This window comes from Streptomyces sp. MBT53, assembly GCF_016654115.1.
In the GTDB taxonomy this organism is placed as follows: Bacteria; Actinomycetota; Actinomycetes; order Streptomycetales; family Streptomycetaceae; genus Streptomyces.
Window position 1 is genome coordinate 1 of record NZ_JAEQAZ010000048.1, and the last position, 56,180, is coordinate 56,180.

53 protein-coding genes (1 of these 53 running past the window's edge) are annotated in these 56,180 nt (G+C 70.5%); 29 read left to right on the top strand and 24 right to left on the bottom strand.

Annotation, left to right across the window (positions count from 1 at the left end):
• Both JHN45_RS19440 and JHN45_RS19445 read left to right on the top strand, forming a co-directional pair.
• Window positions 1-468: C40 family peptidase (locus JHN45_RS19440; protein WP_201049836.1), on the top strand; the 468-nt coding region annotated here is incomplete at its 5' end.
• Window positions 469-511: 43 nt separating this feature from the next.
• Window positions 512-901, top strand: a complete 390-nt coding sequence (locus JHN45_RS19445) for a hypothetical protein (protein ID WP_236583821.1) — start codon at window positions 512-514, stop codon at window positions 899-901.
• Window position 902: 1 nt separating this feature from the next.
• On the opposite strand, the gene JHN45_RS19450 is transcribed toward JHN45_RS19445, so the two are convergent.
• Window positions 903-1,763 carry an endonuclease/exonuclease/phosphatase family protein gene (locus tag JHN45_RS19450; protein ID WP_201049837.1) on the bottom strand — a complete coding sequence of 287 codons (861 nt, stop codon included), beginning with the start codon at window positions 1,761-1,763 and terminating at the stop codon, window positions 903-905.
• A gap of 177 nt (window positions 1,764-1,940) precedes the next feature.
• Here JHN45_RS19450 and gndA point away from each other — a divergent pair, with 177 nt between their 5' ends.
• Window positions 1,941-3,410, top strand: coding sequence for an NADP-dependent phosphogluconate dehydrogenase (gndA, locus tag JHN45_RS19455; RefSeq protein WP_201049838.1), 1,470 nt, complete (start codon window positions 1,941-1,943; stop codon window positions 3,408-3,410).
• 55 nt (window positions 3,411-3,465) lie between these two features.
• On the opposite strand, the gene JHN45_RS19460 is transcribed toward gndA, so the two are convergent.
• Entirely contained in the window at window positions 3,466-4,554 is a 1,089-nt protein-coding gene (locus JHN45_RS19460) for a LacI family DNA-binding transcriptional regulator (RefSeq protein WP_374192765.1), read from the bottom strand.
• Window positions 4,555-4,758: 204 nt separating this feature from the next.
• On the opposite strand from JHN45_RS19460, the gene JHN45_RS19465 reads away from it, so the two are divergent.
• The 4 genes from JHN45_RS19465 to JHN45_RS19480 all read left to right on the top strand — a co-directional run bounded on the left by JHN45_RS19465 (window position 4,759) and on the right by JHN45_RS19480 (window position 10,212).
• Complete coding sequence (locus tag JHN45_RS19465) at window positions 4,759-5,685, top strand: carbohydrate ABC transporter permease (RefSeq protein WP_200712559.1); 927 nt, start codon at window positions 4,759-4,761, stop codon at window positions 5,683-5,685.
• Between the two features lie 2 nt (window positions 5,686-5,687).
• Window positions 5,688-6,638 (top strand): carbohydrate ABC transporter permease, encoded by a 951-nt coding sequence (locus JHN45_RS19470; RefSeq protein WP_200712558.1) that lies wholly within the window; start codon window positions 5,688-5,690, stop codon window positions 6,636-6,638.
• A gap of 46 nt (window positions 6,639-6,684) precedes the next feature.
• Complete coding sequence (locus JHN45_RS19475) at window positions 6,685-8,025, top strand: sugar ABC transporter substrate-binding protein (RefSeq protein ID WP_200712557.1); 1,341 nt, start codon at window positions 6,685-6,687, stop codon at window positions 8,023-8,025.
• Between the two features lie 135 nt (window positions 8,026-8,160).
• A complete protein-coding gene (locus tag JHN45_RS19480; protein ID WP_200712556.1) occupies window positions 8,161-10,212 on the top strand; it encodes a beta-galactosidase in 2,052 nt (683 codons plus the stop codon).
• Between the two features lie 28 nt (window positions 10,213-10,240).
• Here JHN45_RS19480 and JHN45_RS19485 read toward each other — a convergent pair whose 3' ends face one another.
• Both JHN45_RS19485 and JHN45_RS19490 read right to left on the bottom strand, forming a co-directional pair.
• Window positions 10,241-10,987, bottom strand: a complete 747-nt coding sequence (locus tag JHN45_RS19485; RefSeq protein ID WP_200712555.1) for a hypothetical protein — start codon at window positions 10,985-10,987, stop codon at window positions 10,241-10,243.
• The gene (locus JHN45_RS19490; protein ID WP_200712554.1) at window positions 10,984-11,565 is read right to left on the bottom strand and encodes a TetR/AcrR family transcriptional regulator; all 582 of its coding nucleotides are present in this window, start codon (window positions 11,563-11,565) and stop codon (window positions 10,984-10,986) included. The genes JHN45_RS19485 and JHN45_RS19490 overlap by 4 nt, the downstream gene beginning before the upstream one ends.
• Window positions 11,566-11,725: 160 nt before the next feature.
• Between JHN45_RS19490 and JHN45_RS19495 the strand changes: the two genes are divergently transcribed.
• From JHN45_RS19495 to JHN45_RS19505, 3 genes are all read left to right on the top strand, one after another.
• The gene (locus JHN45_RS19495) at window positions 11,726-12,346 is read left to right on the top strand and encodes a DUF2218 domain-containing protein (protein WP_200712553.1); all 621 of its coding nucleotides are present in this window, start codon (window positions 11,726-11,728) and stop codon (window positions 12,344-12,346) included.
• 121 nt (window positions 12,347-12,467) lie between these two features.
• Complete coding sequence (locus JHN45_RS19500) at window positions 12,468-13,637, top strand: permease (protein ID WP_200712552.1); 1,170 nt, start codon at window positions 12,468-12,470, stop codon at window positions 13,635-13,637.
• Between the two features lie 260 nt (window positions 13,638-13,897).
• Window positions 13,898-14,830, top strand: a complete 933-nt coding sequence (locus tag JHN45_RS19505; protein ID WP_307783134.1) for a chitinase — start codon at window positions 13,898-13,900, stop codon at window positions 14,828-14,830.
• A gap of 6 nt (window positions 14,831-14,836) precedes the next feature.
• On the opposite strand, the gene JHN45_RS19510 is transcribed toward JHN45_RS19505, so the two are convergent.
• From JHN45_RS19510 to JHN45_RS19525, 4 genes are all read right to left on the bottom strand, one after another.
• Window positions 14,837-15,802 (bottom strand): GNAT family N-acetyltransferase, encoded by a 966-nt coding sequence (locus JHN45_RS19510; protein ID WP_200712550.1) that lies wholly within the window; start codon window positions 15,800-15,802, stop codon window positions 14,837-14,839.
• 58 nt (window positions 15,803-15,860) lie between these two features.
• Complete coding sequence (locus JHN45_RS19515; protein ID WP_200712549.1) at window positions 15,861-16,913, bottom strand: Atu2307/SP_0267 family LLM class monooxygenase; 1,053 nt, start codon at window positions 16,911-16,913, stop codon at window positions 15,861-15,863.
• 28 nt (window positions 16,914-16,941) lie between these two features.
• The gene (locus JHN45_RS19520) at window positions 16,942-17,397 is read right to left on the bottom strand and encodes a MarR family winged helix-turn-helix transcriptional regulator (protein ID WP_200712548.1); all 456 of its coding nucleotides are present in this window, start codon (window positions 17,395-17,397) and stop codon (window positions 16,942-16,944) included.
• A gap of 71 nt (window positions 17,398-17,468) precedes the next feature.
• Window positions 17,469-18,566 carry a PP2C family protein-serine/threonine phosphatase gene (locus JHN45_RS19525; protein ID WP_200712547.1) on the bottom strand — a complete coding sequence of 366 codons (1,098 nt, stop codon included), beginning with the start codon at window positions 18,564-18,566 and terminating at the stop codon, window positions 17,469-17,471.
• 301 nt (window positions 18,567-18,867) lie between these two features.
• On the opposite strand from JHN45_RS19525, the gene JHN45_RS19530 reads away from it, so the two are divergent.
• From JHN45_RS19530 to JHN45_RS19560, 7 genes are all read left to right on the top strand, one after another.
• Window positions 18,868-19,287 (top strand): ATP-binding protein, encoded by a 420-nt coding sequence (locus JHN45_RS19530; protein WP_234468509.1) that lies wholly within the window; start codon window positions 18,868-18,870, stop codon window positions 19,285-19,287.
• 168 nt (window positions 19,288-19,455) lie between these two features.
• A complete protein-coding gene (locus JHN45_RS19535) occupies window positions 19,456-21,318 on the top strand; it encodes a primary-amine oxidase (RefSeq protein WP_307783137.1) in 1,863 nt (620 codons plus the stop codon).
• Window positions 21,311-22,726: an APC family permease gene (locus tag JHN45_RS19540; RefSeq protein WP_236583822.1), complete on the top strand. Its 1,416-nt coding sequence runs from the start codon at window positions 21,311-21,313 to the stop codon at window positions 22,724-22,726. Before JHN45_RS19535 ends, JHN45_RS19540 begins: the two co-directional genes overlap by 8 nt.
• Window positions 22,719-23,168 carry a hypothetical protein gene (locus JHN45_RS19545; protein WP_201049839.1) on the top strand — a complete coding sequence of 150 codons (450 nt, stop codon included), beginning with the start codon at window positions 22,719-22,721 and terminating at the stop codon, window positions 23,166-23,168. The genes JHN45_RS19540 and JHN45_RS19545 overlap by 8 nt, the downstream gene beginning before the upstream one ends.
• A 43-nt stretch (window positions 23,169-23,211) precedes the next feature.
• The gene (locus tag JHN45_RS19550; protein ID WP_201049840.1) at window positions 23,212-23,802 is read left to right on the top strand and encodes a TetR/AcrR family transcriptional regulator; all 591 of its coding nucleotides are present in this window, start codon (window positions 23,212-23,214) and stop codon (window positions 23,800-23,802) included.
• 80 nt (window positions 23,803-23,882) lie between these two features.
• A complete protein-coding gene (locus tag JHN45_RS19555) occupies window positions 23,883-24,227 on the top strand; it encodes an AraC family transcriptional regulator (protein WP_307783135.1) in 345 nt (114 codons plus the stop codon).
• A gap of 3 nt (window positions 24,228-24,230) precedes the next feature.
• Window positions 24,231-24,884, top strand: a complete 654-nt coding sequence (locus JHN45_RS19560) for a DUF402 domain-containing protein (protein WP_307783136.1) — start codon at window positions 24,231-24,233, stop codon at window positions 24,882-24,884.
• A 135-nt stretch (window positions 24,885-25,019) separates the two neighbouring features.
• Here JHN45_RS19560 and JHN45_RS19565 read toward each other — a convergent pair whose 3' ends face one another.
• Window positions 25,020-26,480, bottom strand: a complete 1,461-nt coding sequence (locus JHN45_RS19565; protein ID WP_201049841.1) for an MFS transporter — start codon at window positions 26,478-26,480, stop codon at window positions 25,020-25,022.
• A 177-nt stretch (window positions 26,481-26,657) separates the two neighbouring features.
• Here JHN45_RS19565 and JHN45_RS19570 point away from each other — a divergent pair, with 177 nt between their 5' ends.
• Complete coding sequence (locus JHN45_RS19570) at window positions 26,658-27,113, top strand: MarR family winged helix-turn-helix transcriptional regulator (protein WP_201049842.1); 456 nt, start codon at window positions 26,658-26,660, stop codon at window positions 27,111-27,113.
• A gap of 63 nt (window positions 27,114-27,176) precedes the next feature.
• Here JHN45_RS19570 and JHN45_RS19575 read toward each other — a convergent pair whose 3' ends face one another.
• From JHN45_RS19575 to JHN45_RS19595, 5 genes are all read right to left on the bottom strand, one after another.
• Window positions 27,177-28,103: a hypothetical protein gene (locus JHN45_RS19575; RefSeq protein WP_201049843.1), complete on the bottom strand. Its 927-nt coding sequence runs from the start codon at window positions 28,101-28,103 to the stop codon at window positions 27,177-27,179.
• Between the two features lie 192 nt (window positions 28,104-28,295).
• The gene (locus JHN45_RS19580; RefSeq protein ID WP_201049844.1) at window positions 28,296-29,780 is read right to left on the bottom strand and encodes an alpha-amylase family glycosyl hydrolase; all 1,485 of its coding nucleotides are present in this window, start codon (window positions 29,778-29,780) and stop codon (window positions 28,296-28,298) included.
• The gene (locus JHN45_RS19585; RefSeq protein WP_201049845.1) at window positions 29,777-32,497 is read right to left on the bottom strand and encodes a glucosidase; all 2,721 of its coding nucleotides are present in this window, start codon (window positions 32,495-32,497) and stop codon (window positions 29,777-29,779) included. Before JHN45_RS19585 ends, JHN45_RS19580 begins: the two co-directional genes overlap by 4 nt.
• The gene (locus JHN45_RS19590) at window positions 32,481-33,749 is read right to left on the bottom strand and encodes an MFS transporter (protein ID WP_201049846.1); all 1,269 of its coding nucleotides are present in this window, start codon (window positions 33,747-33,749) and stop codon (window positions 32,481-32,483) included. The genes JHN45_RS19585 and JHN45_RS19590 overlap by 17 nt, the downstream gene beginning before the upstream one ends.
• A 111-nt stretch (window positions 33,750-33,860) precedes the next feature.
• Window positions 33,861-35,042 carry a GDSL-type esterase/lipase family protein gene (locus JHN45_RS19595; RefSeq protein WP_201049847.1) on the bottom strand — a complete coding sequence of 394 codons (1,182 nt, stop codon included), beginning with the start codon at window positions 35,040-35,042 and terminating at the stop codon, window positions 33,861-33,863.
• A 126-nt stretch (window positions 35,043-35,168) separates the two neighbouring features.
• Between JHN45_RS19595 and JHN45_RS19600 the strand changes: the two genes are divergently transcribed.
• A complete protein-coding gene (locus JHN45_RS19600; protein ID WP_201049848.1) occupies window positions 35,169-35,927 on the top strand; it encodes an SDR family oxidoreductase in 759 nt (252 codons plus the stop codon).
• Between the two features lie 147 nt (window positions 35,928-36,074).
• Window positions 36,075-37,439, top strand: coding sequence for an FAD-dependent oxidoreductase (locus JHN45_RS19605; RefSeq protein WP_201049849.1), 1,365 nt, complete (start codon window positions 36,075-36,077; stop codon window positions 37,437-37,439).
• 63 nt (window positions 37,440-37,502) lie between these two features.
• Here the strand turns inward: JHN45_RS19605 and JHN45_RS19610 are convergent, their stop codons facing one another.
• Window positions 37,503-38,060, bottom strand: coding sequence for a dihydrofolate reductase family protein (locus tag JHN45_RS19610; protein ID WP_200712381.1), 558 nt, complete (start codon window positions 38,058-38,060; stop codon window positions 37,503-37,505).
• A gap of 57 nt (window positions 38,061-38,117) precedes the next feature.
• Window positions 38,118-39,056, bottom strand: a complete 939-nt coding sequence (locus tag JHN45_RS19615) for a sigma-70 family RNA polymerase sigma factor (protein ID WP_201049850.1) — start codon at window positions 39,054-39,056, stop codon at window positions 38,118-38,120.
• 38 nt (window positions 39,057-39,094) lie between these two features.
• Between JHN45_RS19615 and JHN45_RS19620 the strand changes: the two genes are divergently transcribed.
• Window positions 39,095-40,060, top strand: a complete 966-nt coding sequence (locus JHN45_RS19620; protein WP_201049851.1) for a DUF1152 domain-containing protein — start codon at window positions 39,095-39,097, stop codon at window positions 40,058-40,060.
• 18 nt (window positions 40,061-40,078) lie between these two features.
• Here the strand turns inward: JHN45_RS19620 and JHN45_RS19625 are convergent, their stop codons facing one another.
• A complete protein-coding gene (locus JHN45_RS19625; RefSeq protein ID WP_201049852.1) occupies window positions 40,079-42,157 on the bottom strand; it encodes a SpoIIE family protein phosphatase in 2,079 nt (692 codons plus the stop codon).
• 296 nt (window positions 42,158-42,453) lie between these two features.
• Between JHN45_RS19625 and JHN45_RS19630 the strand changes: the two genes are divergently transcribed.
• The 3 genes from JHN45_RS19630 to JHN45_RS19640 all read left to right on the top strand — a co-directional run bounded on the left by JHN45_RS19630 (window position 42,454) and on the right by JHN45_RS19640 (window position 45,735).
• Window positions 42,454-42,873 (top strand): hypothetical protein, encoded by a 420-nt coding sequence (locus JHN45_RS19630; RefSeq protein ID WP_201049853.1) that lies wholly within the window; start codon window positions 42,454-42,456, stop codon window positions 42,871-42,873.
• A 268-nt stretch (window positions 42,874-43,141) separates the two neighbouring features.
• Entirely contained in the window at window positions 43,142-44,332 is a 1,191-nt protein-coding gene (locus tag JHN45_RS19635; RefSeq protein ID WP_236583823.1) for a hypothetical protein, read from the top strand.
• A 131-nt stretch (window positions 44,333-44,463) separates the two neighbouring features.
• Complete coding sequence (locus JHN45_RS19640; protein ID WP_201049854.1) at window positions 44,464-45,735, top strand: alpha-L-fucosidase; 1,272 nt, start codon at window positions 44,464-44,466, stop codon at window positions 45,733-45,735.
• Window positions 45,736-45,756: 21 nt separating this feature from the next.
• Here the strand turns inward: JHN45_RS19640 and JHN45_RS19645 are convergent, their stop codons facing one another.
• Window positions 45,757-46,560, bottom strand: coding sequence for a helix-turn-helix domain-containing protein (locus JHN45_RS19645; protein WP_201049855.1), 804 nt, complete (start codon window positions 46,558-46,560; stop codon window positions 45,757-45,759).
• Window positions 46,561-46,716: 156 nt separating this feature from the next.
• On the opposite strand from JHN45_RS19645, the gene JHN45_RS19650 reads away from it, so the two are divergent.
• The 3 genes from JHN45_RS19650 (at window position 46,717) to tgmB (ending at window position 48,372) form a co-directional block, all read left to right on the top strand.
• Window positions 46,717-47,013 carry a YkvA family protein gene (locus JHN45_RS19650; RefSeq protein WP_201049856.1) on the top strand — a complete coding sequence of 99 codons (297 nt, stop codon included), beginning with the start codon at window positions 46,717-46,719 and terminating at the stop codon, window positions 47,011-47,013.
• Window positions 47,014-47,177: 164 nt separating this feature from the next.
• A complete protein-coding gene (gene tgmA / locus JHN45_RS19655) occupies window positions 47,178-47,369 on the top strand; it encodes a putative ATP-grasp-modified RiPP (RefSeq protein ID WP_019070092.1) in 192 nt (63 codons plus the stop codon).
• Window positions 47,370-47,385: 16 nt separating this feature from the next.
• Window positions 47,386-48,372, top strand: coding sequence for an ATP-grasp ribosomal peptide maturase (gene tgmB / locus JHN45_RS19660; RefSeq protein WP_200712388.1), 987 nt, complete (start codon window positions 47,386-47,388; stop codon window positions 48,370-48,372).
• A 24-nt stretch (window positions 48,373-48,396) separates the two neighbouring features.
• On the opposite strand, the gene JHN45_RS19665 is transcribed toward tgmB, so the two are convergent.
• Window positions 48,397-48,948, bottom strand: a complete 552-nt coding sequence (locus JHN45_RS19665; protein ID WP_200712389.1) for a hypothetical protein — start codon at window positions 48,946-48,948, stop codon at window positions 48,397-48,399.
• Window positions 48,949-48,994: 46 nt separating this feature from the next.
• Entirely contained in the window at window positions 48,995-50,140 is a 1,146-nt protein-coding gene (locus JHN45_RS19670; protein ID WP_201049857.1) for a serine hydrolase, read from the bottom strand.
• Between the two features lie 200 nt (window positions 50,141-50,340).
• Here JHN45_RS19670 and JHN45_RS19675 point away from each other — a divergent pair, with 200 nt between their 5' ends.
• Window positions 50,341-52,377: a SpoIIE family protein phosphatase gene (locus JHN45_RS19675; protein WP_201049858.1), complete on the top strand. Its 2,037-nt coding sequence runs from the start codon at window positions 50,341-50,343 to the stop codon at window positions 52,375-52,377.
• Window positions 52,378-52,381: 4 nt separating this feature from the next.
• On the opposite strand, the gene JHN45_RS19680 is transcribed toward JHN45_RS19675, so the two are convergent.
• On the bottom strand, window positions 52,382-52,849 hold the full coding sequence (locus JHN45_RS19680; RefSeq protein WP_201049859.1) for a hypothetical protein: 468 nt from the start codon (window positions 52,847-52,849) through the stop codon (window positions 52,382-52,384).
• A gap of 144 nt (window positions 52,850-52,993) precedes the next feature.
• Here JHN45_RS19680 and JHN45_RS19685 point away from each other — a divergent pair, with 144 nt between their 5' ends.
• Window positions 52,994-53,962 (top strand): GlxA family transcriptional regulator, encoded by a 969-nt coding sequence (locus JHN45_RS19685; RefSeq protein WP_200712393.1) that lies wholly within the window; start codon window positions 52,994-52,996, stop codon window positions 53,960-53,962.
• A gap of 5 nt (window positions 53,963-53,967) precedes the next feature.
• Here the strand turns inward: JHN45_RS19685 and JHN45_RS19690 are convergent, their stop codons facing one another.
• From JHN45_RS19690 to JHN45_RS19700, 3 genes are all read right to left on the bottom strand, one after another.
• Window positions 53,968-54,198, bottom strand: coding sequence for a DUF5133 domain-containing protein (locus JHN45_RS19690; RefSeq protein WP_200712394.1), 231 nt, complete (start codon window positions 54,196-54,198; stop codon window positions 53,968-53,970).
• Window positions 54,199-54,272: 74 nt separating this feature from the next.
• On the bottom strand, window positions 54,273-56,045 hold the full coding sequence (locus tag JHN45_RS19695; RefSeq protein ID WP_200712395.1) for an ABC transporter ATP-binding protein: 1,773 nt from the start codon (window positions 56,043-56,045) through the stop codon (window positions 54,273-54,275).
• A 92-nt stretch (window positions 56,046-56,137) separates the two neighbouring features.
• Window positions 56,138-56,180, bottom strand: the end of a protein-coding gene (locus JHN45_RS19700; protein WP_201049860.1) for an aldo/keto reductase. It continues 815 nt past the right edge of the window; the window shows 43 of its 858 coding nt (coding positions 816-858); the start codon falls outside the window, past its right edge; it ends in the stop codon at window positions 56,138-56,140.

Genomic DNA, 56,180 nt, shown 5'->3' on the forward strand with positions numbered 1-56,180 from the left:
CCTCCGGCCATGGCCCCGGAAGTCACACTCCCTCCGGCCCCGGCCCCGGCCATGAGCCCGACGCCCGCCGCGGTCGTCCCCACCACGACCGCACCGGACGCCAGCGCCCAGAGCAAGACCGCCACCGCGCTCGCCTTCGCCCGCGCGCAGATCGGCAGGCCCTGCCTGTGGGGAGCGGCGGGACCGGACGCGTACGACTGCTCCAGCCTCACCCAGGCCGCCTGGAAGGCAGCGGGCGTCATGCTGCCTCGCACCGCCCAGGAACAGTCGGGCGCGGGCGCCCTCGTCCCGCTCACGGACATCCACGCCGGGGACCTGATCTTCTTCTACGACAGCATCGACCACGTCGGCCTCTACACCGGCAACGGCCTGATGATCCACGCGCCGAGCCCCGGTACGCCGATACGCGAGGAGTCGATCTTCTACGCCGGTTCCGCCGCCATCCGGGGCGCCGTACGACCTGCCTGAGCCACTGGCCTGAGCCACAGTCGACCAGCACGGGGACCGCGGGTTGCCGCTGGGCGACCGGTTGCGCGCGCAACCCGTCGCCCAGCGGCAACCCGCGGTCCCCGTGCTGGTCGACTGCCTCTGGCATCCCGAGGTACGCCCCACCGACTTCATGCTGGCCTGCGGCGACGGCAACAGCCGCCTGACGTCGCTGCGTTGGACCGACTGGAACGCCGACTCCGCGACGGCGACGGGCGTCAACTGGGTGAACGACTGCAAACCCTATTGCGCGGTGGGCAAGTTCCACTCCTTCCCGGTGACCGTGCGGCTCGACTCCGCACAGACCTGGAAGCGGCATCCGCAGCTACGGCAGTACGGCGAGATCACCCTGACGTACCCCGGAGCGCGGCCGGACAGGTTCCAGCACACCGTGACCTACCCCCTGTGGAACTGATTCACAGCGCCAGCTCCACCACCAGCGGCCGGTGATCGGAGATCTCCACCCTCGGCGCGCCCACCGCCCCCACGGCGTCCGCGCCGAGCCCCGTCGTCATGATGTGGTCGAGCTGGACGAGCGGCCGGTGCGAGGGGAAGGTCGCCGACCGGGCCGCACTCCGCCAGCCACGCGGCGCGGTCGCGTTCAGAGTGATCCGGGGAAGAGCGCCGAAGAGGTTGAAGTCGCCCATCAGCACCCGGGGTTGGGGCAGCTCCTCGATCCAGCGGCGCAGGGCGCGGAGTTGGCCGATGTTCCAGCCCGGCACGAACGAGAGATGCACGGCCACGGCGGTGAACGGCCCCTGCGGGCCTTCCAGTACGGCGGCCAGCGCGGCCCGGGGCTGATCCCGGGCCAGCACCGGAGCGGCCCGCCCGGCGACCCGCAGCGGCACGGCCAGCGGGCCCGGGGACAGCCGTAGGGACCGCCATTCGCGGACCGGCAGTCTGGACAGCAACGCGACGCCCTGGGACGGGAGTTCGGGCTCCAGGGCTTCGGGGCCGTGGACGCGCAGCGCGGGTTGGGACGGGTCGGTGACCCAGCCCCGGTCGGGTACGAAACGGCTGTGCAGGGCCGTCGCGTAGCGCCAGTCGCGGGCGCCCAGCGCCGCGGCGGCGACCGCCGCCTGGTCGAGGGAGCCGGAGCGTTCCTGGAAGCGGTCGACCTCCTGGAGGGCCAGCACGTCGACGTCCAGGGACGCGACGGCTTCGGCGAGGGGTGCCGAGGGGTCCTCGGGGCGGGCGGCGGCCGGGTGGCCGTCCGGCCGCATCAGCTGGCCGTGCAGCACGTTGAACGTCGCACACGTCACCCGTATGTCACCCATGGCCGCTCCCTTCCAGGGGAGCGATCTTCGCATCCGGCGGAACGCGCCGTGCGGCGGTCGACAAGATCGCTCCCAATCACGCGGAATTTCGAGTCAATCCGCGATCGCGCACGTACCAGCGGTCATGGGCGCCCCGCGCCGACCCGCCACGTCACCAATTCGGAGAACAGGCACCCCATGAACGCATCCGCACCGAACAGCCCAGCCGCCGACGCCACCGCGCAGATCGGCGTCACCGGCCTGGGTGTGATGGGCCGCAATCTGGCCCGCAACTTCGCCCGCAACGGCTACACGGTCGCCGTCCACAACCGGTCGCCGCACCGGACCCACGAGTTGATGAAGGAGTACGGCGACGAGGGTGCCTTCGTCCCGGCCGAGACGGCACAGGAGTTCGTGGCCGCCCTCGAACGCCCCCGCCGCCTGATGATCATGGTGCAGGCCGGTCCGGCCACCGACGCCGTGATCGACGAGTTCGCCGCGCTGATGGAGCCCGGCGACATGATCATCGACGGCGGCAACGCGCACTTCGCCGACACCCGCCGCCGCGAGGCCGCCCTGCGCGAACAGGGCCTGCACTTCGTCGGCGCCGGGGTCTCCGGCGGCGAGGAGGGCGCGCTGAACGGTCCGTCGATCATGCCCGGCGGTTCGGCGGAGTCGTACGCCGTGCTGGGTCCGATGTTCGAGTCGGTCAGCGCGAAGGTCGACGGGGAGCCCTGCTCCACGCACATCGGCACGGACGGCGCCGGGCACTTCGTGAAGATGGTGCACAACGGCATCGAGTACGCCGACATGCAGCTCATCGCCGAGGCCTACGACCTGCTGCGCCAGGTCGGCGGCTACACCCCCGCCGAGATCGCGGACATCTTCCGCCGCTGGAACGAGGGTCGGCTCGGCTCCTACCTGATCGAGATCACCGCCGAGGTCCTCGCGCACACGGACGCGGAGACCGGCGGGGCGTTCGTCGACATCGTCAAGGACGCGGCGGGCCAGAAGGGCACCGGGCGCTGGACCGTGCAGACCGCGCTGGAGCTGGGTTCGCCGGTCACCGCGATCGCCCAGGCCACCTTCGCCCGCGCCTCCTCCAGCCAGGCGGACCTGCGCGCGGCCTACCGCGGGCTGCCCGGCGGCACCACTCCCCCGCTCAGCCGTACCGAGGCCGACCGCTTCACCGCCCAGGTCGAACAGGCGCTGTACGCGTCGAAGGTCATCGCCTACGACCAGGGCTGGAAGATGATCCAGGACGCGGCCACCGAGTACGGCTGGGAGATCGACCTCGCCGCGGTCGCGGGGATCTGGCGCGGCGGCTGCATCATCCGCGCCTCCTTCCTCGACCGGATCCGCGCCGCCTACACGGCCGACCCGGGTCTGGTCAGCCTGCTCGGCGAGGAGACCTTCGCGCGTGAGATCGGCGACGCGCAGGTCCCGTGGCGCGAGGTCGTCGCCTCCGCGGCCCGCCGGGGTATCCCCGTCCCGGCGTTCTCCGCCGCGCTGTCGCACTACGACACGCTGCGCGCCGAGCGGCTGCCGGCGGCCCTTCTCCAGGGTCAGCGCGACTTCTTCGGCGCCCACACCTACGGGCGCACCGACCGCGCCGGCACCTTCCACACCCACTGGTCCCGGCCCGGCCGCCCGGAGACGACCGCCTGACCGACTCCCGTACCCGGCCCGCCTGTTGAGGCGGGCCGGAAAGAGCATGCGCCCGCTACTCGTCCACGGCGAGGGCGGGCGCCGCCGTGCTGGCGCGGACCACGAGTTCGGTCGGCACCAGGGTGGTGCCGTGCTCGTCACCGCGGTCCCGCATCCGCCGTAGGACACCCTGCACGCACAGGCGGCCGACCTCGGCGAAGTCCTGGTGGACGGTGGTCAGGGGCGGCAGGAAGGAACCGGCTTCGGGGATGTCGTCGAAGCCGATCACGCTGACGTCCTCGGGGATGCGCCGGCCGCGCTCGTGCAGGGCCCGCAGCAGGCCGAGTGCCATCTGGTCGTTGGCCGCGAACACCGCTGTGCAGTCGGCCTGTTGGGCGAGTTCCAGGCCGACCCGGTAGCCGGACTCGGCGGACCAGTCGCCGCGCACGACGGGGGGCACGGGCCGTCCCGCGTCGGTGAGTTCGGCGCGCCAGGCGTCGGCGCGGCGCTGGGCGGCGAAGGACTCCTGGGGTCCGGCGAGGTGCCAGACGGTGCGATGGCCGAGGTCGAGGAGGTGGCGTACGGCGGCTCGTGCGCCGCCGTTCTGGTCGGTGTCGACCACGCTGTAGCGGTCGCCCGCGTCGGAGTCGGCGACGACGACCTGGACGTGCGGAGGCAGCGAGATCGTGGCCGCGTCGAGGAGGTGGACCTCCATGATCGCGATGACGGCGTCGACGGCGAGTTCGCCGAGGCGGGAGAAGGCGCCGCGCACCTCGTCCTGGGTGGGGACGGCGACCGGCAGCAGCGTGACGGCGTAGCCCTCGTGCGCGGCGGAGGTGGCGATCGCCTCCAGGGTGCGCATGTTGCCGGTGGTGGAGAGGTTGAAGGTGATCACGCCGATGGTGCGGAACTCACCGCGTTTCAGGGCGCGGGCGGCGCTGTTGGGCCGGTAGCCGAGTTCCTTCATGGCGACGAGAACCTGCTGCCGGGTCTCCTCGTTCACGCCCGCGTAACCGTTGGACACCCGGGAGACGGTCTGCGAGGAGACGCCTGCCAGGCGGGCGACATCGGCCATGGACGCGCTCGGGGCGCGCTGCGCGGCCCGTTTCCCGCCGCGTCTGCGGGGCTCCTCGGTGCCGGCCGAGGCACTGTGCGCTGTGTCCACCCGTCTCCCTCCCCTATCGATCCGATTGCCTGGGGCACGTTTCACCAAACGGCCCTTGACCACCGACATTGGGGCAGTGTAGACATGCCGCCATCAGATGTTTACGTAAACATAACAGGCCGAGACCCTCGCGGACCTGGATGTTTACGCAACCATCGCGACGGCGTGTGACGCCGGTTCCGAGATGGACGAGCGAGGAACTACATGACGACGCTTCAGCCCCCTGCGGCCGCGACTCGGCCCCCGGTCAGGCCATCGGCCAAACGGGACCGCCGTTCCTGGACAGGGTGGGGTTTCATCGGCCCCTTCGCGGTGGTCTTCGCCTTCGTCTTCCTGGCTCCGATCGTGTACTCGGTCTATCTCAGCCTGTACCGCAACCAGCTCATCGGCGGAAACCACTTCGTCGGCCTGGACAACTACACGCAGGCCTTCCAGGACGACCAGTTCTGGTCCTCCCTGGAGCGGGTCTCGCTGTTCCTGGTGATCCAGGTGCCGATCATGCTCGGCATCGCCCTGTTCGTGGCCCTCGCGCTGGACAGCGGCCGGCTCTTCGGCCGGGACTTCTTCCGGATCACGATCTTCCTGCCGTACGCCGTGCCCGCGGTGGTCGCCACCCTGATGTGGGGCTTCATGTACGGCACCCAGTTCGGTCTGGTGGGCGACATCAACAGCGCCTTCGGCGTCACGCTGCCCGACCCGCTCTCCACGCACCTGGTGCTGGCGTCGATCGGCAACATCGTGACCTGGGAGTTCGTCGGCTACAACATGCTGATCTTCTACTCCGCGCTGCGAGTCATCCCGACCTCGCTGTACGAGGCCGCGGAGATCGACGGTGCCGGGCAGTTCCGCGTCATCACCGCCATCAAGCTCCCCGCGATCCGCGGCGCGCTGGTGATCGCCACGATCTTCTCGATCATCGGCAGCTTCCAGCTCTTCAACGAGCCGAGCATCCTGCGACCGCTGGCCCGCAACGCGATCACGACGGACTACACCCCGAACTTCTACACGTACTCGCTGTCCTTCAACGGCCAGCAGCACAACTACTCCGCGGCGGTCGCGATCATCATGGGCCTGATCACCATGGTCATCGCCTATGTCGTGCAGCTTCGCGGCATGCGCAAGGGAGCCTGACCATGAGCACCCCCGTCACCACCGCCTCCGGGCCGGCGCCCGCACCGTCCGGCGGCGGCTCCCGGAGCGCGCCCCGGCTGCGCACCCCCCGCAAGAAGCACACACCCGGGCGCCCCAAGCGCAGCGTGCTGCTGACCGTGCTCACCGGTCTGATCCTGGTCTACACCGTGGTGCCCCTGATCTGGCTGGTCATCAGCTCCACCAAGACCCAGGCAGGGCTCGCCGACTCCAACGGCCTGTGGTTCGCCCACCGCTTCGCCCTCTGGTCGAACATCCACGACACGTTCACCTACCACGACGGCATCTTCGGCCGGTGGCTGCTGAACACCCTGCTCTACGTCGTGCTCGGCGCCGGCGGCGCCACCTTCCTGGCGATCCTCGGCGGCTACGCGCTGGCGAAGTTCAACTTCCCCGGAAAGCGCGCGATCTTCGCCGTGGTCATCGGCGCCGTAGCCGTCCCCGGCACGGCCCTCGCGGTCCCGACCTTCCTGATGTTCAGCAAGATCGGGCTGACGGACACCCCGTGGGCGGTGATCATCCCCTCGCTGATCTCGCCGTTCGGCCTCTATCTGATGTGGGTCTTCGCGACCGAGGCCATCCCTGTCGAACTCCTCGAAGCCGCGCGTATGGACGGAGCCGGCGAGATCCGCACCTTCTTCCAGGTCTCGCTGCCGCTGCTCGCCCCCGGTGTCGTCACGGTGCTGCTGTTCACCACGGTCGCGACCTGGAACAACTACTTCCTGCCGCTGATCATGCTCAGGGATCCCAACTGGTACCCCCTGACCCTCGGTCTGAGCGCCTGGAGCTCCCAGGCCCAGACGATCGGCGGTGACGTCATCTTCAACCTGGTGATCACCGGTTCGCTGCTCACCATCGTGCCGCTGATCGCGGCGTTCCTGCTGCTGCAGAAGTACTGGCAGTCCGGTCTCGCCGCCGGAAGCGTCAAGGAATAACCCAACCCTCAAGTAGTCCCGACCACGAAGAAGTGGAAGCACCTCCATGCGCAGAACCACCGGCCGCCTGCTGCGCGGCCTCGCCCTCCTCTCCGTCCTCTCCCTGGGGGCGACGGCGTGCGGCAGTTCGGACGACGACAGCTCCAGCACCAAGGCGGTCTCGGCCTCGGACATCCAGGCGGCCCTGAAGAAAGGCGGCACGGTCAACGTCTGGGCCTGGGAGCCCACGCTGAAGACGGTCGCGGCCGACTTCGAGAAGAAGTACCCCAAGGTCAAGATCAACCTGGTCAGCGACAAGTCCGGTGACAAGTACTACACCGCGCTGTCGAACGCGATCGCGGCCGGGAAGGGCGTCCCGGACGTCTCCCAGGTCGAGTACTTCGCAGTCAGCCAGTACTCCCTGACCAAGGGTCTCACCGACCTCGCGCCGTACGGCGCCGACAAGCTGGCCTCCAAGTACACGGCCGGTCCGTGGAACGCGGTGAGCGACGGCAGCAAGGTCTACGGCCTGCCGATGGACTCGGGCCCGATGGCGATGTTCTACAACAAGAAGGTCTTCGACAAGTACAAGATCGCCGTCCCGACCACGTGGGACGAGTACGTCGACGCCGCCCGCAAGCTGCACAAGGCCGACCCCAAGGCGTACATCGCCAACGACGCCGGTGACGCGGGCTTCACCACCAGCATGCTGTGGCAGGCCGGTTCGCGCCCCTACAAGGTCGACGGCACCAAGGTGACGGTCAACTTCGAGGACGCGGGCGCCAAGAAGTACACGGACACCTGGCAGAAGCTCCTCGACGAGAAGCTCGTCTCGCCCATCAACGGCTGGACCGACGACTGGTACAAGGGCCTCGGTGACGGCACCATCGCCACCCTGACCACCGGTGCCTGGATGCCCGCCAACTTCGTCAGCGGTGTGGCCGGTGCCTCCGGCGACTGGCGCGCGGCCCCGATGCCGCAGTGGACCGCGGGTGCCAAGGCCAGCGCGGAGAACGGCGGTTCGTCCCTCGCCCTGCCCGCGCTCGGCAAGAACAAGGAACTCGCCTACGCGTTCGTCGAGTACGCCAACGCCGGTGCCGGTGTCCAGACCCGTGTCGACCAGGGCGCCTTCCCGGCGACCAAGGCCGAGCAGCAGTCCGCGGCGTTCCAGGACAAGGCGTTCCCGTACTTCGGCGGCCAGCAGGCCAACAAGATCTTCGCCGAGTCCGCGTCCGAGGTCGCTTCCGACTGGTCGTACCTGCCCTTCCAGCAGTACGCCAACTCGATCTTCAACGACACCGTCGGCAAGGCCTACATCTCGGGCACCACGCTGGCCCAGGGTCTGAAGAGCTGGCAGGACGCCTCCGTCAAGTACGGCAACGAGCAGGGCTTCACGGTCAACAAGTGATCCGCTCGAAGTAGCCGGTTCGCAGCGACCGGCACCTCATCGGGAGCCGCCGCCGGGCAGAACTCGCCCGGCGGCGGCCCGCCCGGAATCCACCCCGCATCTCGTTCCACCTGTGCAGCAGCCGGAAGGACCCCCATGATCTCCACCCTCCTGTCCAAGTTGCGGCACGGGCCGGACGGTGACGCCACCCCCCGTCTCGCCTACGGCGCCGACTACAACCCGGAGCAGTGGCCTCGCGAGGTGTGGGACGAGGACATCCGGCTGATGCGTGAGGCCGGCGTCAACATCGTCTCGTTGGGGATCTTCTCCTGGGCGCGCATCCAACCGACCCGGGACGACTGGGACTTCGGCTGGCTCGACGAGGTCATGGACCTGCTGCACGCGGGCGGCATCGGCGTCGACCTGGCCACCGCGACCGCGTCCCCGCCGCCGTGGCTCAGCACGGAGCACCCGGAGATCCTCCCGGTGACCGCCGCCGGCGAGACCCTGTGGCCGGGCGGCCGCCAGCACTGGCGCCCCACCTCGCCGGTCTTCCGCGAGCACGCGCTGCGCCTGGTACGGAAGTTGGCCGAGCGGTACGCCAACCACCCCGCGCTCGTGGCCTGGCACGTCTCGAACGAGCTGGGCTGCCACAACGTCTACGACTACTCCGACGACGCGGCCCGCGCCTTCCGCGACTGGCTGCGCGCCCGCTACTCGACGATCGACACGCTCAACCAGGCCTGGGGCACGGCCTTCTGGTCCCAGCGGTACAGCGACTGGGAGCAGATACTGCCGCCCCGGCTGGCCGCGTCCTTCCCGAACCCGACCCAGCAGCTCGACTTCAAGCGCTTCTCCTCCGACGCGCTCAAGGACCATCTGCGCGCGGAGCGCGACCTGTTGCGCGAGATCACCCCGGGCGTACCGGTCACCACCAACTTCATGGTGATGGGCAACACCAAGGGCATGAACTACGCCGACTGGGCCGCCGAGATCGACTTCGTCTCCAACGACCACTACGTCACGCCCGGTTCGCAGGACCGCGACGAGCTGTCCTTCTCCGCGAACCTCGTCAGCGGCATCTCATCGGGCCGCCCGTGGTTCCTGATGGAACACTCCACCAGCGCCGTCAACTGGCAGCCCGTGAACGTGGCCAAGCGCCCCGGCGACCTGGCCCGCGACTCGCTGCTGCACGTCGCGCACGGCGCCGACGCCGTCTGCTACTTCCAGTGGCGCCAGTCGGCCGCGGGCGCCGAGAAGTACCACTCCGCGATGGTCCCGCACGCCGGTGCCGACAGCGAGGTCTTCCGCGCGGCGGCCGAACTCGGCCGCACCCTGCGGACGTTGGCGCCGATCGCGGGCACGGACCGCGAGACGGCCCGGGTCGGCATCGTCTTCGACTGGGAGTCCTGGTGGGCGAGCGAGCAGGACTCGCACCCCACCGACCGGCTCGACTACCGCCAGGAGGCACTGGACTGGTACTCGGCCCTCCTCGACCTCGGCGTGCGGGCGGACATCGTCACCGCCCAGACCGCCCTGGACCGCTACGACGTGGTGATCACGCCGGTCCTGCACATGGTCCCGGCGGCCCTCTCCAAGGAACTCACGCGCTACGTCGAGCAGGGCGGCCACCTGATCTCCACGTACTTCTCCGGTGTCGTGGACGAGAACGACCACATCTGGCTCGGCGGCTACCCGGGCGCCCTGCGCGACCTGTTGGGCATCCGTATCGAGGAGTTCGGCCCGCTGCTCGACGGCGACACGGTCGAGCTGGACCTCGACGGCACGGCCACCGGCTCCCTGTGGACCGACCGGATCACGGTGACCGACCCGGAGGTGGAGGTGCTCGCCCACTACAGCAGCGGCGCGTACACCGGCCGCCCCGCCGTCACCCGCCGTACGGTGGGCGGAGGTTCGGCGGCATACGTCTCGACCCGACTGGGCCGCGCCGGTCTCACCGGTCTCCTCCCCCAGCTGCTCGCACCCGCCGGTGTCGACAGCGAACTCCCGGACGGAGCAAGGGGAGACGTCGAACTGACCGTGCGCCGGAACGCCGACAGCCGCTTCCTGTTCCTGGTCAACCGCACGGACAGGACAGTGCCGTTGACGGGTCTGTCCGGGGAACTCCTGGTCGGCACCGCGGGCGAGGACGGTTTCCCCGTCCTCTCGCCCAGGGGCGTCGCGGTGGTACGCCAGCCCGCGAACTGACGACGGGGCGTGTGACCGCGAGCAGCGGTCACGCGCCCGGCACGACCCGCGCCGCGTCGGCGACCTGACGTACCTGATCAACCGTCAGGCGCCGTACGTCCCACATCAGTTCGGCCGCGTCGACGGCCGCCGGGTTCGGGGGCGGCGGGTCGTCGGGGATGTCGACACCGGTGAGGACCGACAGGGTGTCCACGGGAACGCCCAGGACGGTCGCGAAGTCGGTCAGCAGGTCGGGCGTGAGTTCCTTGCGGCCGTTGCCCACTCCTCCGTACGTGGCCGCGGACCAGTACCGGCCCGTCAGGATCAGAAAGGTATGGGCGATCCCGGTCCAGGTCAGGTTGCGATTGCCGACCATGCGCATGAGCACGCCACCAGGACCGCGCTTGAACCGTTCGTACACCGGCGGAGTCCGAACCGGCTCCGTGCGGCTCTCCTGGGGCAACGAACGGGCAAGCTGGATCAACTGGCGTCTGTGCTCCGCAGGCAGGCCAACAGCGTCCTTCACGAGGCCCGCGACCAATCCTCTCGCCCGCGCGTCCAGTGGAGCGAGTTCGTCCGGTACCGGCACGTCCGCGATCACGAACAGGTCGGCGGCGTGCAGGTTCAACACCGGCGCGAGCCTGCGGAGAAGCGAAGGGCGCGGCGCCATGCCCTCGTACACCGCGCGGAGTTCGGGTTCCGGGATCTCCGCCGAGGTCGACAGGTCGGCGATGTCCCATTGCCGGTGACTCGCCAACCGGGCCAGCAGCACGCCGAAGTCCGGAAGCCCCGTCATTCCGCGGCCGTCGGGCGCAGCCCCGCGAGGGTGACCGAGACGAGTCGTCGAGCCGCCGCCTTGGACGGCAGGACGCCCGCCGCGGCGAGGGCGTGCAGGCAGTAGGTCGCCAGTTCGTCCGGGGAGACGTCGTCACGGATGTCGCCGGCCCGCACGCCCTCCGCGAGGAGTTCGCTCAGGAAGCGGTGGAGGTGCTGCTCGGCTCCTGCGACGTCGTCGCCCCGGTGCAACAGCGCGCCGAGTTCGGGGCCGTGACCGTGGCGCCGTTGCTGGATGAGCGCGAACGCTTCCAGTACCGCTCGCAGTCGCTCGCCCGCGCTGCCGGGGCCGTCCCGGAGTTGGGCGAGTTCGTGCAGATGCCCGGTGATCTGCTGCTCGTGCCACGCGGTCATGATCGACTCGACGTCCGGGAAGTACTTGTACAGCGTGGCGCGGCCGATCCCGCTCTCCTCGGCGATCCTCGACATCGTCACCGAGCGCAGCCCGCGCTCGGTCACCAGCACCGCCGTGGTCTCCAGCACCGTGTCGCGTACAGCGCGGCGGTGCTCCTCGATGGTCTCGTTCCAGAGCTTCGGCACCCCCTCAGCATACGTGTCGCCGCTGTCGAGACATGATGCATTGACAGCGACAGAGTGTATCGATAAAGCTGTGGAAACGGCGGCAGCCACGGATAGGCCATGCACCCTCGCCGCCCGCAACCGCACCTCAACTCCCGGGCCCGACCGAACCGAGGAACCCATGCTCACCGCCGAAGCACGCGTCGCCACCGAACGTCCCGGCCGATACCTCGTCCAGCTCTGCAAGCACTTCGACAACAAGGGCCGCCACCTGGGCCACCGCCCGCGCTCCCACGGCACCGACGACGACATGGAGTCCCCGAGGACGCACACGCTTCCCGAGCTGCGGCCCGATCAGATCCAGGTCGAGTGGACGGACACCGACGGGACGCTCACCCTGCCCTGGGGACGGTGCACCCTACGGGCCGCTCCGGGCCTGCTGACAGTGCGCGTCGAGGCGGACGACCCGGAGAGCCTGGGGCGACTGCGGGACCTCGTCACCACCCACCTGGGCAGGTTCAGCAGGCGGGACCCCCTGACGGTGGAGTGGCAGCCGACCGAAGCGCCCAAGACATCCGGCGAGGCGCCGCCGGCGCCCGAACGGCGGGACGGCCGGGCCCGGTTCATGGTCATCGGCGTGGCGGTGATCGCCGTAGCGCTCCATCTGGGGCTCGGCGGAGCCGTCCTCACCCGGACGTCGTGGACCGGCTGGGTGGTGGGCTTCCTGGTGACGGTCGTCGTGGTGAAGGCGGCCCTCATGGGCGGGTTCGCCCTGCACCGCCACAGGCGCCGTACCGAATAGGACCGCTCTTCGCTCCGGGCAGCATGCCCGATGCCACTCCCCTCACCCGGCCGCAATACATGCGCCGTATACCCCCTACGGGTATAGTCCTGGCCGACGGGCACCGGAGAGGGGCGGGTTCATGGGAGCGATCGGGCACGCGTTGTCCATTGCCGGTTCGATGACTTGGGAGGTCACCTGGGCGCTGATCCTGGGCTTCACGCTCTCCGCGGTCGTACAGGCGGTGGTGCGCCGGTCGACGGTCGTACGACTGCTCGGCGACGACCGACCGCGCACGCTCGCGCTGTCCGCCGGGCTCGGCGCGGCCTCGTCCTCCTGTTCCTACGCCGCTGTCGCACTCGCGCGTTCCCTGTTCCGCAAGGGCGCCGACTTCACCGCGGCCATGGCCTTCGAGATCGCCTCCACCAATCTGGTCGTCGAACTCGGCGTGATCCTGGCCCTGTTGATGGGCTGGCAGTTCACCGCCGCCGAGTTCGTCGGCGGACCGATCATGATCGTCGTACTCGCCGTACTGTTCCGGCTCTTCCTGCGTCAGCGTCTGCTGCACCAGGCACAGGAGCAGGCCGAACGCGGGATCGCGGGCTCCATGGAGGGGCACGCGGCGATGGACATGTCGATCGGCGGCGAGGGCAGCTTCGTCCGGCGACTGTTCTCGCGGGAGGGGTTCACGTCCGTAGCGCACATCTTCGTGATGGAGTGGGCCGCGATCCTGCGCGACCTGGTGGCCGGGCTGTTGATCGCGGGGGCGATCGCCGCGTGGGTGCCGGACAGCTTCTGGCACACGTTCTTCCTCGCGGACCATCCGCTCGCCGCGAAGCTGGTCGGACCGCTCGTCGGCCCCCTGGTGGCCATCGCGACCTTCGTCTGCTCGATCGGCAACGTGCCCCTCGCGGTGGTCCTCTGGAAGGGCGGCATCAGCTTCGGCGGGGTGATCGCCTTCATCTACGCCGACCTGCTGATCCTGCCGATCCTGAACATCTACCGGAAGTACTACGGCGCCAGGATGGCCGGCTTCCTGCTGGTCACGTTCTTCACCGCGATGGCCGTCGCCGGCTACATCGTCGAATTCGCCTTCGGCGGGCTGGGATTGATCCCCGACCAGGCCGACGCGAAGATCCCTGACGACGGGATCACCTGGAACTACACGACCTGGCTGAACATCGCCTTCCTGCTGCTGGCCGCGAGTCTGGTCGTACGGTTTCTGCGCAGCGGCGGCCCGGCCATGCTGCGGATGATGGGCGGTTCACCGGACCACGGCGAGCAGCACCAACAGCACGAGCACCACCACTGACCCGGGACGGCTCGCGCCGGATTCCCGGCCCGTACCGGTCAGTTCACTGTAAAGAACCTTGACAGACGATTGGTCTAGTCCAAATATGGTCGCTGTTCGCCCCGGTCCGGGGCGACTTCTCTCCTTTCAGCATGGGAGCGTCAATGAGACGACCTGGGCCTCTTCGCGCGTCGTTGTCCTGCGCGGCCGTAACCGCCTTGTCCACGGGGCTTGTTGCTCTCGGCGGGAGTGCCGCGAGCGCCGATCATCGCGCGCGGCCCATGCCGGACCATGTCGCGGCGCCGTACTTCGAGGCGTGGACCGGTGAGAGTCCTGCCGCGCTCGCCGCGGCCTCGGGCAACAAGTACCTCACGATGGCCTTCCTCCAGACCGAGGCGGCCGGTTCGTGCACGGCGTACTGGAACGGCCTGCCCGCCCAGCCGATCGCCAAGTCCACGTTCGGCAAGGACATCGCGACCATCCAGGCGCGTGGCGGCAACGTCATCCCGTCCTTCGGCGGCTACAGCGCGGACACCACCAACACCGAACTGGCCGACAGCTGCACCGATGTCGACGCCATCGCCAAGGTCTACGAGAGCCTGGTCACGACCTACGGCGTGAGCCGTATCGACCTCGACATCGAGGCCGACTCCATCAACAACACGGCCGGCATCGACCGTCGCAACAAGGCGATCGCCAAGGTGCAGCGCTGGGCCCAACGCACCGGCCGCAGCGTGGAGTTCTCCTACACGCTGCCGACGACCACCACCGGTCTCGCGCCCAACGGCGTGGCCCTGCTGCAGAACGCCGTCGACAACGGCGCGCGCGTCGACGTCGTCAACATCATGACGTTCGACTACTACGACGGCGCCACGCACGACATGGCCGAGGACACCAAGACCGCCGCTACCGGCCTGCACGCCCAGCTCGCCGCGCTGTACCCGAAGACGAACCCGGCGAGGCTGTGGAAGCGGATCGGCGTCACCGAGATGCCCGGCATCGACGACTTCGGTCCCGCCGAGACCTTCACCACGGACAACGCCGTCACGGTGAAGAAGTGGGCCGAGGCCCGGGGCATCAACACGCTCTCCTTCTGGGCGCTCCAGCGCGACAACGGCGGCTGCGTGGGCACTGGCGGCGCCAACAACTGCTCCGGGATCGCCCAGGACACCTGGTACTTCAGCCACACCTTCAAGTCGTTCACCCGGAAGTGACGGAGATCATCCGGAGGTGACGGGGAGGGTCAGCTCCCAGGTGTCGACCCCGTAGTCGAGGGTCATGCCGTGCCGTTCGTACAGGGCGAGCGCGTTGCTCGTGTTGTCGGTGTCCACGCCCAGGCCGACGCGGTCGCGGCCCAGCGCCGCGTAGTGGCCGAAGCCGTAGCGCAGGAGGTGGCTGCCCAGGCCCCGGCCGCGGGCCTGGCGCAGGACGGCGAGGTTGCCGATCCAGGCCATGGAGGCGCGGTCGTTGTGGGTGCGCAGCAGCCCTGCGTCCCCGAGGCCGTCGACGTGGGCGAGCCAGATCAGCGACCAGTCGACGCGCTCGGCGTCGATGTCGTCCAACCACTGCGTGTAGGTGCGGTACTGGAAGTCGAAGTGCTCGGTCATCGCCTCCTGGAGCAGCGCGTGGGCGCGGCGCCGGTCCGCCTCCTCCAGGCAGGGGCGCAGCGACACGCCGGGCGGGGAGGGGGGCAACGGATCGGCCGACGGCGACAGTTGACGGGCCATCACGTTGTAGCGGCGGACCGGTCGCCAGCCTCGGGCGCGTAGCGCGGGCAGGTCCATGGTGGGGTTCAGGGTGAGGTGCAGGTGCACCACGGCGCGGGGCGCTCCGTTGACGGCGGCGCGTTCCGCGGCCCTGGTCTCCATCAGGTCGAACAGGTGCAGGGCGCCCGGCAGTTGCCCCGGCACGATGTAGTGGTCGATGTCGATCCGCTCGCCGCCCGAGTCGTCCCACAGCAGGCCGTATCCGATCAGGCGGGTGCCGTCGAAGAGCAGCCAGGAGTCGCGCTCCAGGTCCACTTCGGGGTGCTTCAAGTCCCCCTGGACCTCGGCGAGTTCGGTGTCCGGGCGGCCGATCTCCAGGATGTCGATCTCGTTGAGCAGGGCGCAGATCGCCGCCGCGTCGTCGTCGGATGTCGCCGGGCGGACGCTCAGGCCGGGCGGCAAAGCGGTGGGGGCGGTCATGGGCCCACTGTCCGATGACCGCCCCCGGCTCGCAACGGAGTTTCCGCGCCCCGTCCGTTCAGTCCGCCATCAACTCCCGCACCAGGGGCGCCACCTTCGTGCCGTAGAGCTCGATGTTGGTCATGAGGGTGTCGTGGGGCATTCCGGTGATGCCGTACTTCAGGTTGAAGCGGGTGGCGTCGAGGGTCTTCAGGGTGTCGGCGATCTTGCGGGCCACGGTCTCGGGCGATCCGACGTGCAGGGCGCCGCCGGGGCCGACGTCGCGCATGAGGCTCTCGCGGGTCGGGGTGCGGAAGCCGCGTTCGCGCGCCACGCTGCGGATCAGTTCCTGGAAGGCCGGTACGAACTCCTCCACCGCCTGTTCGTCGGTGGCCGCGACATGGCCGGGCGCGTGCACGCCGATGGGCCGCGCGGAGTGGCCGAACTCCGCCAGCGCCCGCCGGTACAGCTCGGAGAACGGGGCGAAGCGGGCTATGTCCCCGCCGATGATCGCCAGCATCAGGGAGAACCCGTACTGGGCGGTGCGGATCACCGACTGGGGGCTGCCGCCGACGCCGATCCAGGTGGGGATCGAGCCGGTCTCGCTGTGCGGGTAGACGGAGACGCCGTCGAGGGCGGCACGCGTGGTGCCGGACCAGGTGACGGGCTTCTCCTTGAGCAGTTCGGCGAAGAGGGCGACCTTCTCCTCGAAGAGTTCCTCGTAGTCGCTGAGGTCGTAGCCGAAGAGCGGGAAGGACTCCGTGCTCGATCCTCTGCCGAGGATGACCTCGGCACGGCCGGCGGAGACGGCGTCGAGGGTGGCGTAGCGCTGGTAGACGCGGACAGGGTCGTCGGAGCTGATCACGGTGACGGCCGAGCTGAGGTGGATGTTCGAGGTGCGCGCGGCGACGGCCGCGAGGACGACGTCCGCCGCCGACAGGGGCATCGCCTCGGTGTGGTGCTCGCCGATGCCGAAGTGGTCGACGCCGACCTGGTCGGCGAGGACGCCCTCCTCGACGAGACGGCGGATGGCCTGGCCGTGGGTGAGCGGCTTGCCGTCCGGGCCGTTCGTGACGTCGCCGAAGGTGTCGAGACCGAGCGTGACGCCGTCGGTACTGGTCGGGTTGGTCATGTCGTACTCCTTGGGTCCGCTCGATGGGTCAGGTGGCGATACGGCGCATCACACCGAGCAGCCGGGTCAGGTCGTCGGCGTCGACGTGGTCGAGGACATGGCGCCGGACGCTGGCGAGATGGGCGGGCCATGCCTCCTGGAGGCGGGCGAGGCCCTGGTTGGTGAGGACGGCGTTCCAGCCGCGGGCGTCCTCCGCGCAGCGTTCCCGTCCGACCAAGCCCTGCGATTCAAGGCGGGCGACGATGCGGGTCATGCCGCTCAGCGAGAGGTTGCAGACGGACGCCAGCTCGCTCATCCGCATCCGGCGCTCAGCGGCCTCGGAGAGGTGCATGAGAGTCGTGTACTCGGACAACGGCAGGCGCTGCTCGCGCATCATGTCGGCGTCGACCGCGCGGGGCAGCACCAGCATCACCCGCGCGAGTTCGCGCACCAGCGCCTCTTCGTGCGGGTTCATGGGCTGCAGCGGCTGCTCGGGCGTGGTCATGCCACCAGTTTACTTGATTGACGCAGCAATGACTTTTCGGCAACAGCGGGGGCTCGGTGCGGCTCTCTGGCTCACCCGAGGGGCGCGGTCTCCCCCGTCGTCTCCGCGTGCCCGTGGTAGCGCAGCAGGAGCATCGCGGCGTCGTCGTGGAGCGGGCCGGCGGTGTGGCGGACCAGGTCCTCGCGCAGGGAGTCGAGCGCGCTCTGCGCGTCGGGTTCCTTCAGCAGGTGCGCCCGCTCGCCGAGCGGATAGAAGGTGCCGTCCTCGTCACGGGCCTCGGTGACACCGTCGGTGTAGAGCAGCAGCTGCTCGCCCGGCGCGAAGCGTACGGAGAACGGCTTCGGGGTCTCGCTGCCGTGGGCGCCGCCCAGGCCGAGCGGGGGCGCGTAGGCGGGCGGTGCCGGGAAGTCGGCGGCGCCGTTGCGTCGTACGACCATCGGGGGCGGGTGGCCGTAGTTGAGGAAGATGACCTCGTGGTCCGTGCCGATCTCGGCGAGGACGGCGGTCACGAACTTCTCGTCGGACAGGACGCGCGAGACGCTGCGCTCCAGGCGCTCGCCGAGTCCGACCAGGTCGGGTTCGTCGTGTGCGGCCTCCCGGAACGCGCCGAGCACCACGGCCGCCGTCTCGACCGCGGCCAGGCCCTTGCCCTGCACATCGCCGACGATCACCCGGACGCCGTGCGGGGACGCGACCACCTCGTAGAGGTCACCGCCGATCCGGGCCTCCGCGACGGCCGAGGTGTACGACACCGCCGCCTGGAGCGGGCCCGCGGTCAGCGGCACCGGCCGCAGCAGGACGCGTTGCGCGACCTCCGCGATGGACCGCACGCTGGCCAGTTCGGCCTCGCGGCGTCCGCGCATCACGGCGGCGGCGATGCCCGCGCCGGTCACACCCACCACCGACACCATCGCCAGGAAGCCCCTGCGTTCCTGGAACAGGCCGTCGTAGAGGCCGAGTCCGACGCACAGGGCGAGGGCCGCCGCGCCGAACCACGCGGTGCGTCTCCAGCCGCCGACCAGTCCGGCGAAGGCCGGTCCGAGGGAGGCCAGCGGCAGGAAGCCGAGTCCGGGGCCCGTGACGAGGTCCCCGACGGCGACCACCGCCATCACCGCGGCGGGCAGCCAGGTCAGCACCGAGAGACTGCGCTGCGGCTTCGTTGCGGCCATGGTCCACTCCAACGGCGTCACGGCATCCGGTGCCGCCCTCGCCTTCCGCGCAGGGGTCCCTCCCCCACCTTGGACATCGCAAGGCTGCCAGGCAACCCCTCGGAGGTGCCCGGCCCTTTACCCAATTGATTCCGAGAACTGACATTTCCTGATCGGCGACAACCATGTGGCGCGGGCCGGTTGGCGATCACGGACTCCGGGCAAGTGAAGTGTGAAGGACCCGCCGCGCAAGAGATGCAGCGGCCCCGGTGCGGTGCCACCGCGGGGATACCGGGTGTCCTAGGAGGGGAAGTGATTCGCCATGCGTACGCATCGGCGTACCCATAGGCGTTCCGTACGCGTGGAGTACCTGCTGCCGGACGAGGCCGCGGCGGCGGGTCAGGCACGGAGGCTGACATCGGAGTTCCTCGCCCGCTCCCGCAGCCGGATGGCGCGGGTGGACGAGGAGCAGATCGACGACGCGACCCTCATCGTGTCCGAACTGGTCGCCAACGCGACCGAACACGGACGCGGCGAGTGCCGGCTGCGTCTCCAACTCTCCGACGAGCGCGTCACGGTCGAGGTCTACGACGACAATCCGACCCCGCCCCATGTGCGGCCGCTGACGGCCGAGGGTGAGAGCGGACGCGGTCTCGCCATGGTCCGCTGCCTGGCCCACCGCCTCGATGTCACCCCGCTCACCGGGGGCGGCAAGCGGGTGCGGGCGATCCTGGCCATCTGACCCGACTCCTGATCCGGCTCCCGGGACTTAACGGCAAGGCAACGCGGGCGTACTGCCGAGCGAAACGTGGCCGCGCGATTTTTTGCTCTACAGATGTAGAGGAAAAATCCCCCGGAGGCCCGTTCGGCTGCCGCTCGACATCCCCTCGACCCGCTCACCCCTGACGAGATCACCGCCGCCCGCGAGTTGCTCGTGGCCGCCGGGCTGGTCACGGAGGCCACCCGCTTCGCCTATCTCGGACTCCTCGACCCGCCCAAGTCCGCCCCGGAGCAAGGGGATCGACGGCTACGGGTCCTGCTGCTCGACATCTCCGGCGGCCCCTCGTCCGACGCGACGGTCTCCCTGGCCGAGTCGCGGGTCGTGGCGCACCGGCTGATCGACGCCGCGACGGAAGGGCAACTCCCGGTCCTGGACGCGGAGTTCGCGATCGTCGAGGAGGTCCTCGCCAAGGACCCTCGCTGGCTGGACGCACTTGCCGCCCGTGGCCTGGACGTGGACTCGGTGCGCGTCGCCCCGCTCTCCGCGGGGGTGTACGACGCCGAGTACCCGCAGGAGCGGGGCCGCCGCATCCTGCGCGGGCTGGCCTTCGTGCAGGAACACGCGAGGGACCACGCATGGGCGCATCCCGTCGACGGACTCGTCGCCTATGTGGACGTCCTGAACCGGAGCGTGGACCAGGTCATCGACGTCGGCCCGGTACCGGTGCCCGCGGAGTCGGGAAACTTCGACGACCCGGCCGTCACAGGTCCACCGCGCACCACCCTCAAGCCCATCGAGATCACCCAGCCGCAGGGCTCCAGCTTCACCCTCGACGGCAACACCCTGAGGTGGGAGAACTGGTCCCTGCGCATCGGCTTCGACGCCCGCGAGGGGCTGATACTCCATCAACTCGCCTTCGCCGGGCGCCCGGTGATTCATCGCGCGTCGATCGCCGAGATGGTCGTGCCGTACGCCGACCCCTCCCCCGTGCGGTCCTGGCAGAACTACTTCGACACCGGCGAGTACCTCATCGGACGCTACGCCAACGCGCTCCAGCTCGGCTGCGACTGCCTCGGCGACATCACGTATCTCGACGCGGTGATCGCCGACGAGACCGGCACACCGCAGACCCTCACCAACGCCGTCTGTCTGCACGAGGAGGACTACGGCATCCTCTGGAAGCACACCGACCTCTGGGCGGGCTCCGTCGAGACCCGTCGCCAACGGCGCATGGTGCTCTCCTTCTTCACCACGGTCGGGAACTACGACTACGGCTTCTACTGGTACCTGTATCTCGACGGCACGATCGAGTTCGAGGCCAAGGCCACCGGCGTGGTCTTCACCTCCGCCCACCCCGGCGGCGACTACCCCTACGCCACCGAACTCGCCCCCGGCCTCGGCGCCCCCTACCACCAACACCTGTTCAGCGCACGGCTGGACATGGCCGTGGACGGCCCGGTCAACCGCGTCGAGGAGATCGAGACGGTCCGGGTGCCGATGGGGCCCGACAACCTGCGCGGCAACGCCTTCGCCCTCAAGCGCACCGCGCTGACCCGGGAGAGCGAGGCCCAGCGCATGGCCGACGCGGGCGTGGACCGCGTGTGGCACATCTCCAACCCCGGGTCGCTGAACCGGCTGGGACGACCGGTCGCGTACGCCCTGCACCCGGAGGGCAAGCCGGCTCTGCTCGCCGATCCGGAGTCCTCGATCGCGGCCCGCGCCGCCTTCGCCACGAAGCACCTCTGGGTCACCGCCTACGACCCGGCCGAGCGCTACCCGGCGGGCGACTTCGTGAACCAGCATCCCGGCGGGGCGGGACTGCCCGCGTACGCCGCCGCCGACCGGGACCTCGACGGACAGGATCTCGTCGTCTGGCACACCTTCGGACTGACCCACGCCCCGCGTCCCGAGGACTGGCCGATCATGCCGGTCGACACCACGGGCTTCACGCTCAAGCCGGTCGGCTTCTTCGACCGCAACCCCACCCTCGACGTGCCGCCGAGCACCTCCGGCCACTGCGGGACGACAGGCACCGGAGGCTGTCATGTCTGAACAGACCATCAACGGCGGCACAGTTGACGCACCGTCAAAACTCCGTGGTTCCATCGGAGTCGGCGGGATCGTCTTCATGGTCGTCGCGGCCGCCGCCCCGCTCACCGCCATCGGCGGCGCCCTGCCGGTGATGCTGGCCATCGGCAACGGCCCCGGTGTACCGGCCGCCTACCTCCTGGTCGCCGTCGTCCTGCTGCTGTTCAGCGTCGGCTACGCGGCGATGAGCCGCCATGTCGTCGACACCGGCGCCTTCTACTCCTACGTCACCGCCGGGCTCGGCCGGATCGCCGGCACCGGGGCGGCAGGGCTGGCGCTGCTCACGTACAGCACGATCCAGGCCGGGATCTACGGCCTGTCCGGAGTCACCCTCCAGGGGCTGGTCGTCAAGTACGGCGGCCCCGACCTGCCTTGGTGGCTGTGGGCCGGTGTGCTGTGGGGACTGGTCGCGGTGCTGGGCTTCCGCAACATCGAGGTCGGCACGAAGGTGCTGTCGGTGCTGCTGGTCCTGGAGGTCGGCATCGTCACGGTGATGACTGTGGCGATCCTCGCCCAAGGAGGCGCCCACGGCATCGACTTCGACTCCTTCACGCCGGGTGCCTTCAGCACGGGCTCAGCGGGCATCGGGGTGATGTTCGCGGTCGCGTCCTTCGTCGGCTTCGAGGCGACCGCCATCTACAGCGAGGAGGCACGGGACCCCAAGCGCAGTGTGCCCAGGGCGACTTACCTCGCGGTCATCGCCATCGGCGGCTTCTACGCGCTGTCCAGCTGGGCGGTCGTCCTGGCGGTCGGCACGCACGACGTACAGGGTGCGGCGGCCAAGAACACGAGCGGGCTGGTCTTCGCCGTGGCCGGGCAGTACGTCGGCTCGGCCGCTTCCGACACCATGGAAATCCTGCTGCTGACAAGCCTGTTCGCGGCGCTGCTCGCCTTCCACAACGCGATCTCCCGCTATCTGTTCTCCCTCGGCCGCCAGGGCGAAGCGCCCGCGATCCTGGGCCGCAGTCACGCCAAAAACGGTTCGCCGCACGCCGGTTCGCTGGTGCAGAGCGTGTCGGCGGCCGTGGTCGTGGGGGCGTTCGTCCTCGCCGGATCCGATCCGGTGCTGGAGTTGTTCACCTGGATGAGCGGGCTGGCCACGCTCGGAGTGCTGGTGCTGATGATCCTCGTCGGGGTCGCGATCATCACCTTCTTCGCCCGCACCGGGGCGGACACCCGCCTGTGGCACACCCGGCTCGCACCGGCGCTCGGCGCCCTCGGGCTGTGCTGGATCACGTTCATGGTGCTGGCCAACTTCACCACCCTGATAGGCGGTTCGGCGTCGCTCGCGCGGCTCTTCGAGGGAATCGTCGTGCTCTTCTTCGCGGCCGGGGCGGTCTCCGCCGCCGTCCGGCGCCGCCGCGATGCATGACGTTCTCCCGGCCGCTGTCGCGCTGACGGGCTCCGGTCTGTGCCTCGCGGGGCATGTGCCGGGGCCCGTACGGCACTGGGGTCCGCATGCCGTGGTGCTCGCCGTGACGCTGCTGATGGTGGTGGGAAGTCCGGGGCCGTACGCGCTGCTCGTGGGCGCGGGCGCGACGGCGGGCATGTGCCTGTTCACCCGCGGGCCGGTCGCCGCCGACCTCGCGGTGATGGCCGTCGTCACGGCGGCCACGGCCCGGCTTCCTAGCGGGCAGCACCACCACCATGCCGACGGCCATGGGCTGTTCGCGCTCGCGGTGGTGCTGTGGCTGCTGGCCCGGGCGGGGGCCGTCATGCACGGGGTGCTGCGTCCCGGTGTGCCGTGCGCGGGTCCGCTCAGCGGTGTGGGCAGCGCGATGATGGCCCTCGGTATGGCCGCCATGCTGGGCTGACCGGGTCGGACCTGCGTCGGAGCGGCTGGATTAAGGTCGGGGCATGCCCAAAATCGTCGATCATGACGCGCGGCGCCGCGAGATCATCGAAGCCGTATGGGCCCTGATCGCAAGACGCGGGCTCGACGCCGTCACCATGCGGGACCTCGCCGCCGAGGCCGGATACGCCAACGGTGCGCTGACCGGCTACTTCCGCAACAAGGACGAGATCCTGCTCGCCGCGTTCCAGCACGCCTTCGAGAGCACCAACGTCCGCGCCCGCGAGTCCATCGCCGACGCGACCGGCCTCCCGGCGCTGCGCCTGCTCTGCCTGGAGATCATGCCGCTCGATGACGTGCGCCTGATGGAGGCCCGGGTCGTCATCGCCTTCTGGGACCGTGCCGTCCACGACGAGCGCATGGCCGGAGTCCACGAGAACGCCATGACGGCCTGGCGCGAGCAGATGTGCGGCTATCTGCGACAGGCCCGCCGGCAGGGAGACATCGGCACGCAGTCGCCCGACGACGAGGTCGTCGACACTCTCCTCGCGGCCCTCATGGGCTTCCAGATCAACGCGGTCCTGCTGCCCCACGCCACCACGCGCCGGCGTCAAGAGGCGGTTCTCGACGGCCTGTTGGGCTCGTTGCGGCCGTAGAGCAGCGGGGGTACCACGGGTACCTCCGGGGCGGTCTCGATGTCGGCCGGTGTCGCCTCTCGCACGTCCGCCCCGACCCGGTGTCGACCGCCCCGGCCGACGACACGTTCCGCCGCTACACCGCCGCGCTGGAACGCGACTTCCGCACCAGCCACCACGTCTCCGACTACGCCGCCGCCCTCGGCTACAGCCCGCGCACCCTCACTCGCGCGACCCTCGCGGCCACCGGCACGACCGCCGAGCAGTACCTCGACGCCCGTGTCCTCCTGGAGGCCAAACGCCTCCTCGTCCACACCGACGCGACGGCCGCGGACATCTCCCGGGCCCTCGGCTTCGCCGAACCGACCGACTTCGCGAAGTTCTTCCGCAAGCGGGAGCGCCGTACGCCACTGGAGTTCCGTGCGGCGGCACGCGGGCAGACATGAGTCGTGCAGGAGTTCCAGCCGGACGAGACCGCCGTACGACGTGATGTGTTCCGTCGGAAGGTGTGGAGTGCCCATGCGCTCCGGGTCGTCGAGGACACCCCGGAAGCACTTGTCCTCGGCTGCGGGCCGGGCGCGGAGCTGGCGGTCACGACGAGCTGGATCGAGTGGCTGCGCACGGGCGACGCGTCCGCCCGCCGACGCGCCCTGCCGAGCCTGGCCGACGGCAACTGGCAGCTCGGCCAATGGACTTGGCGCGACACGGCCCATCTCCAATGGGTGCCGCCCGACACCTGGTTCAGCGTCAACGCCTTCTACGACGTCACGGGCGACCATCACCTGACGCACTGGTACGTCAACTTCCAGCGCCCGACGCGCCGCACGCCCATCGGCTTCGACACCTTCGACCTCCTGCTGGACCTGGTGGTCGCGCCCGATCTGTCCCGGTGGGAGTGGAAGGACGAGGACGACCACGGCCGGCGGTTGGGGGTGGTGAGCGAGGGCGAGCACCGGGCGGTGGCGGCGGCACGCGAGGAGGCGTTGGCGCTGATCCGGGCGGGCGGCGGCCCGTTCGCGGTCGACCGGGGCCTGCCGAACTGGCGGTCCGATCCCCACTGGCCGGCTCCCGCGCTACCGGCCGGAGTATTGACCGTGGGCTAGCCGGCACTGGTCGGCGCTCCGGTGCCGCACCCCACGTCCGTCAGCTCGGGAGTCGATCACCGAGCAGCAAACTGCCCGGCACCGAAGGCCGATTCCTCGGTCCACGACGCCGGGCAGCACATTCACGCTCTCAGGTCAGGACTCGACCCCGGCCCCTTCACGCGCCGCGACCGTCTCGGGCTCCTTCTCGTCCTCCTGCGCGGTCTGCCGTACGGCCGGGATCGCCGCCGCGACCAGGGCCGCGAGGAGGGCGACGCCGCCGCCGATGAGCAGGCCGGTGCGGAAGCCGCTCTCGGAGGTGAAGGTGTAGCCGCCCGCCGTGGTGGTCATCTGGGCGAGGACGACGCCGATCACCGCGGCGCCGATCGAGGTTCCGAGCGAGCGCATGAGGGTGTTGAAGCCGTTGGCGGCGGCGGTCTCGGAGAGCGGGACCGAGCTCATGATGAGCGCGGGCATCGCGCCGTAGGCGAGGCCGACGCCGCTGTTGATGACGATGCAGACGACCATCAGGCCCCAGGCGGAGCCCATCAGGCCCATCGACAGGGCGTAGCCGGCGGTGATGACGAGGACGCCGCTGATGAGGGTGAACTTCGGGCCGCGGGCGTTGGTGAGCTTTCCGCCGAGCGGGGAGACGATCATCATCATGATGCCGCCGGGCGCCATCCAGAGGCCGGACGCGAGCATCGACTGGCCCAGGCCGTAGCCGGTGGCCGCGGGGAACTGCAGCAGCTGCGGCACGACCAGCATGCTGGAGTACATGCCGACGCCCACGAACACCGAGGCGATGTTGGTGATCAGGACCCGGGGGCGGGCCGTCGTACGCAGGTCGATCAGCGGGTCACCGGTGCGCAGCTCCCAGACACCCCAGGCCAGGAAGGCCACGATCGCGACGGTGAACAGGCCCAGCACGGTGGCCGAACCCCAGCCCCAGTCGGCGCCCTTGGAGATGCCGAGGAGGAGGCAGACCAGGCCGACGGCCAGGCCGAGGGCACCGGGGGCGTCGAAGCGCTGACCCTTGGCGGCGGCCGGTACGTCCGGGATCAGGAACCAGATCAGCGCGGCGACCACTGCGGCGAGGGCGGCCGAACCCCAGAACAGGGCACGCCAGTTGGCGTACTGGGCGACGCCCGCGGCGATCGGCAGGCCGAGGCCGCCACCGATGCCCATGGAGGCGCTGACGAGCGCGATGGAGGGGCTGAGCCGCTCCTGCGGTACGACGTCCCGCAGCAGGGCGATGCCCAGCGGGACCATGCCCATGCCCATGCCCTGAAGGCCGCGTCCGACGATCATCGGGACGACGGAGGAGGAGAGCGCGCAGACCACCGAGCCCACAATCAGCGGGACGGAGCAGGCGAGCAGCATGCGGCGCTTGCCCAGCAGGTCGCCGAGGCGGCCGACGACCGGCACACAGACCGCGGCCACCAGCAGGGTGGCGGTGATCACCCACGCGGCGTTCGAGGACGAGGTGTGCAGCATCTCCGGAAGGTCGGCGATGAGCGGGGTGACCAGCGTCTGCATGATCGCGGCCGTGGTGCCGGCGAAGGCCAGCGTGGCGATCACGCCGCCTGCGCGGGCTGTGGGCTGGGGGGCGTCCATGACGGGACTCCTCGGCATATCTGTTCGGTCGGGACGTGAAGGAATGTGCATCGTACACATCGTATGTATCAACCATGTGATGGGGATGATGCATACCGTCGTGCGAGGATGGGTCCGGCCGCCCCGAACCGCATGAATCGGCGGCGGCATCGGCAGGAAGCAGGAGGCAGCGGACCGATGGACAGGCGTACGCGTGAGATCGAGTACGAGCAGATGCTCCTCAGCCGGCACGGGCTTCTCTCGCACAAGGGCGGGCGTCGCAAGGACGGCGTGCTGGACCGCAGCGCCTACATCCTGTTGAGCCGGATCCGCGTCCAAGGGCCCATGTCCATCGGCGAGTTGAGCGACGCCTTCGGCCTCGACACGTCCACCCTCAACCGGCAGACTGCGGCCGCCATGCGCTCCGGCCTGGTGGAGCGCATCCCCGACCCGCAGGGCGGGATGGCCCGCAAGTTCCGCATCACGGAGCTGGGCGCGCAGATGCTCGACGAGGAACGCGAGGGCCTCGTCCAGTCCCTGGACCAGATCATGGACGACTGGTCGCAGGCGGACATCGCCGCCTTCGCGGCCTTTCTACGACGCTTCAACACCGACATCGAGCGGCTCGGCGGGCGTCCCTGGCCGCGTCCATGAGAGAGCCCCGCCCCGTGGCAACTCACGGGGCGGGGCGGTCGGTTCACACCGGGTGCAGCTGGATCAGGACGAGCGGCGGGAGCGGCTGGCCGCGTAGACCACGCCGCCACCCAGGGCGATCACGAGGGCCGCGCCACCCGCGAGGAGGCCGACCGGCGCGTTGGAACCGGTCTCCGCGAGCGGCTGCTTGCCGCCGTTGGGCGTCGGCTTCGGCGTGGGCGTGGGCGTCGACTTCAGCGGCGGGACGTGCGCCGAGGTGGGCGGCGTCGTCGACGGCTTGGGGCTGGGCGGCGGGGTCGTCTCGTCGGCGGGCGGCGTGCTGCCGGCCGGGGTCGACGGCGTCGCGGGCGGGGCCGAGGCCGGCTGGGTCGGCGTCGGGGTGGGCGAGTTCGGGGTGCTGGGAGTGCACTCCTTGTCGCCGCCGTTCCAGGCCGCGATGAGGTGGTACGGGGTCATGATGTTGTCGGGCTCGTAGGGCAGCGGGCCATGCCCCTCGCCCGTACCGCCGTCGTAGGTGACGTCGTCGCCGTACAGGTCGATCTGGCCGTAGCAGTCGGGCGACTTGACGTTGAGCCTCTGCCAGGTCTGCCCCGAGCCGTCCGCGCCGGCGACGTCCTTGGACGTGAGGTAGACCGTGGCCTTGTCGACCATGGTCTGGTGGCCGGAGGTGTACCAGGAGGAGCCTTCGGCGGTGTACTCGGCGAGCGAGACGGGGTACTTGCAGCCCTCGCCGACGCTCTGGCCGGGAGCGAGCCGGACCTCGACGGTGCCGGGGACGGCGTCCCACTGGTGGAAACCGCCCTGCGAGGTCCAGTCGGCGCCGACAACGTTTCCATCGGCGCCGACGATGCGGTACTGCACGGTGGCGGACTGGCACGCGTCGTTCTCGGTGGCACTCGCCGTACCGGCCGCGAGCACGGGCGCGGCGGCGGCTATGAACGCGGTGGCTGCGAGGGCGGACAGGGATGGGAGGTGGTGCGAACGTGACAAGGTGAGCCTCGACGATGATAAAAGGTGTGGGAGGTGGCAGAGCGCGGGCAGCGGGCGCACGAAGGGAAACGATCGAGGGCGTGCGCGACCGGACCGCCCGCAAATGCTTCGCTCAGCGAAGCCACAGCGAAGCAAGCTGAATTCTTGTCACCTTTCACAACTCCCGTCAATCCTTCACCAGTTGGCCACAGGTCAAGATCCGGGCATCACCGCGAGTAGATGCCGGTGCAGGCCCGCCAACTCGACGTACAGGCCGAGGTCCACGAGCTCGTCGCCGTCCCGGTCGTAGGTCAAATCGGAAAGCAGTTCGGTGAGTTGGCGGGGGCCGCCGCGCAGGTCGCTCCACGGGATGCGGACCCGGCCCTGGGCCGGCTGCTCGGACAGGTTGACGACGACGAGATGGCGGCTGGAATCGGTCGTCCAGGACCACGCGACCAGGTTCTCGTGGGACGGGTTGTCGGGCCAGCCGGCGCAGTCGAGCAACTGCCACTCCCCTCCCGTGCGCATACCGGAGGAACCCACGGCGGAGAGCAACTGGTGGTAGAAGGCGAGGAGTTCCTTGTCGACGGGCTCTTCCGGCCGGCGGGAGAGGAAGACCGGCGGGCGTATCCGGCGGCCCTCGAACTGGCCCTCGTGCCAGAGGGTCGCGCCGGGCAGCGTGGCGATCGTGACCGCCGCCGCCCGCTCCCGCTCCGGGGACAGGGTGGCGGCGGCCCGGGGTTCGTCGTGGTTCTCCAGGAAGCGGACCAGGCCGCGCTGGTAGCCGAGGTCGGCCCGCAGATGGCCGCGCACCGAGTCCGCGCCCTCGTGCAGCAGCCGGTCGTAGAGCCGCTTGTCGTAGCAGTGGTCGAACCCCTGCTGCTGGAGGGCCCATTCGAGGTCCCAGTACGCCTCGGCGACGAAGAGGAGGTCGGGGTGGCGCTCGCGGACCTTCGGGACGACGTACGGCCAGAAGTCCTCAGCCGGTGCCGCGCCCGCGCGCTCGCCCCAGGTCTTCGCGAAGACGTCGGTCATCAGCAGCATGGCCATGTCGCAGCGCACGCCGTCCGCCTGGTCGCCGATCGAGGCCAGGGTGTCGACGGCCGCCGTGCGCAACTCGTCGCTGAACGCGTTGAGTTGGACGACGTCGGGCCAGGGCGCGAAGTAGGGGTCGCGGCCCCGCGCGAACACCTTGCCGCCGGTCTCCAGGAAGGCGCCGGGGTCGCGGGCCAGGTCGTCCGGGGTGCCCTGGACCAGGCAGCCGGGGCGTTCGGTCAGCCAGGGGTGGTCGGGGGCGACGTGGTTGGGGACGTAGTCGAGGATCAACCGGACGCCACGCGCGGCCAGTTGGGCGCGGGCCTCCGCCAGTCCCTCCGGGCCGCCGAGGGATGCGTCCACGACGTAGTTCCGGACGCAGTACGGCGATCCGGCCACGTCCGACGGGCGGAGGTCGGACAGTGCCGCCTTGAACGACGCCTGCAACGACTCGTCGCGCAGGGCGATCTCCAGTCCGGCGGGGCTGCGCTCCCAGACGCCCATGAGCCAGACGGCGTCGACGCCGGGGAGGGCGACCTCGTCCCAGGCGGGCGCGGGCACCTCGCCGAGGGTGACGGGGCGGCCGTAGCGGGCGCTCAACTCCCCCAGCCAGATGAGGGTGTTGATCTCGTAGATCACCGGGTGCTCGGGCCAGGCAGTCATGACAGCGGCTCCTCTCGGTCGCCGGTCGGGCGCAGGCTCTCGCGGCCCCGGGCCGACCACTCGCCGTCGCCCAAGGTGTGGAAGAGGGTGGCGGTGATGGCCGACAGGCCGGTCCAGCCGGTCTGGTGGGAGGCGCCGAGGCCGGCGCCGTTGTCGCCGTGGAAGTACTCGTAGAAGAGGATCAGGTCCTTCCAGTGCGGGTCCTTGGCGAACTTGGCCTGGGCGCCGTGCACCGGCCGGTGTCCGTCCTCGTCGCTGAGGAAGGTGGCGGTGAGCCGGTCGGCGATCTCGCGGGCGACCTCGTAGAGGGTGAGGTGGCGGCCCGAGCCGGTCGGGCACTCCACGGTGAAGTCGGCGCCGTGGAAGGCGTGCAGGTTCAACAGCGCACGGATCAAGAGCAGGTTGACCGGGAACCACACCGGGCCACGCCAGTTGGAGTTGCCGCCGAACATCCCGGAGTCGGACTCGGCCGGCAGATAGCCCACGCCGTAGGTCTCCCCGTGCACGTCGAAGGTGTAGGGGTGCTCGGCGTGATAGCGGGAGAGGGAGCGGATGCCGTGCGGGCCGAGGAACTCGTCCTCGTCGAGCATCCGGGACAGGACGCGCCGCAGGCGGTCCTCGCCGAACAGGGCGAAGAGGTAACGGCCGTCGGCGTTCGGGCCCATCGCCTCGTGCGAGGAGATGGTGGCTTCGACGGCCGGGTGGCGTTCGATGAACTCCAGTGCTCCGGCGACGAGTTCGGGGAAGCGCTGGTCCGCCCAGCCGCCGACGAGGCTCGTGGCCGCGAGGGGGATCAGGCCGACGAGCGAGCGCACCTTGAGCCGGGTCGCCGTGCCGTCGGGCAGCCGCAGCACGTCGTAGAAGAAGCCGTCCTCCTCGTCCCAGAGGCTCGCGTTGTCGGCGCCGATGCGGTTCATGGCGACGGCGATCCACGCGAAGTGCTCGAACAGCGACTGCGCCTGCTCGACGTAGACGGGGTTGTCGACCGCCAACTCTATGGCGATCTCGAGGAGGTTCTGGCAGTAGAGCGCCATCCACGCGGTGCCGTCCGCCTGGTCGAGGTGGCCGCCGGTGGGGAGCGGGGCGCTGCGGTCGAAGACACCGATGTTGTCGAGGCCGAGGAAGCCGCCCTGGAAGACGTTGTTGCCGTCCGTGTCCTTGCGGTTGAGCCACCAGCTGAAGTTCTTCATCAGCTTCTGGAAGGCGTTCTCCAGGAAGGCGCGGTCGCCCTTGCCGGTGCGGTGCTTCTCCAGCTCGTAGAGGAACAGGGTGGCCCAGGCGTGCACGGGCGGGTTGACGTCCCCGAAGTTCCATTCGTAGGCCGGGATCTGGCCGTTGGGGTGGAGGTAGAGGCGGCGCAGCAGCAGGTCCAACTGGCCCTTGGCGAAGGTGAGATCGACCATGGACAGGGCGACGGTGTGGAAGGCGAGGTCCCAGGCCGCGAACCACGGGTACTCCCAGGTGTCCGGCATCGACATGATCTCGTCGTTGACCATGTGGTACCAGTTACTGTTCCGCACCCGGGGGTCGGAGGCGAGCGGGTCGACGCCGTGCTCGGTCAGCCAGCGCTCGACGTCGAGGTAGTAGTACTGCTTGCTCCAGAGCATCCCGGCCAACGCCTGCCGGACCAGCCGCCGTTCGTCGGCGCCCGCGTCGGCCGGGGTGCAGGCGTCGTAGAACTCGTCGGCCTCTGCCCGGCGTTGGGTCATGACGGTGTCGAAGTCGCCGGTCCAGTCAGGGAGTTCGGCGGCGGTGAGACGGAGGCGGACGGTCGCGCTCTGTCCGGCCGGGATGGTGAGCACGTGATGGACGGCGGCCTTGGTACCGGTCCGGTCGGGGTTGACGGCTTCGCTCTCGCCCTGGACCACGTAGCGGTCGATGCCGTCCTTTACGTAAGGGGAGGCGTTCGGACTGCCGAAGATCTTCTCGTTGTTGGTGTCGTTCTCGGTGAACAGGGCCTGCGCGTCCGCGTCGCAGTACAGTCGGCGCGGGCCCAAGTCCTCGTGTTCGGCGCGGAGTTCGCCGCCGGGTTCCTGGTGGATGGACGGGACGGCGGTGCCACCCGCCCAGGACCAGGTGTGCCGGAACCACAGGGTCGGGAGCAGGTGCAACGGGGCTTCGTCGGGGCCCCTGTTGTGGGCGGTGATCTCGATCAGCAGGTCTTCGGGCCCGGCTTTGGCGTACTCGACGAACACGTCGAAGTAGCGGTCCTCGTCGAAGATGCCGGTGTCGAGGAGTTCGTACTCGAAGTCGCCGCGCCCGCGCGCCCTGTTGGTGGCCTTGAGGTCCTCGTAGGGGTACTCCGCCTGCGGGTATTTGTAGAGGTACTTCATGTACGAGTGCGTGGGCGTGCTGTCGAGATAGAAGTAGTACTCCTTGACGTCCTCGCCGTGGTTTCCCTCGGAGTTGGTGAGGCCGAACATCCGCTCCTTGAGGATAGGGTCGCGGCCGTTCCACAGCGCGAGCGCGAAACACAGCCGCTGCTTGTCGTCGCTGATGCCCGCGATGCCGTCTTCGCCCCAGCGGTAGGCGCGGGAGCGTGCCTGGTCGTGGGTGAAGTACGACCAGGCGTCGCCGCCCTGGCTGTAGTCCTCCCGAACGGTGCCCCACTGGCGCTCGCTCAGATAGGGGCCCCAACGGCGCCAGGGCACCCCGGAGTCGTCGGCCTCGGCCAGCCGCCGCCGTTCGGCATCCGGTGTGTCAGCGCTCGTCGCCATCGTGTGTCCTCCCCTTGGCCCGGCCCATTCCCCCAGACTCGGGTGTCCCGGACCCGACGGCAACACGAACACCCGGGCGGAGCATGTCGGTATCCGCCAGAAACACCGCAACGGCTAGCAGCAGAGCCGCCATTGCCGCGGCCGGCGCCAGCAGGAAGGCTCCGGCGGGCCCGTGGCGGTCGGCCAGGTAGCCGGCCAGGGCCTGTCCGGTCGCGGTGCCGAGCGGGCCGCCCGCGCACAGGATCGTCAGGGCCGCGGTCGCACGGTCGGCGGGCGCGAGGCGTTCGGTGAGCGTGTAGAGGCTGATCATGTAGGGGGCCACGGTCACCCCGGCGACGGCCATCGCGGCGGGAACGGCGTGCAGGCCGTCCCCGGCGACAAGGGTGAGGGTGCCCAGGAGAAGGGTCGCCGCGAAGGTCACGTACCGGTGGAGCAGCGTGAAGCGGGCGGGGAGCCAGGCGCAGGCGGCACCGGCCAGGGCACTGCCGACGCCGAAGAGGGCGTAGAGGAGTCCCGCGCTGCCGGGGCGTCCGCTGTCGTCCGCGTAGGCAGTGACGCCGGTCTGTACCGCGCCGAAGACGGTGCCCATCGCGGCCATGGCGAGGAACATGACCGCAAGTGGCAGGCGGGGCAAGGGAGTTCGTGAGGTGCCCGGTGCCTCTTGCCGTGCGGCTCCGCCGGGGGCGAGGGACAGGGTGAAGGGCAGGGTGGCCAGGAGGAGCAGGGCGATGGCGGCCACGGTCGGTGCGGTCGGGCCGAGGGCGGTGAGCAGTCCGACGATCGCCGGTCCCGCGACGAAGCTGATCTCGTCGGCGGTCGCCTCGTACGAGAGGGCGGTGCGGACGAGGTCGGGCCGCTCGCGCGCGTGCAGCAGGCGTGACCAGTGGACGCGGACCAGAGAGCCGACCGGCGGCTGGGTGAGTCCGGCCAGGGCAGCTGCGGCGATCATGCCCGGGCGGCCGGTGTGGCCGGCCACGACGAGGCCGGTGAGGGCACCGGCGTTGGCGAGCGCGGCCACCGCCCCGACGAGACGGTGCCCGTGCCGGTCGGCCAGCGCTCCGGCGACCGGGGCGCCGAGCGCGTTGGCGATGCCCTGGGCAGCGGCGGCGAGACCGGCGAAGGCGTAGCTGCCGGAGGCGGCCCGGACGAGGATGAGCGTCGCGAGCGACGAGGTCGCGTAGGGAAGGCGGGCGAGGAATCCGAGCGGGAAGAATCCCGCGCTGGGAACGCGGAGAAGGGATCGGTACGCCATCGGCGTCTCCCGTGAGCACGTCGGAGGGACGCGCTACCCAGCCACCGACGCGTTGACGATCCCGCTTCTGCCGCGCAGCCTAGCGAGCCGCCCCGCCTGCCACCAGACCGCTCAGGCCTGGGATCCGAACGGTCCGCCGACGCCGAAGGCCAGCCCGGCGAAGCGCTCGGCGATACGGCGGTGCGTCTCGGCGTCCGGGTGGAGTCGGTCGGGCAGGGGCAGTTCGGCGAAGTCCCGCTCGCCGTAGAGCTCACGGCCGTCGAGGTGGTGGAGGTGGGGGTCGTCGGCCGAGCGCTGCGCGACGATCCGGGCCAGTTCGTCGCGGATGACGTTGAGGGTCAGCTTCCCGGCGGCGCGTTCGGCGGGATCGCCCAGCGCGCTGAACTCCAGCCTCCCCTCCCTGAGTCCGGCGAAGTCCAGCAGGCAGGGGCCCGGGGTGTCCTCGTGCATCGGGCACAGGAGGGGCGAGACGACCAGCAGTGGAGTGGTCGGATGTCCCTCGCGGACGGTGTCGAGGAATCCGTGCACCGCCGGGCCGAAGGCGCGCAGTCGCATCACGTCGGCGTTGACCAGGTTGATGCCGATCTTGACGCTGAGCAGATCCGCGGGAGTGTCCCGCAGGGTGCGGGCGGTGAACTGGTCCAGCAGCGCGTTGCCACCGAAGCCGAGGTTGATCAGCTCCACCCCGCCCAGCGCGGCGGCCAGCGCCGGCCAGGTCGTGCTGGGGCTCGCGGCGAACGAGCCGTGGCTGATCGAACTGCCGTGATGCAGCCAGACGTTGCGCCCCCGGTCCGGCACCGGTTCGACGGGGGCGTCGGTGCGCAGGGCGACGAGCCGGGTGATCTCGTTGTACGGCAACCAGATCTCGACGTCCTTCTCGCGGTCGGGCAGGCCGGTGAAACGGACGGTGCCGACCGGGCCGGGCCGCTCCTTCACCGTCCCCGCGGCCATGTCCACCATCCTGACGTTGCCCCCGCTCACGCTCGCCTGCCCTGCGAGCCGCCCGTCGACGAGCAGGTCGTACAGGCCGTCGGGGGCGGGCGGGACGCCCTCGTAGGTGGTCGTGGTGCGCAGGGTGTCCAGCTCGACGGCGGTGGCCCGGGTGCGGAACACCAGCCGTACGCCCGAGGGTTGGGCCTCCACCGTCGCCAACTGCTCGTCGGCGCACTGGGCGCGGGCCCGGGCGGGCAGCCGGTGCGGCAGCAGTCCGTGTGCGGTGTGCTCCAGGTCGAGCGCACCGCGCACGAGGTCGGGCGTGAAGGGGGTGAGGGTCCATTCCGTGGGCGAGTCCATGTCTCCAGCCTGTCCAGGGGACACCCGATCCGCACGTCTCTCCCGCCTTGAGGTACGGATATGGCGTTCTCAAATAGCGAGAGGTAGCCTCTCATGCGTTCGTCACGTCTCGCCGGGGAGGCCGTCATGACAGGCACGATGCAGGGCAAGGTCGCTGTGATCAGCGGAGGTTCGACCGGCGTGGGGCGGGCCGTCGGGGCGCAGCTCGCCGAGGACGGGGCGCAGGTGGTGCTGCTCGCCCGGCGTGCCGACCGGCTGGAGACGGCCGCGCGGGAGATGGCGGGCTCGGTGCTGACGATCCCGACCGATGTCAGCAGCGGCGACAGCGTGCGGGCCGCCTTCGCTCAGGTCGAGGAGCGCTTCGGGCGGGTGGACATCCTGGTGAACAGTGCCGGCGTCGCCCGCATCCGGGCCATCGAGGAGACCGCGGACGAGGACATCCACGCCTGCGTCGGCACCAACCTGCTGGGCCCGATCCACACGATCCGCTCGGCCGTGCCCCTGCTGCGGGCGGCCGGGGGCGGCGACATCCTCAACATCTCCTCCGAGATCACCCTGGACCACATGCCGCTGATGGCGATGTACGCGGCGAGCAAGCACGGCCTGAACGGCTTCACCGCCGCGATGCACAAGGAGCTGCGCGGCGACGGCATCCGGGTCGCGCTGGTGATCCTGGGCTCCATCTCGGACAGCGCCTTCATCGAGAACTTCCCCGGCGAGGACCGGCAGCGCGCCGCACCGGTGTGGGAGGCGGACGGCTATCTGACCAGGGTGGGCGCCATGAAGCCGCTCCCCTCGGCCACCGTCGCCCGCGTGATGGTCCAGCTGCTGGCCACCCCGCCCGAGGTCGTGCAGGACGTGGTGCACATCCGCCCGGCCGGCTGAGGACCGCGGGCCGCGCCATGCGGCAACCTTGGACACCCCATAAGTCGGCCTTATGAGGTCATAGATCGGACCCGCGTACTGGGTTAGGCATGCCTTAGCTTAGGCTTCCCGTCGAGTCGCTTGTCATCGTTCGAAGGGAACCTGATCATGCCGCGCCCCCTGCGGGTAGCCATCGTCGGAGCCGGTCCCGCCGGGATCTACGCCGCCGACGCCCTGCTCAAGTCCGAGGTGGCCGCCGAACCCGGTGTGTCCATCGACCTCTTCGAGCGGATGCCCGCGCCCTTCGGCCTGATCCGGTACGGCGTCGCCCCCGACCACCCGCGCATCAAGGGCATCATCACCGCCCTGCACCAGGTGCTGGACAAGCCGCAGATCCGTCTCTTCGGCAACGTCGACTACCCGACCGACATCAGCCTCGACGACCTGCGCTCCTTCTACGACGCGGTGGTCTTCTCCACCGGCGCCACCGCCGACCGCGAGATGTCCATACCGGGCATCGAGCTCGACGGCTCCTACGGCGCCGCCGACTTCGTCTCCTGGTACGACGGCCACCCGGACGTCCCGCGCACCTGGCCGCTGGAGGCCGAGAAGGTCGCCGTCCTGGGTGTCGGCAACGTGGCTCTCGACGTGGCCCGCGTGCTCGCCAAGACCGGCGACGAACTGCTGCCGACCGAGATCCCGCCGAACGTCCACGAGGGCCTCAAGGCCAACAAGGCGCTTGAAGTCCACGTCTTCGGCCGCCGGGGCCCGGCGCAGGCGAAGTTCTCCCCGATGGAGCTGCGCGAGCTGGACCACTCCCCCAACATCGAGGTCATCGTCGACCCCGAGGACATCGACTACGACGAGGGCTCGATCACCACGCGTCGTGGCAACAAGCAGGCCGACATGGTCGCCAAGACCCTGGAGAACTGGGCGATCCGCGATGTCGGCGACCGCCCGCACAAGCTGTTCCTGCACTTCTTCGAGTCGCCCTCCGAGATCCTCGGCGAGGACGGCAAGGTCGTCGGCCTGCGCACCGAGCGCACCGCCCTCGACGGCACCGGCAACGTCAAGGGCACCGGCGAGTTCAAGGACTGGGACGTCACCGCGGTCTACCGCGCGGTCGGCTACCTCTCCGACAAGCTCCCCAAGCTGCCCTGGGACATCGACTCGGGCACGGTCCCGGACGAGGGCGGCCGGGTCATCCAGGAGACCGGCGAGCACCTCCAGTCGACGTATGTGACGGGCTGGATCCGGCGCGGCCCGGTCGGTCTGATCGGTCACACCAAGGGCGATGCCAACGAGACGGTCGCGAACCTGCTCGACGACCATGCCAACGGCCGTTTGCACACACCTGTTTCGCCCGACCCGGAGGCCGTGGAGGCGTTCCTCGCCGAGCGGAACGTCCGCTTCACCACCTGGGACGGCTGGTACAAGCTGGACGCGGCCGAGAAGGCGCTGGGCGAGCCGCAGGGCCGTGAGCGCGTGAAGATCGTCGAGCGCGAGGACATGCTCCGGGCGAGCGGCGCGTAGGCCCAACTCCCCTACAGATGAAGCCGTAGGGCCCGGCGGGCGTACCGCCGGGCCCTTCGCACATCAGCGCACGGCCCTCCCGTACCGGGCGAACACGGTGTGCCCCGGCTTCTCCACCTCCAGGCACTCCAGGTGCGCGGGCGGACCGCCCGCGGCGAAGAGCCGCTCGCCGGTGCCGACGACGGTGGGGAAGGTGATGAGCCGGTACTCGTCGACCAGATCCTCCGCCATCAGCGTGTGGACGACGCTCAGGCTGCCCATGACGATCACCTCGCGCTCCTCGCGTTTCACGGCGTCGGCGAGATCGCCGTCGAGGACGGTCGAGTTCGCCCAGGCCGAGGCGTCGGTCAGGGTGCGGGAGGCGACCAGTTTCGACGCGGCGTTCATGCGGGCGGCGAACGGGTCGTCGCGGCCCGGCCACAGCCGCGCGAACGCCTCCCACGTGCCACGGCCGAGCAGCAGCACCCCGTCGCCCAGGGTGTCGGCCAGCCGGAACCTGTCGCCCTCGATCTCCTCGCGGCCGTAGCGGAAGAGCCAGCCGCCGTACGGGGTGCCGTCGGACCCGTCGGGGTCGGAGACGACCCCGTCCAGGGTGGTGAACTGAATGACGGTGACGCTCATGATCCATTGTCCTTTCGGTCGATGCTCACCGGTACGTACCGGCGGCAGCGGCCGAACTCATCGCGGCGGGAGCGGTCGATCCGGGGAAATCCGCCGCGGCAGGTCGAAGGACGCCAGGACCTGCGGCTCGGTGAACACGACGTTGCCGGTGACACGGCCGCCTGCGACCGTGAACACCTGGATGCTGTGCAGCCACCGGCTTCCGTCGGGGTCCGCCGCGTACGCGGCGAGCGCGGGCTGCGAGTTGGCCGTGACCGGCCTCACCATCCAGTCCGTGCCCCGGAGTTCGAAGACGCGGCGCATGAACGCGCCGTAGTGCTCGGTGCCCCGGAACCAGAGCGGGACCGGCGGCATCTCGAGGACGACCGCATCGGCCAACAGCCGTACGAGGGCGGGGACATCGGCCGCCTCGAAGGCCCGCAGGTAGCGGTCGACCACCTCGCGCGCCTCGTGGTCGTCCGGTTCGGCAATCGTGTGGTCGTCGCCGATGTCGGTGAGGGCGGCGCGGGCGCGCTGGAGTGTGCTGTTGACGGCCGGGACGGAGGTGTCGAGCTGGTCGGCGACTTCGGCGGCGCTGAACTGGAGCACCTCGCGCAGCACGAGCACGGCCCGCTGTCGCGCCGGGAGCCGTTGCAGGGCCACGACCAGGGCGAGCCGCATGTCGGTCCGCGCCTCCATGTCGTAGCGCGCGTCGGGGAAGGGCTGGAGCCAGGAGATGTCGGTGGCCGGGGTGAGTGGTGTCATGGGGTCCTCGCCCGGCGCGCCGAGGCCGGACGGGAGGGGGCGGCGGGCGCGGCCTTCGAGGGCGGTGAGGCAGACGTTGGTGGCGATGCGGTACAGCCAGGTGCGGACGGACGCGCGGCTCGGGTCGTAGCGCTCGCGGGCCTTCCAGGCGCGCAGCATCGTGTCCTGCACCAGATCCTCGGCCTCGTGGAACGAGCCCAGCATGCGATAGCAGTACGCCACCAACTCGCCCCGGTACGGCTCGAAGTCCACGCGTCCATCATGGCGTACGGGGCTGTTAACGTCCTCCGGTGTTCTCCCTCCTCGAACCCCCGTTCTTCTCCCGGCTGCGCGACGCGCGCCGGATCCTCGTCGCCGGGGCCGGCGGCGGTTTCGACGTCTACGCGGGGCTGCCCCTCGCGCTCGCGCTGCGCTCGGCCGGCAAGGAGGTGCACCTCGCCAACCTGTCGTTCGCCGATCTCTACGGCCTCGACCAGGACGTGTGGGTGGAGCCGGACGTCGCGGCGGTGGGCCCCGACACGGCGGCGCGGGGGGACTACTTCCCGGAGCGTTCGCTCGCCCGGTGGCTCCGGCTGAACGACATGCCGTCCACGGTGTACGCGTTCCCGCTGACCGGCGTGCAGCCGCTGCGGGCCGCGTACCGCGCGCTGATCGACCACCTGGGCGGTGTCGACGCCGTCGTGCTCGTCGACGGCGGGACCGACATCCTCATGCGCGGCGACGAACACGGCCTCGGCACACCGGAGGAGGACATGGTCAGCCTCGCCGCGGTGGACGGGCTCGACGACGTGCCGGTGCGGCTGGTGGCGTGCCTGGGCTTCGGCATCGACGCGTACCACGGGGTCAACCACGCGCTGGTGCTGGAGAATCTGGCAGCCCTGGAGCGCGAGGGCGCCTACCTCGGCGCGTTCTCGCTCCCGCGCGAGAGCCGCGAGGGGCAGCTGTACCTCGACGCGGTGGCCCACGCACAGGAGTGCACGCCGGACCACCCGAGCATCGTCAACGGTTCCGTCGCAGCCGCCGTACGCGGGGATTTCGGCGACGTCCGCTTCACCGAACGCACGCGTGGCAGCGAGCTGTTCATCAATCCGCTGATGTCGCTGTACTTCTGCGTGGACGCTCCGGGGCTCGCGCGCCGCAACCTCTACCTCGACCGGCTGGCGCCAACCGCGTTGATCCGGCAGGTCAGTTCCCGCATCGAGGAGTTCCGCGACGAACTGCCCCGGCAGCGCCCACCGCGCGCCTACCCCCACTGACCGCCGGACCCGACGTGCTCAACTCGCCGGTGTCAGCGCCTGTTCGGCCCAGATGGTCTTGCCGGTCGCGGTGTGCCGGGTGCCCCAGTCGGCGGTGAGCTGGGCGACCAGGAGCAGGCCCCGGCCGCCCTCGTCGTAGATCCGGGCCCGGCGAAGGTGGGGCGAGGTGGAGTTGCCGTCGGAGACCTCGCAGATGAGCGTACGGTCGAGGATCAGGCGGAGTTGGATCGGTTCGGCGCCGTAGCGGATCGCGTTGGTGACGAGTTCGCTGACGACCAGTTCGGTGACGAAGGCCTCCTCCGTCAGTCCCCAGGCGTCGAGTTGGGCGGTGGCGAGCCTGCGGGCCTCGGAGACGCCCTCGAAGTCGGCTGCCAGGTCCCAGACTTGGACGTGGTCGGCGTCAAGTGCCTTGGTGCGCGCGAGCACCAGGGCCACGTCGTCGCCGGGGTGCTTCGGCAGCAGCGCGGAGAGCACCTGGTCGCAGCGGTCCTCCAGGGTGGAGCGCGATCCGGCCAGGGCCTGGCGCAGCCGGGAGATGCCGAGGTCCGGGTCCCGGTCGGCGGACTCCACCAGGCCGTCCGTGTACAGGGCGACGAGGGTGCCCTCCGGCAGTTCGAGTTCGGTGGTCTCGAAGGGCAGGCCGCCCACGCCCAGGACCGGGCCGACGCCGATGTCGACCACCTGCGTGGTGCCGTCCGGCAGGACGAGGACGGGCGGGGGGTGACCGGCACTGGCGGCGCTCAGCATCCGCGACACCGGGTCGTAGACGGCGTACAGACAGGTCGCCCCGGTGCCGCCGACGCCGGCCCGCCCGCCGTTCTCGTCGTCGCCGCCGAGCCGCAGGACCAGGTCGTCGAGGTGGGCCAGCAGTTCGTCGGGCGGAAGGTCGACGTCGGCGAGCGTCTGGACCGCGGTGCGCAGCCGCCCCATGGTCGCGGAGGCCTGGATGCCGTGGCCGACCACGTCACCGACGACCAGGCCCACCCGCGCGCCGGAGAGCGGGATGATGTCGAACCAGTCGCCGCCGACACCTGCCCGCGAGTCGGTGGGCAGATAGCGGCAGGCGACGTCGACCGCCGACTGCGGGGACGTGCCGCGCGGCAGCAGGCTCTCCTGGAGGGTGAGCGCGGTGGAGCGCTCCCTCGTGTAGCGGCGGGCGTTGTCGACGCAGAGGGCGGCCCGGCCGGCGATCTCCCGCGCCAGCGCGAAATCGTCCTGCGTGAAGGCGTCGGGCCGGGTGCGCAGCAGCACGGCGACGCCCAGTGTGGTGCCGCGCGCGATCAGCGGCACCGCCAGCAGTGAGGTGACGACGAAGCCCCGCATCTTCGCGGCCCGCGCCGGGACGCCCGCGATCCACCGGTCGAAGTCCGGGTCGCCGCTCCCGCTGAGCACCGGACGGCCGGTGTGCAGGGCGCGGGCGGGCGGTGAGAACGGCGGGTAGGCGTCGCTGGCGCCCAGGCCGATCACGGCCTCCGGGGTCCCCGGCTCGGTGGACAGATGCGCGGTCCGGCGCAGCACGACGTCCGCGTCGAGGCCGCCGTCCTCGGGCTCCTCGCCGTGCATCACCGCCTCCAGCAGGTCCACGCTCGCGAAGTCGGCGAAGCGCGGGACGACCAGTTCGGCGAGTTCGCGCGCGGTGCGATCGAGGTCGAGGGTGGTACCGACGGAGACGGCGGCCTCGTCGAGCACCGCGAGCCGCTGCCGGGCCCAGTGCTGCTCGCTGCTGTCGAACCCGGCCATGCCTACGGCGCAGACCTCGCCCCGGTCGTCCCGGACCGGCCACAGCTCCAGGTTCCAGGCGTGCTCGCGGATTCCGGACGGGGCGCGGGTGTAGCTCTCGTAGTGCGCGGGTTTGCCCGTGGCCGCCACATCGCGCAGTGCCTGGAGGGTGCCCAGCTGGTCGACGTCCTCGGGCAGCCCGTACGGGAAGGCGTGGCCGCGCAGGGCCTCCTCGCCGAGCCCCATCACCTCGCAGGCCACGGCGTTGAGCCGCAGATACCGCTGGGAGGCGTCGAACACCGACATCGAGAACGACGCCTGCCGGAACGCGCGCTCCGTCAGTGCGCGCTCGTCGTCGTCCCCGCGGGCGGGATCCATGGGTTCAGTGTGCTCCCGCACCCGGACGCCAACAACCGGGCGCCTGACCGGGGCGAACGGGCCCGACGGGATCGAACGAATACTTGGGGTCCGTAAATGCTGTGAAGTGCCCCACGACGGGTAGTTCTTAACTCAGCGCCTCTTCCGCGTGAACACCTCCACTCAAAGGAACTGTGGTCTTGGCTCTCGCGTACCCTGACGCCCCGTCAGCCCGTCGACCCGGGCGTACCTGGACTATTCGCATCACAGGTCACCGCGACCGCACCGCCTCGGTCAGCTGCTCCTCCGGGTGCGGCATGCCCGTCCGGTCGCGTGACATCCCGGCCCTGCGCCGCTTCGCCGAAGCCCATGCGGCGGCCCACGTCAGAGCGGCGACCGTACGCCCCGACGCGGCCTGCGGCTGCCGTCGGCAGCGGTGTGCGGCGCACGAGGGGACCCGGGTCGACTGCTCGGGCTCGGTGCTGCTCGTGCTGCGGCACGATCCGGCGGTCGGCCAGGTGTGGACCCTGTCCGAGGTCTGCGCGGCCTGCGCCTCGCTGATGACCCACACCCGGGTCGTCGGCAAGCCCGCGCCGCGCACCCGGCCGCCGCGCGAGGAGGCGGTCGTGCCGCTGCAGGCATCGCCCCCGGCGAGCGCGCGCTCGGTACCGGCCGGATTCAGCGCGCCACCGGCCGAGGCGGGTGTGCCGTCCAGGCCGGACCGTCGGCGGCGGTGACGTGTGCGGTGCGGGACACACGGAAGGGACCCACCCCGAGCGGATGGTGGGCGGGTCCCGTCCGCGCCACCATTCTGCGGACCGGGCCATGTCAAAGGCACGTGTGAAACCCCGCCGCCCGGAGCGGACCGATCACACCCCGCGCGTATGCTCACGCGGGATCGCAGGAATTCCGGGCATACGAGACTCCACGACCCCCGCTTGACCCGCCAAGATCTCCAACGCCCATACTGGTGGGTCAGCCCCGCCCCCGCCCGCAGATTGGCCTATGTCGAACTCCTCCACAGCTCCGCCCACGATCCCCCACACGGTGTGGCTGGCTCGCGGCCGCCACGTCGGGTCCCAGGACGCGGCGGGTGTCGTACGGCGACAGTTGCAGCGACTCAAGGACCGCGAGGTCATCGACGACCACATGGAACCGGACGAGGATCAGGGCCATGATCCCCGGGAGCTGGTCTTCGAGGCCCGTTGGCGGGTCGAGGGGACGGTGACCGTGCGGGCGCGGCTCACACTTCCGGCGCTGCCGGAGCCCGGCTCGCCCGCCGCTCCGGCTTCGACCGACGGACGGGAATGGATCCTGGTCGCGGAGGCCGAGCAGGTCTGGGATCCCCGGTGGCCCTCCCCCGCGACCGTGTTCTGGCCCGAGGACGCCGACACGGGCTGGGACCACGCGCCGGTCCCGGGGCTGCGCTTCGGGGAGGTCAATCCGCTGCCGTCGGACGAGAAGGATCTACGGCGGCTGTTCCGGAGTTGCGCGCTCGCCGGCTGGAGCATCCACGTCGTCGTGCACGAGGCGATGACCCCGGACGCACAGGGTCGGCTCCCCCTCGCCCGGCTGCTGCCGGCGAGTCTGCGGCACTGCGTGGTCGAGCACCGGGCCACACCCGATCAACTACGCTCCGTCAATTGGGCGTTGCTGCGCGAGTTCGACTTCCAGGTGCCGCGCGGCGGGGCCGTGGTGCTGCCCACCAACCCTGCCGCCCCCGGCTACGACGTCCGTGACTTCTCCGTGCGCAGCGTCTTCCTCGACGGCTCCGAGCCCACCGAACTCGTGGACGTGCTGTGCCGCTACGCGGCCTCCGCGCGTCCCCTGCCGGAGGGCGGCGCCGAGGCCGTCACCGCGCTGCGCGAGCAGTGGAGCCTGATGACCCTGGAGGAGGAACTGGCCCGGGAGCGCAGGCTCGTGGCCATGTACGCCGAGGCGCTCGAAGCGATGACGAAGTCCCGGGACCTGTACCGGGAGTCCGCCGACCGCGCCAACGAGGCACTGGCCGCGTTGCGCGAGTCCGGCGGCGCAATCGTACCGGGCGAGTCTCCCTCGTCGGCCGGGTCCCCGTTCCAGCGGACCTTCGGCCGCTTGCGGGACGTGACGAAGGCGCTGCGCCCCGCGACACCGCCGGCCGACGTGGACCGTGTCGATCCGCCACATGACGGCGACCGGTCGGCCGACGAGCGGTAGAGGGCGTCTCCGGCTTCCAGAACCCTCGGTCACGCGAGAGGCCGACACGGCGAGGTGGGGGTGGTGAAAATGGACCACCGATGGTGATCACCGCCCACGCGCCGCGCCGCCTTGCGGCCTAGCTTGGCGGTATGCCGATGCAATCCTGGTTCCGCGATGCCAAGTTGGGCATCTTCGTCCACTACGGGATCTACGCCGTCGACGGTGTGCCGGAGTCCTGGTCGTTCTACACGGGCCAGGTTCCGCACGACCAATACATGCGCCAGCTGGACGGGTTCACCGCCGCGCGCTACGAACCGCGGGACTGGGCAAGGCTGTTCGCACGTGCCGGTGCCCGGTACGCGGTGCTGACCGCCCGGCACCACGACGGTGTGGCCCTGTGGGACTCGGCCCACGGCGACCTGGACGTCGTCCGCCGCACCCCGGCCGGCCGCGATCTGATCGGGCCCTATGCCGAGGCACTGCGCGAGGAGGGCCTCAAGGTCGGGCTCTACTACTCCCACTCCGACTGGAACCACCCCGACTACGCCAGCACCGTCCATCCGCAGCCGCCGGAGGAGGAGATACGCGCCAACCCGTACGCCTCCGCCCGGCCCGGCGAGGAGGATCCGGCCGCCTGGGCGCGTTACCTCGCCTACCGCGACGGCCAGGTCGGCGAGTTGGTGGCCCGCTTCCGGCCCGACCTGCTGTGGTTCGACGGCGAGTGGGAGCGGGCCGAAGAGCAGTGGGGCCTGCGGGAGTTGGCGGAGCTGATCCTCGCCGGGAACCCCGACACCGTCCTCAACGCCCGCATGCTGAGCCACGGCGACTACGCGACGCCCGAACAGGGGGTGCCGCTGCAAGCGCCGGACGGGCCTTGGGAGTTGTGCCTGACGGTCAACGACTCGTGGGGGTTCCAGCACCAGGACGAGCATCACAAGTCGGTGCGGCAGCTGGTGCGTTACTTCACGGAGACCATCGGCATGGGCGGCAATCTGCTGCTCGACGTGGGCCCGAAGGAGGACGGGACGATCCCGCCCGCGCAGGTGGAACGCCTCGAGGGGCTCGGCGCGTGGATCGCCCGGCACTCCGAGGCGGTGTACGGCACGGTGGCCGGTCTGCCCGCCGGGCACCACTACGGGCCGAGCACCCTGTCCGCCGACCGCCGCACGCTGTACCTGGTGTGCTTCGACCCGCCGCGCGAGTCGGTGTCGGTGCGCGGCCTGCGTACGCCCGTCAAACGGGTCACGGTGCTCGGTACCGGCGCGGAGCTCGGCCACGACGTGATCGGCGGGCTCGGCGAGGTTCCGGGTGTGACGTGGATCGACGCCCCGCGGGCCGCAGATGTGGACGAGCGGGCGACGGTCCTGGCGGTGGAGCTGGACGGGGAGTTGGACCTGTACCGGGGTACGGGCCGGAACTGATCCGCAGGGTACGAGCGGGATTCACCCGGTGCCGGCGCGAACCGCCCTCGGCGAGGCGCCCAGTTCGCGTCGGCACGCCTTGTTGAAGGCCTGGAGGTCGCCGATGCCGACGGCCGCCGCGATCGCCGGGACGGACAGGGTGGACTCCCGCAGCAGGTGCCGTGCGTGTTCCAGGCGGCGGTGCCGGATGTAGGCGACGACCGTGGTGCCCAGTTCGGCGCGGAACAGCCGGATGAGGTGGTTGTGCGAGACGCCGGCCGCGCGCGCCACCTCGGGCACCGTCAGCGGCGCCGCCAGACGCGCCTCGATGTGTGCGACCGCGAGGGCGAGCGCGGGGTGGGGTCCGGCGGCGTCACCGGCGGCCGGGGTCGCGAGGTCGGCGACCCGCCACAGCACGGTCCACAACTCGGCAGCGGCACGGGCGGAGTTGCCCGGCGCCGCCGCGACGGCCCGCAGCATCAGGTCGGTGAGCACGGGCGTCTGCGTACCGGCGTCCTGCATCACGGGAACGGTCAACCGCTCACCGGCGAAGGTGAGTTCCAGGTGGGCGAAGAGATGCTCGGAGCGGCCGCGGTAGTGGAAGCGCACCAGCGCGCCGGGCGGCACCAGGCTCACATGGCCGGGCCTGATCGCGTGCGGCACCCCGTCGACGGTCAACTCCGCCTCGTACCGGTAGAGATGGAGCTGCCAGAGGTCAGGCAGCCGGAACACGTCACGTGGACTCACCGTGCCGTGCACACCGACGCCGAGGCCGGCGACGCGCGGTGGGGCGTCGAGGCCGATCCGTACGTGGGTTCCCGTTCCCGTCCCGCTGGTCGCGCTCACGGTGAAAACGTACCAGTGCCCGACATGGGGTCGGTGACTGTCAAGACTCTTCCGGGCGTTCGGGTGTGATGTTCCCCTCTTCGGCAATACCGGGGCCTCAACCGGGCATCCGGATAGGGCACATGTCGTGCGGCCGGACCGGAAAAGGGGGAGCCCGTGGACTCGACCACAACCGTGATCGTCGTCGCCGTGGTGCTCGCGGTGGCGCTGCTCGCCGTGGCCGTCGGAGTGCTGGTGCGGCTCGTCCGTATGCGGCGCGGACTGCGGCGCGCAGGGCTTCCGACCGGCCCCAAATGGGTTTTCTGGGGTGCCGTCCTCTACTTCGTGCTGCCGACCGACCTGATGCCGGATCCCGTGCACCTGGACGACATCGCCGTACTTCTTCTCGCCCTGCGCTCGATGCGCAAGTCCCTCGGCGAGCAGGAGGAGGGGCGGCCGGGCGACCTCGGCTGAACCCGTCACGGCTCTTACCTTCCTTACCGTGGTTACGCAGAGTAAGGAAACCATTCACTCGTTCGATTCGTATAAGTCTCTGGAAGCAGACGGAAGTCAGCGGGCCAAGCGACCTCGCGGGGTGGCCACCGCTTGCACGAGGCAGTACCGACGAGGGAGAGACGATGCAACCGTTCGCGCTCAACTACGCTCGCCCGGCAGCACAGTTGGAGCTCACCACTCCGTACAGCTACGACTCCGGACTGCAGTTGAACGTGCTCGCCGACGGACGGGTCGCCGCCCATGATCTCGCTCTGCTGAGAGAACTGGGGACCACGACGTCCACCGCGGGATCGAAGACTCACTTCGACGACTGAACGCGGAACGACGAAAATGACCGTATTGGTCCTTACCTGCGAAGAGGACGTCACCGCGGACCTGGTGATGGTGCATCTGCACGCGGCCGGCGTCCCCGTGGTCCGGATCGATCCCGCCGACCTCACCGGCGGGGTCGCGCTCTCCGGCGAGTACGTCCACGGAGCCTTCCGCGGCCATCTCGCGGTCGGCGGGCGGCTGGTGAGCGTGAGCGGACTGCGTTCCATCTGGGTGCGCAGACCGGGCGCCCCGGCGACCCGCGCACCGCAGCCCTCCGCGTGGCTCACCGAGGAGGCGTCACAGGCGCTCTACGGCATGCTGCGCGGCTCCGGCGCCCGCTGGATGAACCACCCCGACGCGGCGCGCCGCGCCCGGCACAAGCCCTGGCAGCTGCGGCTGGCCCAGCGCAGCGGGCTGCCGGTGCCCGCCACGCTGATCACCACGTTCCCGCAGGCCGCCCGCGAGTTCTCGCGGCGCTTCCCGGACCTGGTGGTCAAGCCTGTCTCCGGTGCCCACCCGCAGGATCCGCCCCGGGCGGTGCCGACCAGCCGAGTCGCGCCGGACACCGACTTCGCCGCCGTGGCCTTCGGTCCCACGCTGCTGCAACGGCGGGTCGCCAAGCGCGCCGACATCCGGCTCACCGTGGTGGGCGACCGGATGCTGGCCGCCCGGATGGCGACCGCCCCGGACGCGGACCCCGCCGAGGTCGACGTCCGCTTCGCCACCCCCGCGCAGCCCTGGCACCCCACCGAGGTCCCGCCGCGCATCGCCGAGGCCGTCCTCACATATCTGCGCGAGGCCGAACTGGCCTACGGCGCCTTCGACTTCGCCGAGGACGGGGACGGGACCTGGTGGTTCCTGGAGTGCAACCAGTCGGGCCAGTTCGGCTTCGTCGAGGCGGACACCGGCCAGCCGATCGCCCGCACCATCGCGGAGTGGCTGGCCCTGCCCGCCGACCCGGAGCGGGAGGGTCTGGTCAACGGGTCGGACAGCACGGTCGCTTGAGGTAGCGGAAACGGTTCGCCGCAGTCACAGCTCGCAGTCGTCCTGCCAGTTGCACGCGCCACAGATGACCAGCCGCAGCGCCCGGTCGTGGTGATGGTCGACCGTGACGTACGGGCGCAGCCGTTCGCTGCTCTCGCCGCACCGCGGGCAGCTCGCGAACAGCCCCAGAGGGCCGAAGTCGCTGATCGCCAGGGTGCTTTCGGCGGGTGTGCCCCGAACGGGGAGCGGAGGCACGAGGGCCGGGAAGCCGAGGCGCACGATCATCGCCGCCGCCTCGTCCGACACCCGGCCCCAGCCCTGGGCGAGCCGTACGTGGCGCAGCCCGGCGAGGGCGGACGGCAGCGGTGTGTCGTCGAGTCGGACGGGCACGTGCGCGGCGAGCGGCGCGGGTTCCGTCTGCGTTCGGTCCCACGCCGCCGACCACAGCAGGACGACGACGGTCTCCGGGTCGGGGGCACCGTCGGAGGCGGTCGGCCACACGGCGGGCACGACGTCGGCCCCGGCACGTCCCAGCGCGTCCGCGAGCGCGAACGCCGCCCGCTCGTCCTGCCGTTGATAAGTGAGTCGCGTGTGCACGCACTCATGGTGCGGCATGCCGGAGGCGTCCGGCACGCCTGTGGTGTTACGACCCGTATGTCCCCAGGAGGGCGCACACCGCGTCCTCCTCGACCGCGCGCACTTTGCTCAGCAGAGCGGCGTTCCCGGCCTGGTTCACCTGAGTTGTCAATGAGAAAGTGAGCGCGCGCCGACCGTCGGGGGTCGCCGCCATCAACTGTGTGTAACCAAGGGTGTTCCCGGTATGTCCCAGTACGACCCCGCAGCGGGTCTCGTAGCGGAAGATGGCCAGGCCCGCGCTGTTGCGACCCGGTCCCGCCGGTTCGGAGGCACCGGGGACCCAGTGCCGCTGTTCCCGCAGCGCCGCCCGCGAGGTGAGGGCTCCGGAGGCGTAGCCGCCGATGAACGTCGCCAGGTCGCGGGGCGACGAGGTGATGCCGCCGGACGCCCACACGCCCGACATGCCGATCGTCTCGCTGACGTCCTCGGGTCCCGACGGTCCGCCGACCGCGTAGCCGTGCATGTACGGCTCCGGCATCCGGAATCCCTGCGGCAGGCTCGTGTCCCGCAGGCCGAGCGGCCGGTACACGTCGTGGCGCAGCAGATCCTCGTAGCGCGCGCCGGTCGCGGCCTCCGCCATCAGCGCCACGGCGATGTTGTCGGAGTTGGAGTACTGGTACTGCGAGCCGGGCGTGAACCGCAGCGGTTCTCCCGCCACGAAGTCGAGCAGGTGCCGCGAGTCGAAGTGGTGGTGCGGGTCGGCCTGGATGAGGCTCCGGAACTCCGGGCTCTGGCTGAAGTCCGGGAGCCCACTGGTGTGCTGGAGCAGCTGACGCAGCGTCACGGCCCGCCAGTCCTTGGGGAGTTGGGGCAGTCGCCTGCCGATCGTGTCGTCGAGGGAGAGCCGGTGCTGTCGTACGAGACTCAGGGCCACCGCCCCGCTGAACGCCTTGCTGGTGCTCGCCGTCCGGGTGTGGTCGCGCGGTTCGAGCGGGCGGCCGGTGGTGAGGTCGGCGGTGCCGGCCCGCAGGACGCGCTGCCGGTCGCCGTCGCGCAGCACGACGATCACGCCGGGCGGGCCGTCGGGAGCGGCGACCAGTTCGTCGAGGCCGCGTTGCAGGGAACGGTCGTCGGCCGCGGCGGGCGACACGGGCACGAGGGCGCCGACGCACCCGGCGACCAGGAGGGAGACGAGACGGAGCGGAAAGGGCATCGGGTGTCCTGTGGGGAGTGGGGGCAGGGCACCATCAGAATCCGGGGGCTCGACGGCGCTCGCACGGGTACGTGCTCCATACGGCCCCGTCCGCTCCCCCTCCGCACGGTGTTGCCGGGCGGGCCGGGCTGTGCCGTAATCGGATGACCCGCGGTTCGGATCCTGACGGTGCCGTGAACCCGTCGGAAGGAGCGGCCGGGATGGACGCTTACGGTGCCGGGGACGGCGTATCGGCCGCCTCGGGAGGACTGCTCGACCTGTTGCAGGTCGCGGCGGTGGTCCTGGACGCCGGCGGGTACATCGCGCTGTGGAGTCCCGAGGCGGAGCAGCTGCTCGGCTACTCCGCAGAAGAGGCGCTGACGCAGCGCGCCGACCGGCTGCTGGTGGCACCCGACGACCGGGTCCGGGCCCGTGAACTGTTCGCCCAGGTGGGCTCCGGTGCCCGCTGGGCGGGAGTCTTCCCGCTGCTGCACCGGGACGGCACCGAGCGGCCCGTGGAGTTCCGCACGATGCGGCTGCGCGACAGCCACGGCCAGGCGCATCTGCTGGGTCTCGCGGCGGACGCGACGACGGTTCGGGGCGTGGAACGGGACCTGGCGCTCTCCCACAGCCTCGTGCGGCAGACACCGGTGGGCATCGCCGTGTTCGACACCGATCTGCGGTGGGTCACGGTGAACCCGGCCCTGGAGCGCATCAACGGCGTACCGGAGGCGGAGGTCGTCGGGCGCCGGGTCGGCGAGGTGCTGCCGGGTCTCGACGTGGCGGCCATCGAGTCACGGATGCGGCATGTGCTGATCACCGGCAAGCCGCTGCTCGACCAGCAGACCGTGGGCCGTACGCCGGCCGACACCGTGGAGCGCGCGTACTCGGAGTCGTACCACCGCATCGAGGACGCGCAGGGCCGGGTGCTCGGGCTCGCGATGGCCGTCCTGGACGTCACCGAACGGGAGCAGGCGGCGGCCGAGGTCGCGCAGGCTCGCCAGCACCTGTCCGTCGTGGCGGAGGCCGGGGTGCGGATCGGGACGACGCTGGACCTCCAGCAGACCGCGCGGGAGCTGGCCGACGTGGCGGTGCCGCACGTGGCCGACCTGGCCGCCGTCGACGTACTGGAGTCGGTCGTGGCGCACGGCGGAATCACTCCGGTGGCCGGTGACGCACAGGTCGAGTTCCGGGCGCTGGCCGTCGCGGCCGGATACCTCACCGACGCGATCCACGCGGCGGACCCGGTCGGCGAACTGGCCACCTACGGCCCCCACCGCATCATCACCCAGTGCGTCCGCGAGGCCGGGCCGATCCTGGTGGAGCGCGTGGACCGGCCGATGATGCGGCGCATCGCCAGGGACGGACGCGCCGCCCAGACCCTGCACGCGGCGGGCGTCCACTCCTACCTCGCCGTCCCGCTGATCGCCCGCGGCGAGGTGCTCGGCACGCTGAGCCTCTACCGCACCGTCAATGAGCGCCCCTTCGACGAGCAGGACCGTGTCCTCGCCTCGGAACTCGCCGCGCGCGCCGCGATCTGCATCGACAACGCCCGCCTCTACGGCCGTGAGCGCACCACCGCGCTGACTCTGCAACGCAGCCTGCTGCCACCGGCCCCGGCCCGGCAGGAGGGGCTCGACATCGCCGCCCGCTATCTGCCGGCGCTCAGCGAGGTCGGGGGCGACTGGTACGACGTGCTGCCGCTGGGGCCCGGCCGGACCGGGCTCGTCGTGGGCGACGTGATGGGCAAGGGGGTCCAAGCCGCCGCCATCATGGGGCAGTTGAGCAGCGCGACCCGTGCGCTGGCCCGACTCGACCTGCCGCCCGCCGAGTTGCTGCACCACCTCGACGACCTCACCGGCTCCCTCGACACGATCGCGACGTGCGCGTACGGCGTGGTCGACCTCGGTCGGGGCACCTGCGCCCTGTCCAGCGCCGGGCATCTGCCGCCCGTCCTGATCCGCCCCGACGGCTCCGCGGAACTCCTCGACATCCCCGGCGGAGTCCCGCTCGGTGTCGGCGGGGTGGACTTCGGGACCGCCGAAGTGCCGTTCACCACGGGCGCGTTGCTCGCCCTGTACTCCGACGGGCTGGTGGAGAACCGGGGTGAGTCGATCGACGTCGGACTGCACACGCTGACGCGGCTGTTGCAGAGTTCCCGGCGCCCCCTGGAGCAGACCAGCGACATGCTCCTCAACGCGCTGCGCCCGGAGCCCGACGACGATGTGGCGCTCCTCCTGGTCCGCGCCACGGGCTGACCGGTCAGGCGCCGGTGGTCGAGCCGGGGCGGATGATCATGAGGACGGTGACGGTGGCCCACAGCAGGTTGAAGATGCCGGTGAACATGGCGAGTTGAACGGTCCCCGCGCGCTCCACGGGCCGCCCCGCGCCGAGTTCCTGCAGGAGTTCGTCCTGACGGGGCAGGACGAAGGCGATCAGGAGGCCGGCCGCCACCGCGGTGAGGGTGATGGAGGCGATGAGCCAGCCGCTGCCCAGGACGCCCATCGCGGCGGCGGTGGCGAAGCCGAAGAGGGGCACGGCGAGGCCGACCGCGCCGTAGAGGCGGCAGATGCGGTGCAGCAGTCGTACGGTCGTCACCCCCGCGTCGGGACCGTCCGTACCGGTGAGAGCGCGGCGAGCCGCCGGTGGGAACATGCTGGCGGCGACGGTCACGGGGCCGACCGCGACGATGGCGGCCAGCACGTGCAGTGCGAGAAGGATCTTGGTCACCGGCCCAGGCTAGGGATGTCCGGGCCGACCGTACAGGGGCTGGAACGACAGCTTCCAACGGATTCCCGCCAACCCCTGTGGTCAGGCATCAAGGGCATAGGGCGGTGTCACAGAGGTGGCGGGAATCTGCCTATCGTGGTGTTCATGCATACCGTCGCGATCCTCGTTCTCGATCATGTGGTGCCGTTCGACATGGCGACGCCGATGGAGGTGTTCGGCCGTACCCGGCTGCCCGACGGCCGGAACGCGTACCGGATCCGGGTGTGCGGCGAGACGCCGGAGGTGCGGACGGACGGGTTCGCGCTGCGGGTCGACCACGGCCTTGAGGCGCTGGCGGACGCCGACACGATCATCGTCCCCGGCCGCTCGGAGCAGGCCGGGCCGCCCTCCGCGCGGGTGCTGGAGGCGCTGCGGGAGGCAGCGGCGGCGGGCACCCGGATCGTGTCGATCTGCGTCGGTGCCTTCGTGCTCGCCGCGGCCGGACTGCTGGACGGGCTGCGCGCCACCACGCACTGGATCGCCGCGGACCTGCTGGCCCGCGAGTATCCGCTGGTCGAGGTGGAACCGGACGTACTGTACGTCGACAACGGGCAGATCCTCACCTCGGCCGGGGCCGCCGCCGGGCTCGACCTGTGTCTGCACCTCATCCGCCGGGACTTCGGCTCGGCCGTCGCCGCCGACGCGGCCCGCCTCTCGGTCATGCCGCTCGAACGCGAGGGCGGGCAGGCCCAGTTCATCGTGCACCGGCACCCACCGGTCCCACAGGGTTCGACCCTCGAACCGCTCCTCCAGTGGATCGAGGACAACCTCGCCCACGAGGTCACCCTGGCGACGCTGGCGACGCGATCGGGCATGAGCGAGCGGACGTTCAGCCGCCGCTTCCGCGAACAGACGGGCAGCACACCGCTCCAGTGGCTGCTGCGCGCCCGGGTCCGACGCGCCCAGTACCTGCTGGAGAACAGCGACCATCCCATCGAACGCGTCGCCCAGCAGGCCGGGTTCGGCTCCCCCACCGCGTTCCGCGAACGCTTCCGCAAGGTGGTCGGCACCAGCCCGCAGGCGTACCGCTCGGCGTTCCACGGCCGGACGGCGCGCGAAGTGGCGGTCTCCTGAAGGCGCTACGCGAGGGCGCGGTCGTCGGCGGCCGCGCCACGCGCCGCCGCCAGCAGGGCGTCCGCCTCGACGATGGCTTCCCGGATGTCCGTGGTGCCCGTCATCACGCACAGGGTGTAGCTGACGTCGTTCAACTCGGCGGCCGTCTGCGGGCGTTGCCGCTCCGACTGGGCGATGCGGAGCACCGCGTACCGGGTGAGCAGTTTCCTGACGGCCTTCGGGTCCGGCACGAGCACGGAGCGCCCCTCTCTCGTTGTGCACTCCGTGTGCCCCGCCGAAGCCGGATCAAGCACCCGGCCACGAGATCCGGTCAGGCGACCTGCCCGCCGTGCAGCGCCGTGTACGCCCCGCCACGGCGCAGGAGTTCGTCGTGCGTGCCGACTTCGAGGATCTCCCCGTCGCCCATCACCACGATCCGGTCGGCGCCCCGGACGGTGGACAGTCGGTGCGCGACGACGAAGGTCGTACGGCCGTGCAGCAGTCGGGCGAGGGCCTGTTGGACGAGGGCCTCCGAGCGGGTGTCCAGGGCCGAGGTCGCCTCGTCCAGGACGAGCACCTTTGGGTCGCGGATCAACGCCCGTGCGATGGCGAGGCGTTGACGCTGTCCGCCGGACAGCCGGGCCCCGCGTTCGCCCACCAGGGTGTCCAGTCCCTGCGGCAACTTGTCCACGAACTCGAGGGCGTTGGCATCGCGCAGTGCCACGCGCACCGACTCCTCGTCCGCGTCGTCCATGCCGTAGGCCACGTTGTCGCGGATGGTGCCGTCGAAGAGGATCGACTCCTGGGGGACGACCGAGACGAAGCGGCGGTAGGTGCGCAGGTCGAGGGTGTTCATGTCGGTGCCGTCGAGGAGGAGTTGGCCGGCGGTGGGGCGGATGAAGCCGATGACGAGGTTGAGGACCGTGGACTTGCCGGCGCCGGACGCGCCGACGAGGGCGACGGTCTCGCCGGGTGCGACGGTGAGGGTGAAGTCGTTGACGGCGGGGCGGAGTTGGCCGCCGTCGTAGGTGTGGCCGACGCTCCGGAAGGTGACGGCTCCGCGTACCGCGGTGACCATCTCCTTGCCCTCGTTGTCCTCCAGCTCGGGCGCCTGGAGCACCTCGCCGACCGACCGGACCGATTCCAGACCCTTGGTGATGACCGGAGCCAGGCCCATCAGGGTCGTGGTGGAGTTGGTGAGGGTCGTCAGGAAGGCGCTGAGCATGACGACATCGCCCGCGGTGACGCCCCAGACGCCGTAGTACGACACCAGGGCCCCGCCGGCGAGGACCAGGACGCCGACCACGTTCAGGACGACCCAGGCCAGCGAGCCGAAGCGGCCGTTGAGCAGGTCGAGGCGGTTTCCGGTGGTGAGGAGGCGGCGCAGGGTGCCGTCCATGCGGCGCAGGGCCTTGCCCTCCAGGCCGTGGGCGCGGGTGACCGGGATGAGGCGGGTCATCTCCGTGACGCGTGAGGACAGGGTCTCGACCTCGTGACGGAAGTGCTCGTTGTGGGTACGGAGGCGGGCTCGCAGCCGGGACACCAACAGAGCTGCGACCGGCACGACGACCACGAAGACGGGCACGAACTCCGGTGTCCGGATGCCGATGATGACCAGGCCGCCCGTGAGCACGGTGATCGCGCCGAGCCCGGTCTCGGCGGTCTGCTGGACCATCTGCTCGACGGTCTCCACGTCCCGTACGACCTTGGCCTGGAGCACCCCCGCGCTGACCCGGGAGTGGTAGCCGATGGAGAGCTGCTGCATCCGCGTGCACAGCGCCGAGCGCAGGTCGGTGCCCATGCGGCGGACGCTGCCGTAGAGGAGGCGGACGTAGAGGACGTGCAGAGGGTAGTTGATCAGCAGGATGAACAGGATGACGCCGGTGCTGATCCAGAGTCTGCTGACGGGCTGGTGCTGGACGACCGTGTCGATGATGGACGCGGTGATCAGCGGGAGCAGCCAGATGGGGCTGTGCTTGATCGTGAACACGACCACGGCCAGGGCGAGGCGTCTGCGGTCCTCGCGGAACAGGTAGGCCAGCGTGCGGATCGGGTGTTCGTCGCGGTAGCGGTGGTCGAGCGGTTTGTCCGTGGACGACGCCATCGGTGGTGGTCCTCCCCCTGTGACCGGTTGGCGGGCAAGCGCTTTCTCCCCTTGCCCGCCCTTACTACACCACCTAGGGCGTCACCGCCTCCTCAGGCGGCGTCCAGTTCCGCGAACTCTTCGGCGGAGAGCGTC

Excerpts from the sequence above, each read along its gene's own strand:
- tgmB (WP_200712388.1), top strand. The coding sequence starts at position 47,386 with ATGACCGTATTGGTCCTTACCTGCGAAGAGGACGTCACCGCGGACCTG.
- JHN45_RS19685 (WP_200712393.1), top strand. The coding sequence starts at position 52,994 with ATGCATACCGTCGCGATCCTCGTTCTCGATCATGTGGTGCCGTTCGAC.
- JHN45_RS19590 (WP_201049846.1), bottom strand. The coding sequence starts at position 33,749 with ATGGCGTACCGATCCCTTCTCCGCGTTCCCAGCGCGGGATTCTTCCCG.
- JHN45_RS19495 (WP_200712553.1), top strand. The coding sequence starts at position 11,726 with ATGCTCACCGCCGAAGCACGCGTCGCCACCGAACGTCCCGGCCGATAC.
- JHN45_RS19565 (WP_201049841.1), bottom strand. The coding sequence starts at position 26,480 with ATGGACGCCCCCCAGCCCACAGCCCGCGCAGGCGGCGTGATCGCCACG.
- JHN45_RS19480 (WP_200712556.1), top strand. The coding sequence starts at position 8,161 with ATGATCTCCACCCTCCTGTCCAAGTTGCGGCACGGGCCGGACGGTGAC.
- JHN45_RS19605 (WP_201049849.1), top strand. The coding sequence starts at position 36,075 with ATGCCGCGCCCCCTGCGGGTAGCCATCGTCGGAGCCGGTCCCGCCGGG.
- JHN45_RS19640 (WP_201049854.1), top strand. The coding sequence starts at position 44,464 with ATGCCGATGCAATCCTGGTTCCGCGATGCCAAGTTGGGCATCTTCGTC.
- JHN45_RS19625 (WP_201049852.1), bottom strand. The coding sequence starts at position 42,157 with ATGGATCCCGCCCGCGGGGACGACGACGAGCGCGCACTGACGGAGCGC.
- JHN45_RS19610 (WP_200712381.1), bottom strand. The coding sequence starts at position 38,060 with ATGAGCGTCACCGTCATTCAGTTCACCACCCTGGACGGGGTCGTCTCC.
- JHN45_RS19475 (WP_200712557.1), top strand. The coding sequence starts at position 6,685 with ATGCGCAGAACCACCGGCCGCCTGCTGCGCGGCCTCGCCCTCCTCTCC.
- JHN45_RS19510 (WP_200712550.1), bottom strand. The coding sequence starts at position 15,802 with ATGACCGCCCCCACCGCTTTGCCGCCCGGCCTGAGCGTCCGCCCGGCG.
- JHN45_RS19545 (WP_201049839.1), top strand. The coding sequence starts at position 22,719 with ATGCATGACGTTCTCCCGGCCGCTGTCGCGCTGACGGGCTCCGGTCTG.
- JHN45_RS19695 (WP_200712395.1), bottom strand. The coding sequence starts at position 56,045 with ATGGCGTCGTCCACGGACAAACCGCTCGACCACCGCTACCGCGACGAA.
- JHN45_RS19450 (WP_201049837.1), bottom strand. The coding sequence starts at position 1,763 with ATGGGTGACATACGGGTGACGTGTGCGACGTTCAACGTGCTGCACGGC.
- JHN45_RS19505 (WP_307783134.1), top strand. The coding sequence starts at position 13,898 with ATGCCGGACCATGTCGCGGCGCCGTACTTCGAGGCGTGGACCGGTGAG.
- JHN45_RS19595 (WP_201049847.1), bottom strand. The coding sequence starts at position 35,042 with ATGGACTCGCCCACGGAATGGACCCTCACCCCCTTCACGCCCGACCTC.
- JHN45_RS19465 (WP_200712559.1), top strand. The coding sequence starts at position 4,759 with ATGACGACGCTTCAGCCCCCTGCGGCCGCGACTCGGCCCCCGGTCAGG.
- JHN45_RS19600 (WP_201049848.1), top strand. The coding sequence starts at position 35,169 with ATGACAGGCACGATGCAGGGCAAGGTCGCTGTGATCAGCGGAGGTTCG.
- JHN45_RS19540 (WP_236583822.1), top strand. The coding sequence starts at position 21,311 with ATGTCTGAACAGACCATCAACGGCGGCACAGTTGACGCACCGTCAAAA.
- JHN45_RS19550 (WP_201049840.1), top strand. The coding sequence starts at position 23,212 with ATGCCCAAAATCGTCGATCATGACGCGCGGCGCCGCGAGATCATCGAA.
- JHN45_RS19670 (WP_201049857.1), bottom strand. The coding sequence starts at position 50,140 with ATGCCCTTTCCGCTCCGTCTCGTCTCCCTCCTGGTCGCCGGGTGCGTC.
- JHN45_RS19515 (WP_200712549.1), bottom strand. The coding sequence starts at position 16,913 with ATGACCAACCCGACCAGTACCGACGGCGTCACGCTCGGTCTCGACACC.
- JHN45_RS19520 (WP_200712548.1), bottom strand. The coding sequence starts at position 17,397 with ATGACCACGCCCGAGCAGCCGCTGCAGCCCATGAACCCGCACGAAGAG.
- JHN45_RS19530 (WP_234468509.1), top strand. The coding sequence starts at position 18,868 with ATGCGTACGCATCGGCGTACCCATAGGCGTTCCGTACGCGTGGAGTAC.
- JHN45_RS19570 (WP_201049842.1), top strand. The coding sequence starts at position 26,658 with ATGGACAGGCGTACGCGTGAGATCGAGTACGAGCAGATGCTCCTCAGC.
- JHN45_RS19675 (WP_201049858.1), top strand. The coding sequence starts at position 50,341 with ATGGACGCTTACGGTGCCGGGGACGGCGTATCGGCCGCCTCGGGAGGA.
- JHN45_RS19635 (WP_236583823.1), top strand. The coding sequence starts at position 43,142 with ATGTCGAACTCCTCCACAGCTCCGCCCACGATCCCCCACACGGTGTGG.
- JHN45_RS19580 (WP_201049844.1), bottom strand. The coding sequence starts at position 29,780 with ATGACTGCCTGGCCCGAGCACCCGGTGATCTACGAGATCAACACCCTC.
- JHN45_RS19585 (WP_201049845.1), bottom strand. The coding sequence starts at position 32,497 with ATGGCGACGAGCGCTGACACACCGGATGCCGAACGGCGGCGGCTGGCC.
- JHN45_RS19630 (WP_201049853.1), top strand. The coding sequence starts at position 42,454 with ATGCCCGTCCGGTCGCGTGACATCCCGGCCCTGCGCCGCTTCGCCGAA.
- JHN45_RS19470 (WP_200712558.1), top strand. The coding sequence starts at position 5,688 with ATGAGCACCCCCGTCACCACCGCCTCCGGGCCGGCGCCCGCACCGTCC.
- JHN45_RS19500 (WP_200712552.1), top strand. The coding sequence starts at position 12,468 with ATGGGAGCGATCGGGCACGCGTTGTCCATTGCCGGTTCGATGACTTGG.
- JHN45_RS19485 (WP_200712555.1), bottom strand. The coding sequence starts at position 10,987 with ATGACGGGGCTTCCGGACTTCGGCGTGCTGCTGGCCCGGTTGGCGAGT.
- tgmA (WP_019070092.1), top strand. The coding sequence starts at position 47,178 with ATGCAACCGTTCGCGCTCAACTACGCTCGCCCGGCAGCACAGTTGGAG.
- gndA (WP_201049838.1), top strand. The coding sequence starts at position 1,941 with ATGAACGCATCCGCACCGAACAGCCCAGCCGCCGACGCCACCGCGCAG.
- JHN45_RS19525 (WP_200712547.1), bottom strand. The coding sequence starts at position 18,566 with ATGGCCGCAACGAAGCCGCAGCGCAGTCTCTCGGTGCTGACCTGGCTG.